Source organism: Carboxylicivirga agarovorans (genome assembly GCF_050589845.1).
Classification (GTDB): Bacteria; Bacteroidota; Bacteroidia; order Bacteroidales; family Marinilabiliaceae; genus Carboxylicivirga; species Carboxylicivirga agarovorans.
Map to the genome: position 1 here is coordinate 57,672 of NZ_JBNGPA010000018.1, position 57,671 is coordinate 115,342.

The 57,671-nt window shown below is 39.3% G+C and carries 51 protein-coding genes (2 of these 51 cut by a window edge); 32 read left to right on the plus strand and 19 right to left on the minus strand.

The window, feature by feature from the left end:
• The 8 genes from ACRD69_RS16605 to ACRD69_RS16640 form a co-directional block, all read left to right on the plus strand.
• A protein-coding gene (locus tag ACRD69_RS16605) for an outer membrane protein assembly factor BamD (RefSeq protein ID WP_430816241.1) crosses the window boundary here: on the plus strand, window positions 1-671 show its 3' portion. The gene continues 163 nt to the left of window position 1, outside the view; only the last 671 of its 834 coding nucleotides appear in the window; the start codon falls outside the window, past its left edge; it ends in the stop codon at window positions 669-671.
• 10 nt (window positions 672-681) lie between these two features.
• Window positions 682-1,020: a DNA-directed RNA polymerase subunit omega gene (locus tag ACRD69_RS16610; protein ID WP_430816242.1), complete on the plus strand. Its 339-nt coding sequence runs from the start codon at window positions 682-684 to the stop codon at window positions 1,018-1,020.
• Between the two features lie 106 nt (window positions 1,021-1,126).
• Window positions 1,127-2,344, plus strand: coding sequence for a bifunctional phosphopantothenoylcysteine decarboxylase/phosphopantothenate--cysteine ligase CoaBC (gene coaBC / locus ACRD69_RS16615; protein ID WP_430816243.1), 1,218 nt, complete (start codon window positions 1,127-1,129; stop codon window positions 2,342-2,344).
• Window positions 2,345-2,360: 16 nt separating this feature from the next.
• Entirely contained in the window at window positions 2,361-3,257 is an 897-nt protein-coding gene (gene porD, locus ACRD69_RS16620) for a type IX secretion system protein PorD (protein WP_430816244.1), read from the plus strand.
• 1 nt (window position 3,258) lies between these two features.
• On the plus strand, window positions 3,259-4,914 hold the full coding sequence (gene recN, locus ACRD69_RS16625; RefSeq protein WP_430816245.1) for a DNA repair protein RecN: 1,656 nt from the start codon (window positions 3,259-3,261) through the stop codon (window positions 4,912-4,914).
• Window positions 4,915-5,045: 131 nt separating this feature from the next.
• Window positions 5,046-5,891, plus strand: coding sequence for an enoyl-ACP reductase FabI (locus tag ACRD69_RS16630; protein WP_430816246.1), 846 nt, complete (start codon window positions 5,046-5,048; stop codon window positions 5,889-5,891).
• A 176-nt stretch (window positions 5,892-6,067) separates the two neighbouring features.
• Window positions 6,068-6,973: a sulfate adenylyltransferase subunit CysD gene (cysD, locus tag ACRD69_RS16635; RefSeq protein ID WP_430816247.1), complete on the plus strand. Its 906-nt coding sequence runs from the start codon at window positions 6,068-6,070 to the stop codon at window positions 6,971-6,973.
• A gap of 28 nt (window positions 6,974-7,001) precedes the next feature.
• Window positions 7,002-8,279: a sulfate adenylyltransferase subunit 1 gene (locus tag ACRD69_RS16640; RefSeq protein WP_430816248.1), complete on the plus strand. Its 1,278-nt coding sequence runs from the start codon at window positions 7,002-7,004 to the stop codon at window positions 8,277-8,279.
• 82 nt (window positions 8,280-8,361) lie between these two features.
• On the opposite strand, the gene ACRD69_RS16645 is transcribed toward ACRD69_RS16640, so the two are convergent.
• The gene (locus ACRD69_RS16645) at window positions 8,362-9,975 is read right to left on the minus strand and encodes an OmpP1/FadL family transporter (RefSeq protein WP_430816249.1); all 1,614 of its coding nucleotides are present in this window, start codon (window positions 9,973-9,975) and stop codon (window positions 8,362-8,364) included.
• Window positions 9,976-10,010: 35 nt separating this feature from the next.
• The gene (locus tag ACRD69_RS16650) at window positions 10,011-11,549 is read right to left on the minus strand and encodes a hypothetical protein (protein ID WP_430816250.1); all 1,539 of its coding nucleotides are present in this window, start codon (window positions 11,547-11,549) and stop codon (window positions 10,011-10,013) included.
• A gap of 203 nt (window positions 11,550-11,752) precedes the next feature.
• Here ACRD69_RS16650 and proS point away from each other — a divergent pair, with 203 nt between their 5' ends.
• The 6 genes from proS to tilS all read left to right on the plus strand — a co-directional run bounded on the left by proS (window position 11,753) and on the right by tilS (window position 18,936).
• The gene (gene proS / locus ACRD69_RS16655) at window positions 11,753-13,225 is read left to right on the plus strand and encodes a proline--tRNA ligase (RefSeq protein ID WP_430816251.1); all 1,473 of its coding nucleotides are present in this window, start codon (window positions 11,753-11,755) and stop codon (window positions 13,223-13,225) included.
• 111 nt (window positions 13,226-13,336) lie between these two features.
• Window positions 13,337-14,026, plus strand: coding sequence for a hypothetical protein (locus ACRD69_RS16660; RefSeq protein ID WP_430816252.1), 690 nt, complete (start codon window positions 13,337-13,339; stop codon window positions 14,024-14,026).
• Between the two features lie 75 nt (window positions 14,027-14,101).
• A complete protein-coding gene (gene pepT / locus ACRD69_RS16665) occupies window positions 14,102-15,328 on the plus strand; it encodes a peptidase T (protein WP_430816253.1) in 1,227 nt (408 codons plus the stop codon).
• A gap of 89 nt (window positions 15,329-15,417) precedes the next feature.
• The gene (locus ACRD69_RS16670; protein ID WP_430816254.1) at window positions 15,418-16,050 is read left to right on the plus strand and encodes a peroxiredoxin; all 633 of its coding nucleotides are present in this window, start codon (window positions 15,418-15,420) and stop codon (window positions 16,048-16,050) included.
• Window positions 16,051-16,297: 247 nt separating this feature from the next.
• Complete coding sequence (locus ACRD69_RS16675; protein ID WP_430816255.1) at window positions 16,298-17,599, plus strand: anthranilate synthase component I family protein; 1,302 nt, start codon at window positions 16,298-16,300, stop codon at window positions 17,597-17,599.
• An 8-nt stretch (window positions 17,600-17,607) separates the two neighbouring features.
• Complete coding sequence (gene tilS, locus ACRD69_RS16680) at window positions 17,608-18,936, plus strand: tRNA lysidine(34) synthetase TilS (RefSeq protein ID WP_430816256.1); 1,329 nt, start codon at window positions 17,608-17,610, stop codon at window positions 18,934-18,936.
• Window positions 18,937-18,972: 36 nt separating this feature from the next.
• Here the strand turns inward: tilS and ACRD69_RS16685 are convergent, their stop codons facing one another.
• Together ACRD69_RS16685 and ACRD69_RS16690 are read right to left on the minus strand one after the other, a co-directional pair.
• Window positions 18,973-20,745 carry a hypothetical protein gene (locus tag ACRD69_RS16685; RefSeq protein ID WP_430816257.1) on the minus strand — a complete coding sequence of 591 codons (1,773 nt, stop codon included), beginning with the start codon at window positions 20,743-20,745 and terminating at the stop codon, window positions 18,973-18,975.
• A 121-nt stretch (window positions 20,746-20,866) separates the two neighbouring features.
• The gene (locus ACRD69_RS16690; protein ID WP_430816258.1) at window positions 20,867-21,601 is read right to left on the minus strand and encodes a lysophospholipid acyltransferase family protein; all 735 of its coding nucleotides are present in this window, start codon (window positions 21,599-21,601) and stop codon (window positions 20,867-20,869) included.
• A gap of 248 nt (window positions 21,602-21,849) precedes the next feature.
• Here ACRD69_RS16690 and ACRD69_RS16695 point away from each other — a divergent pair, with 248 nt between their 5' ends.
• From ACRD69_RS16695 to ACRD69_RS16705, 3 genes are all read left to right on the plus strand, one after another.
• Complete coding sequence (locus tag ACRD69_RS16695) at window positions 21,850-22,389, plus strand: GNAT family N-acetyltransferase (protein ID WP_430816259.1); 540 nt, start codon at window positions 21,850-21,852, stop codon at window positions 22,387-22,389.
• A gap of 17 nt (window positions 22,390-22,406) precedes the next feature.
• Complete coding sequence (locus ACRD69_RS16700) at window positions 22,407-22,667, plus strand: DUF4884 domain-containing protein (RefSeq protein WP_430816260.1); 261 nt, start codon at window positions 22,407-22,409, stop codon at window positions 22,665-22,667.
• A gap of 201 nt (window positions 22,668-22,868) precedes the next feature.
• On the plus strand, window positions 22,869-23,909 hold the full coding sequence (locus tag ACRD69_RS16705; protein ID WP_430816261.1) for a fasciclin domain-containing protein: 1,041 nt from the start codon (window positions 22,869-22,871) through the stop codon (window positions 23,907-23,909).
• Between the two features lie 90 nt (window positions 23,910-23,999).
• On the opposite strand, the gene ACRD69_RS16710 is transcribed toward ACRD69_RS16705, so the two are convergent.
• On the minus strand, window positions 24,000-25,613 hold the full coding sequence (locus ACRD69_RS16710) for an ABC-F family ATP-binding cassette domain-containing protein (protein ID WP_430816262.1): 1,614 nt from the start codon (window positions 25,611-25,613) through the stop codon (window positions 24,000-24,002).
• Window positions 25,614-25,924: 311 nt separating this feature from the next.
• Here ACRD69_RS16710 and ACRD69_RS16715 point away from each other — a divergent pair, with 311 nt between their 5' ends.
• The 10 genes from ACRD69_RS16715 to ACRD69_RS16760 all read left to right on the plus strand — a co-directional run bounded on the left by ACRD69_RS16715 (window position 25,925) and on the right by ACRD69_RS16760 (window position 40,528).
• Window positions 25,925-26,935 (plus strand): FecR family protein, encoded by a 1,011-nt coding sequence (locus ACRD69_RS16715; RefSeq protein WP_430816263.1) that lies wholly within the window; start codon window positions 25,925-25,927, stop codon window positions 26,933-26,935.
• 72 nt (window positions 26,936-27,007) lie between these two features.
• The gene (locus ACRD69_RS16720) at window positions 27,008-30,265 is read left to right on the plus strand and encodes a TonB-dependent receptor (RefSeq protein WP_430816264.1); all 3,258 of its coding nucleotides are present in this window, start codon (window positions 27,008-27,010) and stop codon (window positions 30,263-30,265) included.
• Window positions 30,266-30,278: 13 nt separating this feature from the next.
• Entirely contained in the window at window positions 30,279-31,985 is a 1,707-nt protein-coding gene (locus tag ACRD69_RS16725; RefSeq protein WP_430816265.1) for a RagB/SusD family nutrient uptake outer membrane protein, read from the plus strand.
• Window positions 31,986-32,079: 94 nt separating this feature from the next.
• On the plus strand, window positions 32,080-33,570 hold the full coding sequence (locus tag ACRD69_RS16730) for a Gfo/Idh/MocA family protein (protein ID WP_430816266.1): 1,491 nt from the start codon (window positions 32,080-32,082) through the stop codon (window positions 33,568-33,570).
• Between the two features lie 97 nt (window positions 33,571-33,667).
• Window positions 33,668-34,987 (plus strand): DUF3472 domain-containing protein, encoded by a 1,320-nt coding sequence (locus ACRD69_RS16735; protein WP_430816267.1) that lies wholly within the window; start codon window positions 33,668-33,670, stop codon window positions 34,985-34,987.
• Between the two features lie 160 nt (window positions 34,988-35,147).
• Entirely contained in the window at window positions 35,148-37,058 is a 1,911-nt protein-coding gene (locus tag ACRD69_RS16740; protein ID WP_430816268.1) for a peptidylprolyl isomerase, read from the plus strand.
• Between the two features lie 37 nt (window positions 37,059-37,095).
• Window positions 37,096-37,956, plus strand: coding sequence for a hypothetical protein (locus tag ACRD69_RS16745; protein ID WP_430816269.1), 861 nt, complete (start codon window positions 37,096-37,098; stop codon window positions 37,954-37,956).
• Between the two features lie 318 nt (window positions 37,957-38,274).
• The gene (locus ACRD69_RS16750) at window positions 38,275-39,633 is read left to right on the plus strand and encodes a peptidylprolyl isomerase (RefSeq protein ID WP_430816270.1); all 1,359 of its coding nucleotides are present in this window, start codon (window positions 38,275-38,277) and stop codon (window positions 39,631-39,633) included.
• 240 nt (window positions 39,634-39,873) lie between these two features.
• Window positions 39,874-40,173 (plus strand): DUF2752 domain-containing protein, encoded by a 300-nt coding sequence (locus ACRD69_RS16755; protein WP_430816271.1) that lies wholly within the window; start codon window positions 39,874-39,876, stop codon window positions 40,171-40,173.
• A gap of 10 nt (window positions 40,174-40,183) precedes the next feature.
• Window positions 40,184-40,528 carry a TM2 domain-containing protein gene (locus ACRD69_RS16760; RefSeq protein ID WP_430816272.1) on the plus strand — a complete coding sequence of 115 codons (345 nt, stop codon included), beginning with the start codon at window positions 40,184-40,186 and terminating at the stop codon, window positions 40,526-40,528.
• Here ACRD69_RS16760 and ACRD69_RS16765 read toward each other — a convergent pair.
• The 8 genes from ACRD69_RS16765 to ACRD69_RS16800 form a co-directional block, all read right to left on the minus strand.
• Window positions 40,525-41,253, minus strand: coding sequence for an SOS response-associated peptidase (locus ACRD69_RS16765; RefSeq protein ID WP_430816273.1), 729 nt, complete (start codon window positions 41,251-41,253; stop codon window positions 40,525-40,527). The two genes, ACRD69_RS16760 and ACRD69_RS16765, sit on opposite strands and share 4 nt — an antisense overlap.
• A 91-nt stretch (window positions 41,254-41,344) precedes the next feature.
• Window positions 41,345-41,539, minus strand: coding sequence for a hypothetical protein (locus tag ACRD69_RS16770; protein WP_430816274.1), 195 nt, complete (start codon window positions 41,537-41,539; stop codon window positions 41,345-41,347).
• A gap of 20 nt (window positions 41,540-41,559) precedes the next feature.
• Window positions 41,560-42,204, minus strand: a complete 645-nt coding sequence (locus tag ACRD69_RS16775) for a Crp/Fnr family transcriptional regulator (RefSeq protein ID WP_430816275.1) — start codon at window positions 42,202-42,204, stop codon at window positions 41,560-41,562.
• 207 nt (window positions 42,205-42,411) lie between these two features.
• Complete coding sequence (locus ACRD69_RS16780) at window positions 42,412-44,532, minus strand: Tex family protein (protein ID WP_430816276.1); 2,121 nt, start codon at window positions 44,530-44,532, stop codon at window positions 42,412-42,414.
• A 65-nt stretch (window positions 44,533-44,597) separates the two neighbouring features.
• Window positions 44,598-45,857, minus strand: coding sequence for a DEAD/DEAH box helicase (locus tag ACRD69_RS16785; RefSeq protein ID WP_430816277.1), 1,260 nt, complete (start codon window positions 45,855-45,857; stop codon window positions 44,598-44,600).
• Between the two features lie 21 nt (window positions 45,858-45,878).
• Entirely contained in the window at window positions 45,879-47,069 is a 1,191-nt protein-coding gene (locus ACRD69_RS16790) for a class I SAM-dependent rRNA methyltransferase (RefSeq protein WP_430816278.1), read from the minus strand.
• A 13-nt stretch (window positions 47,070-47,082) separates the two neighbouring features.
• Entirely contained in the window at window positions 47,083-47,679 is a 597-nt protein-coding gene (locus ACRD69_RS16795) for a 3'-5' exonuclease (RefSeq protein WP_430816279.1), read from the minus strand.
• Between the two features lie 24 nt (window positions 47,680-47,703).
• The gene (locus ACRD69_RS16800; RefSeq protein WP_430816280.1) at window positions 47,704-48,342 is read right to left on the minus strand and encodes a DUF5063 domain-containing protein; all 639 of its coding nucleotides are present in this window, start codon (window positions 48,340-48,342) and stop codon (window positions 47,704-47,706) included.
• A 280-nt stretch (window positions 48,343-48,622) separates the two neighbouring features.
• Here ACRD69_RS16800 and ACRD69_RS16805 point away from each other — a divergent pair, with 280 nt between their 5' ends.
• The 4 genes from ACRD69_RS16805 to ACRD69_RS16820 all read left to right on the plus strand — a co-directional run bounded on the left by ACRD69_RS16805 (window position 48,623) and on the right by ACRD69_RS16820 (window position 51,713).
• Window positions 48,623-49,216 (plus strand): YIP1 family protein, encoded by a 594-nt coding sequence (locus ACRD69_RS16805; protein WP_430816281.1) that lies wholly within the window; start codon window positions 48,623-48,625, stop codon window positions 49,214-49,216.
• Window positions 49,213-49,674 (plus strand): SsrA-binding protein SmpB, encoded by a 462-nt coding sequence (gene smpB / locus ACRD69_RS16810; protein ID WP_430816282.1) that lies wholly within the window; start codon window positions 49,213-49,215, stop codon window positions 49,672-49,674. The genes ACRD69_RS16805 and smpB overlap by 4 nt, the downstream gene beginning before the upstream one ends.
• Window positions 49,675-49,830: 156 nt before the next feature.
• Entirely contained in the window at window positions 49,831-50,382 is a 552-nt protein-coding gene (locus ACRD69_RS16815) for an RNA polymerase sigma factor (RefSeq protein WP_430816283.1), read from the plus strand.
• Window positions 50,376-51,713, plus strand: a complete 1,338-nt coding sequence (locus ACRD69_RS16820) for an outer membrane beta-barrel protein (RefSeq protein ID WP_430816284.1) — start codon at window positions 50,376-50,378, stop codon at window positions 51,711-51,713. Before ACRD69_RS16815 ends, ACRD69_RS16820 begins: the two co-directional genes overlap by 7 nt.
• Here the strand turns inward: ACRD69_RS16820 and ACRD69_RS16825 are convergent, their stop codons facing one another.
• From ACRD69_RS16825 to tsaD, 6 genes are all read right to left on the minus strand, one after another.
• Window positions 51,714-53,495, minus strand: coding sequence for an ABC transporter ATP-binding protein (locus tag ACRD69_RS16825; protein ID WP_430816285.1), 1,782 nt, complete (start codon window positions 53,493-53,495; stop codon window positions 51,714-51,716).
• Window positions 53,496-53,628: 133 nt separating this feature from the next.
• Window positions 53,629-54,063 (minus strand): S26 family signal peptidase, encoded by a 435-nt coding sequence (locus tag ACRD69_RS16830; protein ID WP_430816286.1) that lies wholly within the window; start codon window positions 54,061-54,063, stop codon window positions 53,629-53,631.
• Window positions 54,047-54,952: a hypothetical protein gene (locus ACRD69_RS16835; RefSeq protein ID WP_430816287.1), complete on the minus strand. Its 906-nt coding sequence runs from the start codon at window positions 54,950-54,952 to the stop codon at window positions 54,047-54,049. The genes ACRD69_RS16830 and ACRD69_RS16835 overlap by 17 nt, the downstream gene beginning before the upstream one ends.
• 2 nt (window positions 54,953-54,954) lie before the next feature.
• Window positions 54,955-55,170 (minus strand): hypothetical protein, encoded by a 216-nt coding sequence (locus tag ACRD69_RS16840; RefSeq protein ID WP_430816288.1) that lies wholly within the window; start codon window positions 55,168-55,170, stop codon window positions 54,955-54,957.
• 18 nt (window positions 55,171-55,188) lie between these two features.
• The gene (locus ACRD69_RS16845) at window positions 55,189-55,473 is read right to left on the minus strand and encodes a PqqD family protein (protein ID WP_430816289.1); all 285 of its coding nucleotides are present in this window, start codon (window positions 55,471-55,473) and stop codon (window positions 55,189-55,191) included.
• 133 nt (window positions 55,474-55,606) lie between these two features.
• The gene (gene tsaD, locus ACRD69_RS16850) at window positions 55,607-56,626 is read right to left on the minus strand and encodes a tRNA (adenosine(37)-N6)-threonylcarbamoyltransferase complex transferase subunit TsaD (RefSeq protein ID WP_430816290.1); all 1,020 of its coding nucleotides are present in this window, start codon (window positions 56,624-56,626) and stop codon (window positions 55,607-55,609) included.
• A gap of 118 nt (window positions 56,627-56,744) precedes the next feature.
• Between tsaD and ACRD69_RS16855 the strand changes: the two genes are divergently transcribed.
• On the plus strand, window positions 56,745-57,671 hold the 5' portion of the coding sequence (locus tag ACRD69_RS16855) for a translocation/assembly module TamB domain-containing protein (protein WP_489685672.1). It continues 3,483 nt past the right edge of the window; the window shows 927 of its 4,410 coding nt (coding positions 1-927); the start codon lies at window positions 56,745-56,747; its stop codon lies beyond the right edge, outside the window.

Here is a 57,671-nt window from a genome sequence, read left to right on the forward strand (position 1 = left end):
TGGGACAGCTTGTGAATATTTACAGGGGTACAGATAAGGCTGAAGAAGTCAATTATACTTATGCCAATTGTTTGTATGGTTTAAATGATTATTTGACAGCGGGCCATTACTATCGTGAGTATGTGAAAAATTTTCCAGCCGGTGATTATGCTGAAGAATGTCAGTACATGAGTGCGTATTGTTATTACAAGCGTTCACCAAAGCCCCGTCTTGATCAAACCACAACTGAAGATGCCATTCAGGAGTTTCAGTTGTTTATTAATATGTACCCTAACAGTGCGCGGGTTGAAGAGTCAACACGTTTAATGGATGAGTTGAGGGATAAGCTGGTGTTTAAGTCATACCTTAACGCTAAGTTATATTACAATTTGGGTGATTACATGGGTAATAACTATCAGTCGGCTGTGATTGCCGCACAAAATAGTTTGAAGGATTTTCCGGATACGAAATACAGAGAAGAGCTATCGTTCTTGATTCTGGAATCAAAATACATTCAGGCTGTAAACAGTGTGGAGGAAAAGAAAGAAGAACGTGTTCGTGATACTTTAGACGAATACTATTCATTTGTAAATGAATTTCCCGAAGGTAAGTATAGAAAGAAAGCAGATCGTATCTTTGCAGATACAGATAAGATGCTAAAAGGATATAATACAGAAGTAGCAGTAAATTAAAAATTATCATATGTCAATCGACTACAAAAAAACAAATGCACCGGTATCGACAGTAACTTGGGATAAGAACGAATTGTCTGAGCCAACCGGCAACATCTACGAATCAATCGTGGTTTTGGGAAAACGTGCTAATCAGATTAGCTCTGAGATGAAAGAGGAGTTAAACAAGAAGCTTCAGGAGTTTGCATCATATACTGATAATTTAGAAGAGGTATTTGAAAACCGTGAGCAAATTGAGATCTCACGTTTCTATGAGCGTTTGCCTAAACCTGTTTGTATTGCAACGCAGGAATTTGTAGAGGGTAATGTTTATCACCGCAATCCGGACAGGGAAGAATCGGCTGAGTAAAACTTAGACTGTCCTCTTTGGACAAATGTTCAGGAATTGTTTTTAAAAAATATAAAAGGTAAAGGGGAATAGTATATTCTCTTTTATCTTTTTTTATTTTTGGAGTATGCTACAAGGAAAAAAGTTTATTCTGGGAATTTCGGGCGGAATTGCAGCCTATAAATGTGCACAATTAACACGTTTATTGGTAAAGGAAGGAGCCGAAGTACAAGTGATTATGACTAAACTGGCAAAGCAGTTTATTACACCATTAACGATGGCTACTTTATCGAAGCGGCCAATTTTGGTTGAATTCTTTGACCCTGAGAATGGAGCCTGGAATAGTCATGTTGATAGTGGTTTGTGGGCGGATGCAATGATTGTGGCTCCTGCAACAGCTAATACAATGGGCAAAATGGCCAATGGGATAGCAGATAACTTGCTTATCACTACATACCTGTCAGCTCGCTGTCCGGTGTTTGTGGCACCGACAATGGATCTGGATATGTATCAGCATCCCTCAACACAGAGAAATATGGATACCTTGCGATCGTATGGTAACCACCTGATCGAACCTAATGCAGGTGAATTGGCCAGTGGTTTGATTGGAAAAGGTCGCATGGCTGAACCAGAGGAAATTGTATCACAGCTGAAAGAGTTCTTTGTAAGAAGAGAGAAACAGGATTTAACAGGGAAAAATATTCTTGTTACAGCCGGACCCACCCATGAAAAAATAGATCCTGTTCGTTTTATTGGTAATTATTCATCTGGTAAGATGGGCTATGCCCTGGCTGAAGAATTAGCTTCGCGAGGAGCCAGGGTAACATTGGTTAGTGGTCCTGCGCAAATCAAAACATGTCATCCAAATATTGAGCGAATTGATGTTGTAAGTGCAGAGGAGATGAGCTACGAGAGTAGGAGCAGGTTCAGTCAAATGAATGCAGCTATTATGTGTGCAGCAGTGGCAGATTATACACCTTTAGTTAAAGCGAATGAAAAGATCAAAAGAAAAGAAGATGAATTGTCTGTTAAGCTAAAAGCTACTACTGACATTGCAGCATCATTGGGTAAGGATAAATCTGACAAGCAAGTGTTGGTTGGTTTTGCTTTAGAGACTCAGGATGCAATGGCTAATGCCCAGAAAAAGCTTGAAAAGAAGAATCTTGATTTTATAGTTTTAAATAGCTTAAAAGATGAAGGTGCCGGATTTAATTCTGACACCAATAAAATTACCATCATCAATAAACATAATAAGGTCAAGGAATTTGCGTTAAAATCTAAAACAGATGTGGCAGTCGATGTTGTTGATGAATTAGTTGAATGTTTTTTCAATATCGGAGGCTAGTTAACTTTTAACGAGTATGAGAAAAATTGCAATTGTTCTTTTCCTGATTATAAATTCTGCGCTAATTGCGCAAGAGTTTCAATGTGCTGTTCAGGTAGTGTCGCCACAGGTGCAAAGCTCCAATAAAAAGGTGTTTGAGACCTTACAAACGGCTATTATGGAGTTCATGAATAATCAGAAATGGACGAATGATAAATTTGCTCCTGAAGAACGTATAGACTGTAATATCATGATAAATATTGCAGAGGTGATCTCGATTGATGAGTTTAAAGGTTCATTTCAGATTCAGGCTCGACGTCCGGTCTATAACTCAAATTACTATACAGTTTTGTTTAATCATCAGGATCAGGATTTTCATTTTAAATATGTTGAATTCGAACCGTTGGTGTATAATCCGAATAGTTTTGACTCAAATTTAGTAGCGGTGTTGGCTTATTATGCCAATATTGTTTTAGGGCTGGATTATGACTCTTATCAAAACAGCGGAGGTACACCCTACTTTCAAGAGGCGGAACGAATTGTGAACCGTGCTCAAAGTGCCAGGGAGTCAGGTTGGAAATCTTTTGAAGGACAACGAAATCGTTACTGGTTGACTGAAAATATTCTGAATGAATACCACCGCCCGTTGCGTCAGTGTATGTATCAATATCACAGAAAAGGATTGGATAGAATGAGCGATAAGGTTGAAGAAGGGCGTGCTGAGATTGTTAAAGCACTGGAACTTACACGAAAAGTTCATCGCCAGAGACCAAGTTCTTTTTTCACCCAGGTGTTTTTTACCGCTAAGTCTGATGAGTTGGTAAATATATTTGAAGAGTCATTCTCAATGGAAAAGGGGCGTGTTGTTGATTTACTGATGGAAGTTGACCCTGCCAATAATAAGAAATACGAAAAGATATTATCCTCAAATTAATATGCTTAAGTCATTATCAATCTCCAATTACGCATTAATCGATAAAGTTGAAGTTGTTTTCGATAGCGGTTTAACGGTTATAACAGGAGAGACAGGTGCGGGAAAATCTGTTTTGTTGGGAGCTTTGTCGCTGATTCTCGGACAGCGAAGCGATACCAATGCATTACTTAATAAAGAACAGAAATGTGTCGTTGAAGGTGAGTTTTTTATCGGGAACTATGGTTTAGTTGATTTCTTCGAAGAGAATGACGTTGATTATGATGATGTAACGATAATAAGACGTGAACTATTGCCATCGGGAAAGTCGCGTGCATTTGTAAATGATACGCCGGTTAATTTGGGTTTCCTGAAAAGTATAAGTGCTCAATTGATCGACGTGCATTCTCAGCATCAAAATCTTTTGCTTGATGATAATGGTTTCCACATGATGGTGGTTGATACCCTGGCGAACAATAAAAACTTATTGAGTGATTATTCGCAATTATTCAGAAGTTATAAAGCGCTTATTAAGGATATTGATCGGATGATAGCGGAAAATGACAAGCAAAAAGCGGATCTGGATTACATGCAATTTCAGTTTGAGCAGCTAGATTCTGCAAATCTGAAGGTTGATGAGCAACAAGAATTGGAACAGCTTTTGGAGCAGTTGTCACATGCAGAAGAAATTAAGACTAACCTGGTAGATGTTGTAAATAATTTGAGTCAGGAACCATCACCTGTTGTGGATCTGTTAGCTGATTCGGTTTCTAAGTTGGAGAAGATTAGCTCTTACCTTGCGGATGGTGAAGACTTAACAAAACGTCTTGAGTCAGCAAGAATAGATTTGAAAGATTTGGCTGATGATCTGGAGGCGCGTTCGGAGGACTTAGATTATGATCCAGACGCAGTTCAGAAAGTGCAGGAGCGCCTGGATCTTATCTATGGTTTGCAACAAAAGCATCGTGTCGAATCAATAGCCGATTTGATCTCATTGAAAGATGATCTCCAACAAAATATCGACAAGGTTAACTTTTTTGATGAAGACTTAAAGTCTAAACAAAGAGAATTGGAAAAACTGACAAGCAATTTAAATAAAGTGAGTGCTTCTATTACAAAATCTAGAAAAGAAGTTTTTGCTTTGGTGAAGTCGGGTATTGAAAAACAATTGCAGGCATTGGGTATTCCACATGCCAACTTTGTTATAAGGCATGCCTTGAATGACGATTTTACAACAAATGGTAAAGATGAGATTCAGTTCTTATTTGCGGGAAACAAAGGAGGAACGCCTGCGCCAATTAATAAAGTCGCTTCAGGAGGAGAGATATCAAGAGTTATGTTGTCGATTAAATCCTTATTGTCTTCATCCAAAGGATTGCCAACTATTATATTTGATGAAATTGATACAGGTGTTTCAGGAGAGGTTGCTGATCAGATGGGAAGTATTATGGCTCAAATGGGAAGTTCTATGCAGGTCATTAGTATAACTCATTTGCCTCAAATTACGGTCAAAGGAGATTATCATTTTAAAGTGTTTAAAACTGACCAGGCCGACAAAACCATTTCAAATATTCGAAAATTATCACATGAAGATAGGGTGGTGGAAGTTGCAAAGATGTTAAGTGGCTCAACTTTATCCGAAGCGGCCATTGAGAATGCACGTACCCTATTGAATAACTAATCAGGTATTTATAACTTACAAAACCTTTTAACTTGTTACTTGTTGTAATAGGTTAGGTAAAGAATTATTAAAATTGAAACTTGTGTTGTGCAACATATGCTGTATATTTGTGCGCTCAAAAATAAATTGATATGGGATTTGATCTTTTAAAAGGAAAAAGAGGGATTATTTTTGGTGCCCTTAATGACATGTCTATCGCATGGAAAGTAGCCGAAAGGGCTTACGAAGAAGGAGCACGTTTTACATTGTCTAACACACCTGTTGCCTGCCGTATGGGAGAAGTGGTTGAGTTAGGTAAAAAATGTGAGGCAGAAATTATTCCTGCAGATGCTACAAATGTAGCCGACCTTGAGAATGTTTTTGAAAAATCGATGGAAGTACTTGGCGGTAAAGTTGATTTTGTGCTTCATTCAATCGGTATGTCTTTAAACGTTCGTAAAAAGAGGGTTTATCATGATTTAGATTACAATTATCTAAATAAAACTTTAGATATTTCGGCTATTTCATTTCACAAAATGTTGCAAGTAGCTTTCAAGATGGATGCTGTTAATGAGTGGGGCTCTATGTTGGGATTAAGCTATGTGGCAGCGCAGCGTGTATTTTATGGTTATAATGACATGGCTGATGCCAAGGCTCTTCTGGAGTCTATTGCACGAAGCTTTGGTTATATTTACGGGCGTGAGCGAAAAGTGCGTGTAAATACAATTTCGCAGTCACCAACAGTTACAACGGCCGGTAGTGGAGTTAAAGGTATTGATGGACTTATTGACTTCTCTGACCGTATGTCACCTCTTGGAAATGCGGACGCTGCCGATTGTGCCGACTACTGTATTACAATGTTCTCAGACCTGACTAAGAAGGTTACGATGCAGAACTTATTCCACGATGGAGGTTTCTCAAATGTAGGTATGAGTTTAAGGGCGATGACACAGTATAATAAAAGTTTTGACACCGACGATTTAGAGACAAAATACTAAAATCAGAAAAGGGTGCGTAAAGCACCCTTTTTTTATAGGGTTAAATTCCTTAAAAGCACTGCTCTCAAAATTTTCATAGTCTTTTATTAATCACTAAATTTGGCGACGTTTTTGTGAAAAAAAATGGCACAGACTTTATGTTGGCCAAATAATATATTAGGACAAATCAACTTATTATGGATCAATACCGAATAAATCACCTTAAGGAATTGGAAGCGGAATCAATCTATGTCATTCGTGAGGTAGCCGCCCAGTTTGAAAATCCTGTGATGTTATTCTCCGGAGGAAAAGACTCAATTGTTATGTTTCACCTGGCGCGTAAAGCTTTCTGGCCTGCCAAGGTACCTTTCCCATTAATGCATATCGATACGGGGCATAACTTCCCGGAGGCATTGGAATACCGCGATCGCGTAATGGAAGAGACTGGAACCAAATGCATTGTAGCTCTTGTTCAGGATTCGATTGACCAGGGACGTGTTGTTGAAGAAAAAGGTGTAAATGCAAGTCGTAATAAGTTGCAGACGACTACCCTTTTAGATGCGATTGAAGGTCATAAGTTTGATGCTGCAATGGGTGGTGGTCGTCGCGATGAGGAAAAAGCGCGTGCCAAAGAGCGTTTCTTCTCGCACCGTGATGAGTTTGGTCAATGGGATCCAAAGAATCAGCGTCCGGAGCTTTGGAATATTTTCAACGGTCGTAAAAACATGGGTGAGCATTTCCGTGTATTCCCTATCAGTAACTGGACCGAAATGGATGTGTGGCAATACATCTATATGGAGCAAATTGAGTTACCTAGCCTTTATTTTACCCATAAACGCGAAGTGTTTAATCGCGATGGTGTTTGGTTAGCCAAGCTTCCATTTATGCAGTTAAAGGAAACTGAAGAGGTTAAAACCCTTGATGTGCGTTGTCGTACTATTGGTGATGTTACCTGTACTGGTTTGACCTTGTCAACAGCCAATACCCTTGAAGATATTATTCACGAAGTTGCTTCAACCCGAACAACTGAACGTGGGGGCCGTGCCGATGATAAGCGTTCTGAATCAGCGATGGAAGATCGTAAACGAGAAGGCTATTTTTAATCTTTGTTAAATCTGAAAACTCAATAATATGTCCGGAAAAGAATCAGGATATTTAGATATGGAGCTTTTACGCTTCACCACAGCAGGTAGTGTAGATGACGGTAAAAGTACCTTAATCGGTCGTTTATTATACGATAGTAAAGCCATCTTTGAAGATCAGATGGAGGCCATTGAGCGTGTTAGTGAACGTTCAGGGCACGAGGAAGTAAATCTGGCTTTATTAACTGATGGATTGCGCTCAGAGCGTGAGCAGGGAATCACTATTGATGTGGCCTATCGCTACTTTGCTACACCTAAGCGAAAGTTTATTATTGCCGATACTCCTGGACACATTCAGTATACCCGTAACATGGTAACGGGCGCAAGTACTGCTAATGTGGCTTTGATTTTGGTTGATGCGCGTCATGGTGTGTTAGAGCAAACATTGCGTCATGCCTACATCGCGTCATTGTTACAAATTCCTCATGTGATTTTCTGTATCAATAAAATGGATCTGGTTGATTACAGTCAGGAAACTTTTGAAAAAATCAAAACTGATATTGATGCAGTGTCATCTAAATTATCGGTGAAAGATATACGTTTTGTGCCAATTAGTGCATTGAAAGGCGACAACGTGGTTGAACGCTCTGAAGTGATGGATTGGTATGATGGGCCAACGTTAATGTATTTATTGGAGAATATTCACATTAGCAGTGATATTAACCACGATGATTTCCGTTTCCCTGTTCAGTATGTTATTCGTCCCCAGTCGGCTGAATGGCCTGATTATCGCGGTTATGCTGGTCGTATTGCAAGTGGTGCAATAAAGGTTGGCGATGAAGTAGGTGTATTGCCTAGTGGTTTTACTTCAAAAGTGAAGACAATCGATATGATGGAAGAGCCTTTGGAGATTGGTTTTGCCCCTCAATCGGTCTCAATTACTTTGGAAGATGAAATTGACATCAGTCGAGGAGATATGTTAATTAAGAAAAACAATGGTTCAGAACCTAAGAATAGTCAGGATATCGAAGCTATGGTTTGTTGGTTTAATGAACGTACGTTAATGCCACGTGGTAAATATGTGATCAAACACACATCGGCTGATGCTCGTTGTATGGTAACTGATATTCAATATAAGATGAATATTAATACACTTGAGAAGAATGAAGAAGATAAAGAAGTAGGTATGAATGATATTGCACGTATCAAAATTCGTTCTACCAAACCGTTGTTCTTCGATTCATATAGTCGTAACCGTATTACAGGTAGTATAATTTTGGTTGATGAAGCAACCAATGAAACAGTTGCTGCTGGTATGATTATCTAAGAGTATATTCTTGAAAAAATATAAAAGCCGCTTTTCAACATGGAAAGCGGCTTTGTTATGGTTAAGAATAGGTTGGAGAAGGTTAAAATTTCCAACCAAAGGTAAAGCTGGCCTGGTGGTTGCGATATTCTAACGCAACTGGTTCAGCAAACGAAAGTCCTTCTAGCATTGAACCTTCGCTTGTATTTAAATAATAGTTGTCCTCATTGAACTTGTAAGCATATGCTATATCAAAAAAGAAATTCTTGTTTCGAATACCTATACCTCCTGTTGCCATCCACTTTGTAAGTTCAGTATCTAAATACTCTTTTTTAATCGGAGAATCGAAATATGCAGCACCTGCACGTAGTGCAAAATAAGGAATGGGTTTGATCTCTATACCTGCTCTAAAGTCGTGTGTTACTTTCATTTGCTCGTCAATGTCATCATTTAGCCTTTTAAACATTGTTTCGTAACTGCTTGAGCTGAATTTTGAGGATGTGTGGTCTGTCATTTCATAATCAACAGACAGTAATGCGAATTTACCAAGAACCATTGCGATACTGCCTTGTGCTCTGTAGGGCGTTCGGTAATTATAATCAAATTCGCTTATTGTTGATTTATGATCGTAATGATTGTAGTTAACTAAGTACGAGCTAATACCTGAATAGTATTCTTCATCCACGTCCATAAATGTTGGTGTGTGGAAAGAAGCTCCGATCCTCAAAGGATGCAGGTTGAGAATTATTCCAAGCTTGGCATTGACACCGATCCCTTTTTGTTTCAGTTTATTGTATGCATCAAAGTAATCCATGTCTTGTGGGCCTGAAGGGTCAAAGCTGTTGTTGTTTACTTCTCTGAAGCTTTCAGTTTGTTCGAACCGGAATGATTGCAGGTTGATTGATGTTCCTACTAAAAGGACATTGCTGATATTGGCACCAAAAGTAAAGCCATATTCTCCGGAATATCCATCCCTTTCAATAATGTTGTATTGTGTAATGCCATTTACATTTCGGTTGTAAATAGTACTTGTTCCGTCGTCATAATCAATTACGTCTTCATATTGGCTGAAGTAATGAGTACCATCTTCAAAAAGAGGATCGAGCATGTAGGTTTCGTAGGCCCATTTGGCCCTTCCGGTAAGTTGATTAGGTGTGGCATTAATTGGAACAAAGTTTCCGTTATTGTCATAATAGCCGTGTGCCTCATTTCTTATGGCACTTAATAGTGTACGTACCCCTGTGATTTGGCCATCAATATTGTAGTCACCATCTGTAACTCCCTGACCAATTAACATCGATGTGTTTTCATTGAAGTCAGCAGTTCTGTTATAAGTGAAGCCAAAATGCGTACTTATCAGTCCTTTGTCTTTTTCTCGTAATGGCTTGTATGTTGATACACCACCGATTTGATTAAAAGGGAAGGAGTATTTATCATCGTTATCGCTAAAACTTCCAAAGCCTGCTTTTGATTGATTTAACGATATGGAAGGAGTAAAAGCAAACTCAGACGTTCTGTATACTGCAATACCTGCCGGGTTGATGCTTAGTGAGCTCAAATCACCACCCAGTGCACCAAACGCATTAGCCATACCTAGTGAGCGTGATGTACCTGTTAACTCTCTTTTGTTGAATCGAACAGCATCGTCCAGGTTCTGTGCCTCCATGATGCTGGCAAAACAAACGCTGATTATCATAAAAAATAGTGCTCTTTTCATAATGATAAAATTATAAGGGTAAATTAGATTAGGTTTTAACGTCGTCCACCACCACTTCTACTACCGCCACTGCTGCGAGATGAGCCACCGCTGCTTGAGCCGCCGGAGCTACGTGAGCTGCTTGATCCACTTGAAACTCTGCCTGAGCTGCCCGATGAACTGTAAGAGCTACGGCTGGAGCTGCCTGATGAGCGACTTGGAGTATAAGAGCTACGGCTACTGCTGCCCGATGAGCGACTTGGTGAATAAGAAGAGCGTGTGCCTGAATTATTGTAGTTTTTGCCCGAACTTCCTGAGTAGCTGCGACTGCTGCCTGAACGGGTTGAAGTGCCAGTGCTTTTGCTTGTAGATGGTCTGGTATAACTTGAGTTTCTGTTATAGCTTGAGCGATTGTTATTGCTTCTTGAATTAGAATAGCTTGGCGTATAACCTCTTCTGCTGGTACCTACTCGCTCATTTGAGTTGGATTTTGAACCAGACTGGTTATTTGCATTACTTTTTGTATTTGAATTTTGATTGTTCGAATAAGTATACGTGCGACCAGTATTTGTATTGGTAACAGTTTTGGTTGAATTACCATTGTAGTTAACTCTTGTATTGCCAATACTATATGATTGTCTTGTGTTTGAAGATTTAGGATAGGAGTTGGTTGAAGTGCCTGTGCTGCTTCGTCCACCACCAGATCTGCTTGAGCTTATGGTGCTGCTGCCTCCCGGGCGAATTGATGAGGCCTGACCTCCGCGAGGCTTATAGTCTCTCATGTGGACAACCCCGCCACTGCCACCACCTGGGTAGTAGCCAGGATAATGACCTCCGTAATATGGATTGCAGTATGGTGTACAGTAATATGGTCCGTACCAAGGATTATACCATGGAGAACACCAGGGATCATTGTAGCCATATCCATAATAAGGATATCCCCATCCCCAACTCATAGAAAAGTTCCATCTCCATGGGTTGCCATATCCGTAATTGAAGCGATAGTCATTGTACCATGGGTTACTCCACGTTGGAAAAGCATAAGCGTAATTGCCATCAACGTAAACATTCCAGTCCCAGTTATTAAAATAAACCATGTCGTTATAAAGGGGAGACCAATATGGTATACCATTGAATGGTCCATGAAACTTGATCAGGCGTTCGGCATAATCCTGATCCATTGACGGACCGGCGAAACCATTAACCCAATAACCGGTTTCTTCATTATAATATAACAAAGAGTCCATTTGTGCAATGGAATCGTTTGCAAGTAATCCGAGGTAATCTGATTGAATTTGTGAAAAATTTCTATTGTCTTCAACAGCCAGATCTGATTTATTGTATTCGCTCTTAAGTTGGTTGAAATCCTTTTTATCCTCTTTTTTAAGCTCTTTGTTTTGCTCAACTGGAGAATATGAATCATCAACTACTACAGGGTTGCTCTTGGGGCTGTAATAAAGGTCATCGTCATAATAACTACTGTCAACCCACTGTGAAGAACTACATCCACTTAGAAGTAGAATTATAAATAAGCCGAAAATTGTATAGGTTTTCATCACTAATCCTCCGGATTTACATGGTTTAATATTTGCCATAAAATTAACAAAAAGCGTGCCGTAATATTAAAAAATGTAAAAATATTTCAAAAAAACAATAATACTATCGCTGGTATTAGGTTATGCAGGTAATTGTGGTGTACAATATTAAAAAATCGCTTGTTTCGACCTAATGAATTGCTTTAAATTTTCTTATTTTTGTGCCTCTTGTAAAGAAACGGATACAAATTAAGAATAAGAAAATGGCAAAAGTGTTGACGCCTAGGAGTGAAAGTTATTCACAATGGTACAATGATCTTGTACTCAAAGCAGATTTAGCTGAAAATTCAGCTGTACGTGGATGTATGGTAATTAAGCCTTATGGTTATGCCATATGGGAAAAAATGCAAAGTGTTTTAGACCGTATGTTTAAGGATACCGGTCATGAAAACGCTTACTTCCCGATTTTTATTCCCAAGTCTTTCTTTAGTAAAGAAGCTGATCACGTCGAAGGTTTTGCTAAAGAATGTGCGGTTGTAACTCACTATCGCCTGATGAACGATCCTGATGGAAACGGTGTGGTAGTTGATCCGGAAGCAAAATTGGAAGAAGAATTAATTGTTCGTCCAACTTCTGAGACTATTATCTGGAATACCTATAAAAACTGGATTCAGTCATATCGTGATTTACCGATCAAATGTAATCAATGGGCTAACGTAGTGCGTTGGGAGATGCGTACACGATTATTTTTGCGAACAGCAGAGTTCTTGTGGCAAGAGGGGCATACTGCTCACTCAACAAAGCAAGAAGCAATTGAAGAGACCGAAACAATGATCAATGTTTATGGGGATTTTGCTGAGAAGTTTATGGCTGTGCCTGTTGTTAAGGGTATTAAATCGGCTAATGAACGTTTCGCCGGAGCTCTTGAAACATATACTATTGAAGCATTGATGCAGGATGGTAAAGCGTTGCAGTCGGGTACTTCTCACTTTTTAGGTCAGAATTTTGCCAAGGCATTTGATGTGAAATTTGCCAATAAAGAGGGTAAAGAGGATTATGTTTGGGCTACATCATGGGGTGTTTCAACACGTTTGATGGGGGCCTTAATTATGGCCCACTCTGATGACAATGGTTTGGTATTGCCTCCAAAATTAGCACCTATACAGGTGGTGATCGTTCCTATCTTCCGCAAACCTGAGGAATTAGCTAAGATCAAGGACGCTGCAAGCGGACTGATCTCTAAGCTTAGAGACAAAGGTATCGAGGTGAAGTTTGATGATAACGATAACAAGAAGCCAGGCTGGAAATTTGCAGAATATGAATTGAAAGGTGTGCCTGTACGTTTAGGCTTAGGGCCTCGCGATCTGGAAAACGGAACAGTTGAAGTGGCACGTCGTGATACATTAACTAAAGAGGTTGTGCAGTTTGATGGTGTCGATGAGCATATTGTGAAACTGTTGGATGATATTCAGGAGAATATATTTCAGAAAGCCCTTGATTTCAGAGCTGAAAGCACAGTATCGGTTGATACTTACGAGGATTTTAAAGCTCAATTGGATAAAGGTGGTTTCATTATGGCTCATTGGGACGGAACACCTGAAACAGAGCAGAAAATCAAAGACGAAACAAAAGCTACGATTCGCTGTATTCCTTTGGATCAGCCTGATGAAGATGGAGTTTGTATTTATTCAGGTCAACCATCGAAAAAGCGCGTAATGTTTGCGAGGGCTTATTAATAATTACATGATATTATTCAAGAAGAGGGAGACCATGATAAAGGTTTCCCTTTTTTTATGCGAAAAAACTTAAATTAGCCTCTCAACTAAGTTTAACTAAAAGCACTTTATATGATTAACGATGAAATCAAAAAAGGAATTGTAAATATTCTTCAGTCCAAAGCGGTTGTTAAGCAAGATGTATTTGAATCGACAAAAAAGAATTTTGATCTGTTAAAAGAAGTGCTTAAAAAAGTACAGCAAGAGTATAATATTCAGTTGGGTAATGATGATAAACGTATACACCTTTTATTTGAAGATAAAGGCGAGTTTGTATCGCAGTTAAAGGTGGCGGGTGATGTGCTGGTGTTTCATATGCATACCAATACCTTTGAATTTGATCGCGACCATGAAGTGTGGAAAAGCGACTATGTAAAGGGCAATGAGAATAACTCCTACTGTGGTGTTATTAATATCTATAACTTCTTACATGATTCATTCAGGTATAATAGGGAAAATGATGCCGGTTATTTAATAGCCCGGATATTTATCAATAAAGAAGGGCATTATTTTGTAGAAGGAAAAAGACAGAAAGGTACAGGTATTAATCATTTTGGTACATCGATAATTAATGCTGACAATTGGCAAAAAATTATCGAAACAGCTATTTTGTACTCTCTGGAATTTGATTTGCTGGTACCTCCTTACGATGATGTGAAAATAATTTCCATGATGCAGATGAACGGGGAGATTCTTAGTTCAAAAATGCAGACTGGCAAACGCTTGGGTTTTGTATACAATGCAGACGACGTTCAACAATAGTGCGGAACATCTGTTGTCTGTAGATACAACAAGATGAATTGAATAGTAATATAAACAGCTATCAGCTTAAAATATATGGAACAAGTATTAGATCGATTTTTAAAATATGTGGTTGTTGACACACAGTCAGATACCGATACAGGCTTAACACCATCAACGCCAGGGCAGATGGTGTTTGCTGAAGCTCTGGCGGAGGAGTTGAAGGCAATAGGTCTTGAGGAAGTTACTTTGGATGAAAATGGTTATGTGATGGCCACGGTACCGGCAACTATTGATGAAGATGTGCCGGTTATTGGTTTTATAGCACATATGGATACCAGTCCTGATTTCTCGGGTAAGCATGTAAAACCACGCGTTATTAATAACTATCAGGGAGGAGATATTAAACTGAATGAAGCAGAAAATATCGTTCTGAAAGTTGCTGATTTTCCTGAGGTAGAAAGCTACAAAGGACAGGACTTGGTTGTAACAGATGGTACAACACTTTTGGGGGCCGATGATAAAGCAGGGGTTGCTGAAATTGTAACAGCGGCCGAGTATTTGATCAAACATCCTGAAATTAAACACGGAAAGATTCGCATCGGTTTTACTCCCGATGAAGAAATTGGTGCTGGTGCCGATCATTTTAATGTGAAGAAGTTTGGCGCTGTGTTTGCCTATACACTTGATGGATCACAGATAGGGGAGCTCGAGTATGAGAATTTTAATGCTGCAGGAGCTAAGGTAACTGTTAACGGCCGAATGGTGCATCCGGGGTATGCTAAAAATAAAATGCGAAACTCTATACGCATTGCCAATCAAATTATGACCATGCTGCCGCGCCATGAAACACCCGAACATACCGAAGGTTATGAAGGTTTCTATCACCTGATGATGTTCAATGGCGATGTTGAAAAGACAGAAATGATGTATATCATTCGTGATTTCAAGCGCGATCGGTTTGAAGACCGTAAGATAGAAATGCAACACCTTATTAATAAAATTAATGCTGAATATGGTGAAGGAACAGCTGTTGTTGAAATTACTGATCAGTATTATAACATGCGCGAGAAAGTGGAGCCTGTGATGCATGTGGTTGACTATGCAAAACAAGCCATGGAGGAAGTGGGTGTTAAACCGATAGTGAAGCCAATACGAGGTGGTACAGATGGTTCACGCTTATCATATATGGGCTTGCCTTGTCCGAATATATTTGCCGGTGGTCATAACTTTCATGGTCGTTTTGAGTTTGTGCCGGTGCAAAGTATGCAGAAAGCAGTGGATGTAATTCTTAAAATTTCTGAATTAGTAGCAAAAAAGTAAAGAATCGTTGAACATCATCAAAACAACTTTGTTTGAAGTGTGATTTATCTTTTAAAGGAAATAAGTTTAACGATTAAAATAATAAAATTATGGCTGTATTAGTAGGAAAACAAGCCCCTGCATTTAGCGCTAGCGCTGTTGTTAATGGTGGAGAAATTGTTGAGAATTTCTCATTGGAGCAATATAAAGGTAAGAAGTATGTTATTTTATATTTCTATCCTGCTGATTTTACTTTCGTATGTCCAACTGAAATTATTGCTTTCCAGGATAAAATGAAAGAGTTTGAACAGCGCAATGTTGAGGTGGTAGGTGTTTCTGTTGATTCAGAATTCTCTCATTGGAAATGGTTGCAAACTGATCCGAAAGACGGCGGTATCAAAGGTGTGAAGTATCCATTGGTGGCAGATAATAGCAAAACAATTTCTGAAAATTATGATGTATTAGCTGGTGAATATGATTACAATGACGATGGTCAGATTGTATTTAACGGTACTCCAATGGCTTACCGCGGACTATTCCTGATTGACAAGGAAGGTTTGGTACGTCACCAGGTTGTTAATGATATGCCACTGGGCCGAAGCGTTGAAGAGGCTATTCGTATTGTCGATGCATTGCAGTTTTTCGAAGAGAACGGAGAGGTTTGCCCTGCCGACTGGCACAAGGGTGACAAAGGCTTAACAGCCACTCAGGAAGGAATTGCCGATTACCTTGGTAACAAGTAATCAAATTATATACTGAGCTGATAAGGCACCTCCATAGTGGAGGTGCTTTTTTTTGCACCTCTGTGAATATCTCTGCTTCGGAAAAAACAGTTTGATTATTTTCCATTTCTTCATTGAATTTGTGACTGATTTCTATTGTTGAAAATATCGCTTAGCGAAGTTGCAAGGGCATAGTCGATGCTATTTATGATTAGAGTCATGCCTTGAGAAAAATAGCTGTCACTTCTTTTTTTCTTACTTTTGCAAAATGCGCAAGTTCCTCGAAATACATCCGGGTGATGAGAATCTTTTTAAACAGCAAATATGTCAGGCTTCGCGAAATGAAGGAGCCGCAGTAATATTGGATGCTAACGGTTTTGAAGCTCAGGCATGTATTAAAAGCAAGCGGAATTATGATTTTATAGCTGGTTTGCAAAGTGTGGGAGAGTGTACCAACGATTTTCATCAGTTGAAGTTATTTCACGATCAGCATAAAGACTGGATATTAGGATTTCTTTCCTATGATCTTAAGAATCAATTGGAGAAGTTGGAATCTGATAATCCCGACCGAATTGAAATGCCTGAAATGTATTTCTTTCGGCCGCGATACCTGTTTTTAAACGATGGTGAAAGTTGGTTACTCGGTTATCTCACTGATTATGATACCGAGGAATCAGCTCGTGAATTTTTAGATGATTTGAACAGTGCATGCTTTACTGAAGATGCCCTGGAGAACATTAAGCTGAATCATCAGGTTTCGCATAAAGAATACCTTGAAGCAATTGGTAAGGTTTTATGGCACATACAGCGAGGTGATATTTATGAATTGAACTACTGTATGGAGTTTTTTATTCAGGATATTGATTTGACGCCGCAGTGTGTTTTTCAACGCTTGAAGGAAGTATCGCCAACACCCTTCGCCTCTTTTATCAAATACCACGATAAATTTTTGATGGGAGCATCGCCTGAGCGTTATCTGAAAAAGGAAGGGGATCGGCTCATATCGCAGCCAATAAAAGGGACATCGCCCCGCGATCCTAACTGGTTTATAGATAACTCCAACAAGCAGTATCTGCGTAAATCGGAGAAGGAGCAGGCTGAAAATATCATGATAACGGATTTGGTTCGCAATGACTTGTCGCGCGTGGCAAAAAGAGGAACTGTAAAGGTTGATGAACTGTGTGGTATTTATTCGTTCAAGCAGGTGCATCAGATGATTTCATCTATTTCGGCCGAGTTGTCAGACGGTAAAACATGGATTGACGCTATTAAAACATCATTTCCAATGGGCTCGATGACGGGGGCACCCAAGATCAGTGCCATGCGGCTAATAGAGCAATATGAAAGCAGCAAACGTGGTGTTTATAGCGGTGCTGTCGGGTACGTTACTCCTGAAGCTGATTTTGATTTTAATGTGGTTATCAGAAGCATACTGTACAATCGAAAAAAGCAATGTGCTTCCTTTATGGTGGGAGGGGCCATAACCAATCAATCGGAGCCTCAAAAAGAATATGAAGAGTGCCTCTTAAAAGCCTCGGCCATAATGAAAGTGTTTAATATTAAAGAATAAGTGGTAAAATGGATAAGCTAAATACCCGGGCTGTTGTTAAAGTGTTAGAAGAGAAATGCCACATTTCAACATCTGACAGGTTACTGGTTGCTGTGAGTGGGGGAGCTGATTCAATGGCGCTTTTACATCTATTGGATGAGAATGGATACCAGCTGGCTGCTGCTCATTGTAATTTTCAGTTAAGGGGTGTCGATTCGGATGCTGATGAGCAATTGGTGGCAGCTTTTTGTGAGGCCAACAATATTCAATTATACAAAACGACATTCGATACTAAGATTTATGCCCGAGAGAAGAAAATTTCTATTGAAATGGCAGCCCGTGAGTTACGCTATGATTGGTTTGATTCGTTAGTGGAAGAACATCATTATCAGGCTGTGGTAACAGGGCATCATGGTAATGATTCCATTGAAACTTTTTTTCTGAATCTTGTGCGGGGTACAGGACTTCGCGGATTAAGCGGTATTAGTTTTCGAAATGGTAAGGTTATTCGTCCCTTACTCGATTTCACCAGAACGGCAATTGAAGCATATTGCAACAGTAATCAGATCAACTATTGCCACGATGTGTCGAATGATGATACACGCTTTATCCGCAATAAAATAAGGCATGAAATAGTACCGGTTCTGGAATCCATCAATCCTGCTTTTTTCGAAACCATGCAGTCAAATCTTGAGCATTTGAAAGATGCAGAACTCATGCTTGAAAGTGAAGTGGAGCGTTTTATCGCAACTGATGTTGTTGATGAAGATAATAAAGTAATCATCCCAATATCCAAGTTAGAGAATTACCCGCATTATGCCTCCTTATTGTTTGAAGTATTGCGCCCTTATGGTTTTAACTCATCAGTGGTTGGGGAAGTAATTGGTCATTTACATGGTTTGTCCGGTAAGCAGTTTTTCAGCGAAACGCATCGTTTAATTAAGGATCGCCACAATCTGCTGGTCCTTCCAGTTGAGGAAATTGGTGTGCAGCATTTTTGGCTTGACGAGGGTGAAAACAGTGATGTTTTACCTGTCAAAGTGCGAATATATATTAAGCCCGATAACTTTCAGTTCTCACGTAATCCGCAATTAATACACCTTGATGCTGATCTTGTGGAGTTGCCACTGTTGGTAAGGAAATGGAAGTTGGGAGACGCCTTTATGCCTTTGGGTATGAGTGGTTTTAAAAAGGTCAGCGATTTCTTTATTGATGAAAAGTATAGTCTGAAAGATAAAGAGGATGCATGGCTGATGCTTAGTGGTGAAGCAATAGTGTGGGTTCTGGGCAAGCGCATTGATGACCGTTTTAAAGTGAGCAACAGAACCAAAAGGATATTGGAAATTGAATTGATTTAAAAAAGCCACACGAGCGAACCCGTGTGGCAATTGACCTTATAATTCGTTTTTTAATATCGGGTACCTGGCGATTAATTGCTCAATCTCAGTTACCACTTCCTTTTTCTTTTCCTTAAACAAGTCAAAATAATAGTTAACCCCATCGGTAATGTTTTTCTGGAAAGCTGTTAACTGTTTCTTTTCTTTCGCATCATCAGGCTTTAATAAAAAGCTTTCAACACGTTTTTTAAAGATATCAAGATACATGCTTAATTCCTTAGTAAACATATGAGGTCTATGGCGTTTGTCAAGCAGATTTATACGGCCATAAATATGATCAACCATCTCTTTGAGGCTGGCCTCGTTTGAAAAGTAAGCTAAGTTAGGCCCCGGACAAACTGTTACTTTATCTGTCGGACCCACCTCAATACCTTTCGACTCAAGTAATGAAATACCTAATCCTACACACAAACATTCCTTCTCGGTAATGGTGTCATAGGCAGTTTGAAAGGCCTCCTCAGAAAGGTTTTGCTCATTTAACTCAGCTAGTTTCTTATTTTTGTATTGAGTTGATGCTGTACAAATTGGTTTCTCAGTATACTCAGTATTGTATTTTAAGAACTGTTTGGTACATGGCATGCCGTGCTTGCCGTTGCTTGCGTTTTCAAGACGCTGGCGGCTCATGCTGGCCCATTTAACACTGTTAAACGGAACGCCCAATGGAGAAAGACCGCTGAAGTAAAGGTCTTTTTCTTTGGCATTTTTTAGTAAGTCAAGTGTTTCTTTATCAATACTTACAGCTTCAGGTACAAGCATAAAAGGAGTTCCCCAGCCAACACCGTCCATCTGATAGTGCTCCATTAACAAGTTGTGCTCTTCATTGGTTCCTACTCCTCCTTGTGCAGTTACTTTGATGCTAGGCACTTCATTGGGTGCTGTTATCTCTTTCTTAGCCAACGCCGTTTCATATACACCTTTACAGGTTTCAAGCAGCTTATCCCGGTTCTTTTTGAATTCATCGAGGATAGGGCCAAATAAAACACCATTGGTAGGGAAAGCATGACCACCGCAGTTAACACCACTTTCAATGCGATATTCAGATACCCACAGGCCTTTGGCAGCGAGCATTTTTCCTTGCACCAGGGCTGAGCGGAAATCACTTACTTTAAGAATGATCTTCTTTTTAAGCTGACCGTTAATATCAGGGAAAAAGTCTTTGAACTTTTCAAGGTAGCTATACAGACGCGGACTCATGCCTGCAGACAATACCAATGACGAGTTAAGCTGGCTGTTGGCAAAGCCTCTTAAGGCAGCATGAGCATCGTTGTATTCAATGGGCAGTTCTTCTCCGTTTTTAGTATTGACTTTATCCAGCTTAGTCATGATGTTAACATCAATGTCTCCAACCGGCAAATGTTCCTGTATCCAGTTGCCAAGCTCTTCTCTTAACTGACGGCTTTTTTCCGATAAGCTAAACTTCTCCTTGATGGTAGAAAAATCAGGCAGCATATCGAAGTATTTTTCAAGCTCCTCGCTCTTTTCGTGTGCAGCCTTTTTAAGATCTGAGACTTTTTTACTAACAATATCATCTACCATATTAAGGTAAGATGTAATGCGTTTAGCCCTAAAGTCTTCTGCTTTCTCAGAAATGGCTTTAAAAGGCATGTCAAACTTTTCGCAATAGAACTCTCGCATCTGTTCCATTAGTCTGTCGTCAACCAACGATATTACAGATGAAATGCCCAACGGTGCCACATTAATCGGTGTATCCAGTGTGTAACCCAAACCCAATACCGGTATGTGGAATGTGTGTTTGTTCAATATGTCCATTAATAAATATGGTTAATTAAGTTACCGAAGATACGTTATTAATGGCTACAAAAAAAACGACACTGAGGTCGTTTCTCTTTATATTTCAGTATTTTAGAACATACGTGTCATATATTCAGTATTAACGCTTGAGTTCGTTTGTAATTAATGACTGAATATCAGCTACCAACTGTTCCACATCCTTACCTTTTGGCTCTATTGGTTCAAGGGCTGTATACGAAATTTTTTCTCCAAATTTTAAAGGAAACATTCCTTTGTACATCATTCTACTATGCCCGTCAATAGCGAATGGCACAATAACAGCATCAGGTGCCGCTCTTAATAGAGTACTTATGCCTGGTATTTTAAATTTTTTCACACGACCGGTTTTACTTCTTGTACCTTCAGGAAAAATACATGCCGCATAATTGTTAGCCTGAATTAAACGACCAAGTTTAAAAATCTCTTTAATGGACTGAGACCCATTGGAACGATCGATCAGTGCCGATTTGCCATGGACCAGGTTATAGGAGATGCTTGGTAAATTTTTTCCCAACTCAATTTTTGAAATGAACTTCGGGTAGTGTTTTTTGAAACCGTGAACAATAGCAGGTATATCATACAAACTCTGGTGGTTGGAAACAATAATGATTGGTCGGTTCTCCGGCAGGTTATCAAAACCAGAGAACTTAACCCGGCAGCCCATAAGGTACAGACCTTTAACCAGAAAAAAGTTGAGGGTGTCGACGACTTTTCTTCTGGCATGATCGCCAAATAATTTATGGCCAATAACCTGCGGCAGGTGAAAAATAACAAGTATCAAACCAAAGTAAAGGTGAAAAACAGGCGTAAGAAGGTAGCCAAGGACAGTTTTCATTTTTGTGTGTTTATTATTTATTGTGAGGCAAAAAAACGAAAAAAAACAAAGACATCAACCACAAATTTACACTGATTATTACAAATAGTGTTAATCAGGAAAATAAAATACCTCTAATATTGATTTAATCAGCAGTTCCTGGTAAAATTTAACTTGCTGTTAAATCATCATGGCATAAGAGACCGACAGAGCATGAGAACATGATGACGCTAAAGTTTATTATCTTGTTTATCTTTAAATTTTCGATTATGATACTTGAAGTTAATCAGCAAATTAAGTTGTGTGAAATTAAAATGCAGGATGCAGCAGTCATTTTTAATACAATTGATCAGCAGCGTGACTATTTGGGTCAATGGCTTCCTTTTATTGCTCACACAAAAGTACAAGCAGATACCGAAAATTTCATTAAAGCAGTAAGCAATGTTCCATACGATCAAAAAGAGTTGATATTCACCATTTGGTATAATGATGATTTTGCCGGTTTAGTGGGCTTTAAAGCTACTGACCGTGCCAATAGTAAGACCGAAATCGGCTATTGGTTATCAGAGCCATTTCAAAAGAAGGGAATTGTGCTAAGTTGTGTAAGATACTTGAGTGAATATGCCTTTACCAGGCTTGGTATTAATCGGATACAAATCAAATGCGCAAGCGGAAATAAGCGGAGCAAACGAATACCTGAGAAGCTTGGCTTTATTTTTGAGGGAATTGAGCGCGCCGGAGAACGGGTTAATGAACATACTTACTTCGATCTGGAAGTATTTAGTTTGCTGCGATCCGACAATGTTTAACCCTTAAATTTTATCTTATGAATAAGTTACGCTACTCCCTTGTTTTGCTGCTAACAGCTGGCTTGCTGCATGCATGTACCATTCAACAGCCAATCAGCCATGCTCCAGCCACAAACAATGCCGATTACCAGGTCTCATACCTTTTTGAACACGATGGATGTAAGGTATATCGCTTTTGCGATGAAGGGCGATATGTTTATTTTACAACTGTCAACAGTGATATTACAGTTATCCCCAATGATTCCACGGTAATAACAAACACTGTTCGGAAGGAATAAAGTGTTTATCTAAAATTAGATAAAGAGAGATAAAATGAATTTTTAACAATAATTAACAAGACACTGAATTACCCGCATTTAAAGGTCTGTTGGGTTGAATTGCAAATATTCTCACTACAAATGTTTAATAAAAAACAATAAAAGCTAAACAAAAGTATAATCGCTCGGTTTACCTCTTGCAAACGTTTAAAACTTAGAGATATGAAAAGAGCGATTAATTCAAGGAACACAAGGTTAGGTAGTCTTTTTCTAATGGTATCATTAACCTTTTTATTCGTTTTTACTGCATGTGAGAATGAAGACACAGTATCGCCTGAGCAGAATGGTCAGCAGGAGATGTATGATATTGAAACGACACTTGAGATGATCACCGAAAATCCTGACTTTTTTGACAGCGATAGTGATGGTGAGTTGAAAAGACGTTGGAGAACGTACCCAACATTCAGAAATTTGACTTATGCACTGTTTAAAACACGTTTATTTACAACAGTTGTATCTAATGAACTAACTGTGTTTGCACCTACCGACGAAGCTTTTAAGAAACTTTTTGATGAAATTGGCGTTAAGAGTATCCGTGAAGTGCCGACTGATCAGTTAAAAACTATTCTTTTGTATCACGTTGTTCAGGGAAAGGTTAAATCAACAATGCTTAGTAATGGATTTGTACCAACATTAAACGGTGCAGCTGTTGAGGTAGACCTGAGTGATGGTGTGATGATAAACGATGCCACTGTGCAATATGCCGATATTCGTGCCTTAAATGGAATTATTCACATTATTGATGAAGTGCTGTTACCTCCGACGCAGAATATAGTTGAAATAGCCCAGGGTAACGAAGCCTTTTCGATATTGGTTGACGCTGTGATAAAAGCTGATTTGGCTGAGACCTTAGCTACAGGTGGACCATTTACTGTTTTTGCTCCAACCAACGATGCTTTTGTTGCTTTACTTCAAGAATTAGGTCCTGAATTTAATTCATTGGATGACATTCCAGTTGAATTATTAACGCAGGTTCTGCTATATCACGTTATTGAAGGGCGAGTGTACTCAAGTGATTTGCCTGCTGGTCCCGCCAGTGTGCCAACTTTACAGGGCGATTCGTTTACCATTGATGTAACCGGTCCGACCATTACCGATGCAAATAGCCGGGAAGCTGGTTTAATCGCATCATTACTTAATATTCAGGGAACCAATGGTGTTATTCATGTGATTGACAGAGTCATTCTTCCACCGCTTGAATAATGAACTGTTAACTAATAAATAAAACAAAGGGGTAAATAGCTACATTTTACCCCTTTCCCTTATTTGTAAATATATCGGTTTGTTGTGTGCTTAATTGTATTTGCCTGCGCGTACAGCTTTAATGTTTTCATCTGCAAGATACTCCTCAAAATCCATCAGTTTATCAACAATGCCGTTTGGTGTTAACTCAATAACGCGTCCACATGTTGTACGAATAAACTCATGGTCATGTGATGCCATTAAAATCTGTCCGGGGAAAGATTTCATATTGTTGTTAAAGGCCTGAATGGATTCCAGATCAAGGTGGTTGGTCGGGTGATCCAAAATCAATACGTTTGGTTCTTCCATCATCATGCGGGCAATCATACAACGCATTTTCTCACCTCCTGACAGTACCGTGGCTTTCTTTTCAATGTCATCATTGGAGAATAACATTTTCCCCAAAAAGCTGCGCATATAGTCTTCTGAAGTATCTTTGGCAAACTGCGCCAGCCAATCATATAACTTTAATTCCTTTTTGAAGAAATCGGTGTTATCCATTGGAAGGTAGGCACTGGTAATGGTTTGTCCCCATTCAAAGTTACCTGTTTGAGCTTCTTTTTCTCCGTTAATAATCTGGAAGAAGGCTGTAACTGCACGGTTGTCGCGCGAGATGAAAACTACTTTCTCATCTTTTTCAATATTAAATGTCACGTCTTTGAACATTACTTCTCCATCAATAGAGTAGCTCAGGTTTTCAACACGTAATATCTGGTCACCCGCAGGACGGGCAGGTTGGAAAATAATACCAGGATAACGACGAGTCGATGGCTGAATTTCTGTAACATTCAATTTATCCAACATCTTTTTACGACTAGTCGTTTGTTTACTTTTTGCAACGTTTGCACTAAAGCGTGAAATAAACTCCTGAAGTTCTTTCTTTTTCTCTTCAGCTTTTTTGTTCTGTGCCGCTTGCTGACGGGCTGCCAACTGGCTCGATTCGTACCAGAAGCTGTAGTTACCTGAGAACATGCGGATTTTGTTGAAATCAATGTCAACAATATCTGTACATACATTATCAAGGAAGTGACGGTCGTGAGATACAACAATCACTGTATTTTCAAAGTTGGCCAAATAGTTTTCTAACCAAAGAACTGTTTCAAGGTCAAGGTCGTTGGTCGGCTCATCCAGAAGCAGGTTATCAGGATTACCAAACAGGGCCTGTGCCAAAAGAACACGAACTTTCTCTTTTCCTGTAAGGTTTTTCATTTCCTGGTGGTGAAGGTTTTCTTTAATGCCAAGACCACTTAATAGCTCAGCAGCATCACTTTCGGCATTCCAGCCATCCATTGCAGCAAATTCATCTTCCAGCTTAGCGGCTTTCATACCATCCTCTTCGCTGAAGTCTTCTTTCATGTACAAGGCATCTTTTTCCTGCATCAGCTCCCACAATTCTTTATGGCCCATCATCACAGTATTTAATACTGTAAATTCATCATAGGCATAGTGGTCCTGCTTAAGTACAGACAGACGTTCGCCAGGTTCCATCTTGACATTTCCCCGTGTAGAATCTAATTCCCCGGATAAAATGCGAAGAAAAGTTGATTTGCCGGCGCCATTGGCACCAATTAATCCATAACAATTGCCAGGCGTAAACTTAAGGTTAACGTCTGAAAACAAAGGTTTTTTGCCAAACTGAATGGCTAAATCAGAAACTGTAATCATGATGCAACTTGATTTTTCAGGGCGCAAAAGTAGAAAGAATTGTTGTAATAGCTGTTTTCGTAATGTTAAAAAAGGTTGTGATATCAATTTGTCAGGGGTGGTACATAAGATATTGAGCCTGGAATTACTCTTTTAAGGAGACGGTATTATTATTATACACTGAATCGATCAAAAATAAATATAGTTATAAGTATAATGAAAAGAGGGTTTTAGGTGTAAGTTGTGTGTTTTTTTAAAAAAAAAGGAATTTTCTTTGGGGGGTAGTCGATAGTAGCGTGTTATACCATTGAACAGGCGAAAAAAACATACACGTGAACAAAGAACATATCATACAATATCTGTCTGACCGAATGTGCGAAAGTGAAAAGCAACGTTTTTACACAGCTTTGGAAAATGACAGAGAGCTGAAAAAAGAGTTTATTAAGCAAAAGAACCTCTGGGCGGTATCAACATCACTGGGAGAAAAAGAAGCAAGTCAGGAGAGCGATACGAATTTATTTTTATACAGGCTCAATAAAAGCAAGGAAGATTATAAGGTAAGTAGGCATTTGACCCTGCGCTTAAATATATATAAAGTCGCAGCTGTAGTTATGTTCGCCTTGTTGATCGCTAGTGTTGCAATGATGCTGAATCAGACCAACCAGGTGAAGGATGCAGGAATGCTTTTTACAGAAACATATGTACCAAGGGGTGAGATGTCTGAATTGACTTTGCCAGACGGGACACACATTACGCTTAATGCCGATACCAGGCTGAGGATACCATCCAATTTTTCCGGTGCTAATCGTCAGCTCGAATTAGAAGGAGAGGCCTATTTTAAAGTAAAACACGATAAAGAAAATCCATTTATTGTAAAAACGGCTAGCATTAACATTGAAGTGTTGGGTACGAGTTTCGATATATCATGTTATCCCGATGAAGAAATGGTAACCACTGTTTTGGATGAAGGAAAAATTCGTTTTGCCGGTGCGAATAACAATATGGTAAACGGAACTTTTCTGAAACCTGGAGAAACAGCCTATTACCATAAAACGAGTGGTGTTTTTAAAGTGAAGGAAACGGCAAAATCAGATAAAGTATCATCATGGAAACAAGGTGTAATTACTTTTAAAGACATGCCGTTTTACTTATTGGTTAAAAAGATCGAGCGTCAGTATGATGTTGAAATAGAAGTCGATGAGAGTCTGTTGTTTGAAAAATATACTGGAGAGATCAATGAAGAAACTGTGTGGGCAGTGATGAATAATTTTGCTATTGCTACACCTTTTAATGTTGAGTCATCAGGTAGGAAAATAAAGATTACCCCAAAGAAAAATTATTAAAAAAATGAGCACCCAAATCCCTGGCCGGAGAAAAAGATGCTCAGAATAATTCTTAATACTAATAACAAATTTATGAAAAAAAACAGATTAAAAAGGGCTTTAACGTCTGTTAACAGGTGGAAAGTCACAGCTTTGCTGATTGCGGGCATTCTGTTGTCGAGTACAAATCTATTTGCACGACAGCAAGAAAGACTCAATGTAGTGCTTAAAAATGCTTCACTGGAAGAGGTTTTTAATGCCATTGAAAAACAAAGCTCATATCGCTTTTTATACAAGTCAGACCTTGTTGATGTCAACAAAAAGATCAACATTACCAAGCGAAATGCAGAGCTTGAGTCCGTATTGAAAGAGGCTTTCGAGGGAACAGATATTTACTTTACGGTTAAGGAAGGTGATTTGGTAATAATTACTCCATCTGCTCCTAAAGCTAAGTCTGATATTCAACAAGATGAAAAGGTTATTAAAGGCAAGATAGTTGATGTTAATGGAGATCCGCTACCGGGGGCCGCTGTTTATCTTAAATCAGATAATTCAGTGGGTACAATAACTGATGTTGAAGGCCGCTATGAACTAAAAGTGCCGAATGATGCGCAAACCATTGTTTTTTCCTTCATTGGAATGGAAAGCCAGGAAATAGCTTTTGCCGGTCAAAGCAACATTGATATAACATTAATGTCTGCTTATGAAGAAGTTGACGAGGTCGTTGTTGTGGCCTACGGAACGCAAAAGAAGTCAAATCTAACAGGTTCTGTACAGGCGGTATCGGGTGATGAGCTAAAAGATGCTACAACACCGAGCGTCTCACAGCTTCTGCAAGGTAAGGCTTCCGGTGTTTATGTGGTTAACGAATCCGGTCGTCCGGGATCGAGCCCTAAAATTCGTATCCGTGGTAAAGGTTCATTCTCTGGCTCAGTTGATCCTCTATGGGTGATTGATGGTGTGGTGTCAGGAACGGGTTCGCAGCTGTCACCCAGTGAAATTGAGTCGATCTCTATCCTTAAAGATGCTTCAGCGACAGCACTGTACGGGTCTCGTGCTGCCAATGGTGTAATAATTGTGACCACCAAAACTGCCAAGAAAGGCATGAACAAGTTCACGGCTTCAGCTAATGTTGGGTTAAGTACTTTGAATGATGGTAACTTCTCTATGATGAACAGCCAGCAATTATACGATTACCATAGTACGTTCAATACAGAAGCCGATTATTATTCAGAGGACTTGTTAAATACAGACACTGACTGGATTGACCTTGCTACTCAAACGGGCGTTGCCCAGAATTTTACCTTTTCTTATATGGGGGGAAATGACAAGGTGAGAACGGCGATCATTGGTGATTACTACAATGAAACAGGAGCCGTTAGTGGTTATGAATATGAGCGCTATACAACTCGTTTTAACCTTGATTACACCATAAATGATAAATTGGAGTTACATGCAAAGCTTTCAGGAAGTTACTGGAATGATGATAACCGCCAGCGCAGTTTATATCAGTCCTACTACAATTTACCCTGGGATAATCCATACAATGAAGATGGTTCGATCAAAACAGGTCGTGAGAGTGAATGGATTGGCCGTGATAACAGCAACTACCTGTATGATTTACAGTGGAACTGGGCAAGAGGTAAACAGCTGGGTGTAAAAGGTATCTTTGGTTTTGACTATAAATTTAACGACAACCTGACCTTTACATCAAACAATAATATTGGCTATAATACGCACCTTACCGAGACATATACCGATCCTAAATCACAGTCCGGACAAGGTGATAAAGGACGTATTTACAATGGACAAACGTTTACCACTTCACGCTACACCAACCAGTTATTGAAATACAACAAGTCATTTGGACTTCATAATGTGACAGCTTTTGTCGGATATGAGTATAGCGATTATTTATATGAAGCGTTTAATGCAGAAGGAAAGTCTATTCCTAGTGGTTTTGAAGTGTTGGATGTTGCAGGTGAAGCCTTAAGTATTGGTGGTCAAAAATCTGATTGGAAAATGCAGTCTTACCTGTTTAATGCCAATTACATTTATAACAATCGCTATATGGCACAGTTCTCTGTTCGTCGTGATGGACATTCAAGTTTCAGTCCTTCCAAGCGATACGGAAACTTTTATACCGTTAGTGCAGGGTGGACTCTTAGCGAAGAATCATTTATGCAGGATATCAACTGGGTGAATGTTTTAAAACTGCGTACAAGTTATGGTGAGGTTGGTAACCTGCCTGGGACACGCTATGGTTACTGGGATATTTATCCTATTACATATTCATACAATGGTGTACCTGTGCCTTTTCCAAATCAACTGGGTAATGATGAGTTTACATGGGAAAAAGTAAAGTCTTTCAACATTGCCATGGATGCGCGTGTGTTTGATCGCTTTAACGTAACTGTTGAATGGTATAATAAGCAAACATCTGATTTAACTCACAATGTGCCTTTATCAACGGCTGTTTACGGTTTTAAGAATCAGTGGTTGAATGTTGGCGCGATTGAAAACAAAGGTATCGAAGTAGTGCTGGGTGCTGAAATAATCAAGACAACTGATTTTAGCTGGAACGCTGACTTTAATATTGGTTTAAACAGAAATAAGGTAAAAGAGGTATTTGAAGACCAGCCGATTGACAGAGGTTATAAACGCTTGACTTTAGATGAGGATATGGACTCGTTCTTCATGCGTAAATGGGTTGGTGTTGATACACAAACAGGAGCTCCTCTTTGGGAGAAAATAGAAGAGTTTGATGACAATGGCGATGGTGAAACCGATCGTACTGAAGTATCAACAACTTCTGACTGGAACGAAGCGACACGTCAATTGGTCGGATCATCAGCTCCTGATTTCTTTGGTGGTTTATTAACTGACCTGACCTACAAGAATTTCTCACTCAACGCCAATTTTAGTTTTGTAAAAGGAAATAAGATCTATCATCAGGCACGTGAGTATTTTGATGCTGATGGCGCTTATCCTACTTACAATGTTATGAACCTTCATGATGGTTGGAGCCGTTGGGAGAAACCTGGTGACAATGCCACACACCCGCAATCAATAGCAGGTGGTAACAGTATGTCTAACAAAACTTCATCGCGTTATCTTGAAGATGGAAGCTACCTGAGAATGCGTAGCCTGACGCTGGGGTACAACCTTCCAGCTAACCTGTTGGAACGCATTAAACTTAAGTCAGCTCGTTTATCAGTGAGTGGCGAAAACCTGTTTACAATTACAGATTTCTCTGGTATGGATCCTGAAGTTGGTGAAGATGGAGATGCTGATGGTTCATTCTATCCTTTAACGAAGCGCATTGTGTTTGGTCTTAATATCGAATTCTAAAAAGTCTATGAAAATGAAAAATTATATATTAATTGTATTGTCAGCACTTCTGTTATTCAATACAGGTTGTGAAGTGGAAACCATTCCTTACGATTCGGTTTCCAGTGAGGAGGTAACAGGACCCGATGGTTTAGCTGCAGTTACCAATGGTTGCTATGCCTATCTGAAAGAAGAGTATTTTTATAAGCCATACCATTATGTGCCTGAGTTTGGTGGTGATAATATTGCATTATCAGGCACAACTTCTGATCGCTTAATGAACTTATATAATTACAACCGCGTAATTGATAACTATCATACTCAGCGTTTGTGGGAAAAGTCATATTTAATAATTGTAACACTCAATCGTTTGATTGAATCTAATGAAACAGGTGTTTCTCCTGAATTAGATCAGATATTGGGAGAGGACCATTACCTGAGAGCATTTTTATACCTGACTTTAACCAATACTTTTGGCCGACCATATGCTCAAAGTCCCGAAACCAACCTGGCAGTGCCTTTAAAGCTAACGTCAGATCCTGACGACACACCGGCACGGGCAACTGTGAAAGAGGTATATGATCAAATCGTTAAAGATTTACTGGCTGCAATTGATCTGATGTCTGAGGATAAGGCAAGCATCTATGCTACTAAAGAGGCTGCCCAGGCTTTACTGTCTCGCGTTTATTTATACATGGGTGATAATGAAAATGCCATTAAATATGCCACTGATGTAATGGATTCCGGTCGATTTACCTTGCTTGGAAATTCAGATATCTCCAACTATTTCACCTATTCGCCCGATGAAAATACTGAGAATATCATGGCAGTGAAGTTTGTAAAGGACGAAGATTATCTATACAACGGATGGTATACTGTTGGAAGTATGTATGCGAATGTTGATGGTGCAGGTTGGGGCGAAATGTATGCATCTAAACCTATTCGCGACTTGTTGAATCAGAATCCGGAGGATCAGCGTATTAAATTTATCGAACCTCAATACGAGTCTGAAGCAAGCTACACTGAAGGTGGACAAACAATTGTAGTGAAGAATCCGATGTGGTACATTTTTGTTGAAGAGGTAGAAGATGGAAGCCATATTAAATCATACTTCAGAACCGGTTTGGTGGTTGATGATGCAGGGCAGTGGAAGTTGGCGGAACCTGATGAAAATATTTCAGGTACGCATGTTGAAACAGAAGAAGTAGAAGGTGAAACCAAATATTTCATTACCTGGAAAGGTGAAAAGCAGTATGTTGATATTGAGCGTATGATGCAAACCCGTCAGGGCTATCCAAAGTACTATGTATTGAAGTGTTCAAAGCAACAGGGGCAGGCTCACCTTTGGTCGCCGTCCATCTCACGTTTGGCCGAAATGTACCTGAACCGTGCTGAAGGATATGCCAAACAAGGTAATGGAGATTTAGCTCTTAGCGACATTAATGTCCTGCGTCAAAGGGCGGGTATACCAACCTGGGATATCGATAATTTGCCTCTTGGTAAAACAGTTCTTGACCTTGTACTTGAGGAACGTCGCATGGAGTTGATGTTTGAAGGTCACCGTAAGTTTGACATCTTCCGCAATGGATTAACTCTGGACCGTCATTACCCGGGAACACATGATCGTGGAGCCGATAATGTTGTGAAAATGACTGTTACTCCTAATGATAATGCCATTGTAGAGTACATTCCACAGCTTGAAATAGACCGTTATCCGGGCGATTTACAGCAAAATCCGTAGATTAGATATGTAATTAAAAGGCGATAAATATTGTCGCCTTTTAATTGATACTAACATTTTTCTGTGCAACAATAAAGTAGCAAATAACATAATTATGGGATCAGACAGACGATCATTTTTAAAGAATATGGCGCTGGGGGCAGGTGTTGCTGCTGCAGCTCCACTGGCAGGATGTAATACACGTCCTAAAGAGAAAGAAGCAGTTGCTTATATACGTGAAAACGCAGAGCGCGTGCCTGAAATGGAATTTAACATGTGCGGTTATGCTGCACCTAAACTTGATAAGGTCCGTGTGGGTTTTGTAGGAATTGGTGACAGGGGGATTGGAGCTGTTGATCGAATGGGTTTTATTGAGGGTGTTGAAGTAACCGCCCTTTGCGATACTCGGCAGGCGGCTATTGATGGTGCACAAGCTTCATTGGCTAAAGCTGGTTTGCCAAAAGCCAAGGAATTCACGGGTAGTGATACTGCTTTTAAAGCTTTATGTGATAGTGGTTTGGTTGATCTGGTTTACATTGCTACTCCCTGGGAATGGCATGTACCGGTTGCGCTGGCAGCTATGCGCGGAGGCAGTCATGCAGCTGTCGAGGTATCAACAGCCAAAACAATGGACGAATGCTGGGAAATGGTTGAGGTCTCGGAGCAAACTAAGAAACACTGCGTTATTCTGGAAAATTGTTGTTATGATTTCTTTGAGCTGCTGACATTGAATATGGCTCGTCAGGGTGCTTTTGGTGATCTGGTTCATGGTGAGGGTGCATATATTCACGATTTAGATTACTGGCATTTCAATAAACCACAGGACGACAAACCTCGGGGTGACGGTGCTTATGACAAACTATGGCGATTGCACGAAAATACCCGTAAGGCCAACGTTTATCCTACTCATGGTTTAGGTCCGATATGTCAGGCCATGGATATTAACCGTGGCGACAGGATGGATTACCTTACAGCCATGATGTCGGACGATTTTACTTTGGCTAATCGCATTAAGGAGCTTGCTCCTGATCGACCTGATCTGCAACAATTCATCGGCAAAGAAATGCGCGGTAACATGGATATGCAGATGATACGCACCGTTAAAGGCCGTACCATGATGATACAGCATGATATCAGCTCACCTCGTCCGTATTCGCGCATTCATATGTTGAGCGGTACGAAATGTTTTGCGCAAAAGTGGCCGTTGCAACACATTGCTTTTGGTCATGATGTGGCCGATGACGCTAAAATGAAAGAGTTGTGGAAAAAGTATACACCAGAAATTGTAAAACGTATTGGAGAAATGGCCAAACAGGTTGGTGGCCATGGCGGAATGGACTTTATGATGGATTGGCGTTTAATTGACTGCCTGCGCAATGGCTTGCCAATGGACATGGATGTATACGATGCCGCTGCCTGGAGTTGCATTACACCATTGAGTGAATGGTCAATTGCTAATGGTTCTAAGCCTATTACAATACCTGACTTTACGCGCGGTAAATGGAAAACCAATAAGCCGCTGGAGCTAACACTGAAAGGTGGTGGTACAACCGGCGTTCGCAATCTTAAAAAAGCTGATTCTGATAAGCAATTGTCAGTCGGATAGTATTCAGTTTTATCAATTAACTAATTTACTTGATTTGCAACGGCTCTATTGATCATTGATAGGGCCGTTGTTGAAAAGGTCTTAATAATTAAATTTTATGAGAATAGCATCATACATGCTCTTTGTTGCCGTTTGTATGCTCCTGATTGGATGTACAAGCTGCAGTAAAGACGAACAAGAATCGGAAACGGAGAATATTCCCGCAATGAATATCCGGGTGCCTGCCGGCGGCAATACCTGGGTCGTTGATAACCCATTCAAAGGCAGTCAGACGATCGCTGATGAAGGCATCAAAAGTTGGAGCGATAAATCAGATAAGTATCGTATTTACTTTAAGTTACCTAAAGCTGGTTCACTGCATGTCGGTATTAATGCAAAGGTGAATTCAGGTGTTTCTGTGCTTAAAATTACTGTGAATGATGATGCAAAGGAGCTTAGTATTTCCGGAAAGGATTTACGCAATCATTTTGCAGGGACTTTTGAAGTGACAGAGCCGGGCTATCACTATGTTGAAGTGGAAGGTCTGTCAAAAGAAGGTGGCACATTTGCCGAAATAAAGGATGTAACACTTGGAGGTGAAGCGACATCGGGCAAGATGTATTATGTGAATGAAGAATATTACTGGGGACGTCGTGGTCCATCCGTTCACTTAAGCTACAAAGTGCCTGAACAGGCTTCTGATATTGAGTATTTCTATAATGAAATAACAGTGCCGGAAGGCGAAGATGTAATAGGTTCATATTACATGGCCAACGGATTTGGTGAAGGTTATTTCGGTTTTCAGGTTAACTCTGATGTGGAACGCCGCGTATTGTTTTCTGTATGGAGTCCTTATCATACCGATGACCCATCTTCGATACCGGATGAAGATAAGATTAAACTGGTTCGCAAAGGTGATGGAGTAACTACCGGTGAATTTGGCAATGAAGGATCAGGTGGCCAGAGTTACTGGAAGTACAACTGGATTACAGGAAATACCTATCAGTTTTTGTTAAAGGGAACACCGCTGGATGATGGTTACACACAATATACGGCCTGGTTTAAGGGCCCCGAATTGGATGACTGGAAACTTATTGCCAGCTTCAAGCGACCAAAAATCCAAACATGGTTAACCAGTCAATATTCATTTCTTGAGAATTTTCATACCGAAACAGGTGCCCTAAGCCGAAAAGCATACTACAACAATCAATGGGTGTATGATACCAAAGGTAACTGGTATGAGATGACAGAAGCGAAGTTTACAGCCGATGCTACGGCCCGAAAAGAATCGCGAATGGATTATGCAGGAGGAGTAGAGAACGGCATATTCTTTATGCGTAATTGTGGTTTTTTTAATGAAACCACCCAGATAGACAGCTACCATAAACGAAACGCCCTTGGTGTTCAGCCGGTGATAGATTTTAATAGCCTCCCTTAAAGGCACATGCATTAGTATTTATAATGAATGATCCCCGGTTGTTGCTTCAGTTAACAGCCGGGGATTTTACTTTCTTTATGCATTATTCCATCATTTTGCCATAATAAACTATTTTTACATGCGTTTGTAAAACGAGATTAACAATTTAGGGATTTAAAGAATGATTCGATTATTAAGTTTTCTACTATTTGCACTTATAGCTGGCAGAGTCGTAGCTCAGGACACAACAGTTTTGACCATTGGTGATAAAAAATATTCACTTGAAGAGTTTAACTACATTTACAATAAAAACAACTCTCTCACTCAAGAGCCGGTTAGTAAGAACGAATACGTTAACTTGTTCGTAAACTACAAGCTTAAGGTTGAAGAGGCTATTGCCCAGGGGTATGATACTGTCCCATCCTTTAAAAGGGAGTTGGAATATTATCGAAATGAACTGGCTAAACCATACCTGACCGATAAGAAAGCAACAGATGAGGTGGTAAAGGAAGCATATGAGCATATGATGTATGAAGTGGATGCCTCTCACATATTAATTGAGCTTGACAAATCACCAACACCTCAGGATACTCTAAAGGCCTATCAAAAAATTGCAGATATCAAAACAAGACTTGATAATGGCGAAGATTTCGGGAAGCTGGCGATGGAGCTGTCAGAAGGTCCTTCGGCCCCTAATAAGGGACATCTGGGATATTTCGGAGCTTTCATGATGGTTTATCCTTTTGAAAAAGCTGCATATAGTACCCCTGTAGGACAGGTGTCAGAAATTACCCGTACGGCTTTTGGATATCACCTGATCAAAGTACACGATAAGCGAAAAAATAAAGGCGAAATACTGGTAGCGCATATCATGAAAGCGTTTCCTTATCGGGCCAATCCGACAGTTCAAAACCAGTCAAAAATAGCGATTGATTCCATCTACAGGAAACTAATGAATGGAGAATCTTTCAATGCCATGGTAGCTCAGTTTTCAGACGATAAACAAACAGTTGCCAACAACGGTAAATTGCCATGGTTTGGAACCGGACGAATGGTTCCTGAATTTAGTGATGCTGCCTTTGCTCTGAACAATAACGGTGATATATCTGAACCTGTAAAAACACAATTTGGATGGCATATTATTAAGCGTATCGATGTACGACCAGTAAAACCACTTGATGAGTGTCGCGAAGAAATTATGCAGAAAATAAAGCGTGATGAAAGGGCTTTTGCAGGGAAAAAAGCCACCATTGATCGCTTAAAAGAGGAATATACTTATACCGTTAATGAATCGGACTATGCGCAATTAGAATCATTGGTTATTAAAGCCAGCGCAACTGGAAAAGAAGCATTGATCGCTGAGCTTAGCAGTGCAGCACTGCAACCGGCTTCCTTTGATGATCAGGTAATAAGCTCATCTGACCTGGCAAATGAAGCGTTTCCTTTCAATATTCCATCTGCCGGATTAACACCGGCTAATTTTAGCCAGATATGGAACGATTATATTGATAACAAGTTAATTGAGTATGAAAAAGCAAGGCTGGAAAGTAAGTATCCTGAGTTTAGGTTTTTGATGAATGAATACCATGACGGTCTGTTAATATTTGAAATTAGCCAAAGGGAGGTCTGGAACAAGGCATCAAATGATAGCACCGGTTTGGTGCGATATTATGAAGAGCATAAGAACGACTACATATTAGAGGAGCATTTTAACGGACGCCTGCTTTATTGTAAAGATAAACAGACGTATAAGCAATTGAAAAAAGTAGTGAAGAAAAACCCTGAAATGCAGATTGATTCCCTTGCTCCGTCATTGGCAGAAAACATAAAAGTAAAAGAAGGCCGCTTTTTTAATGGCGATGAACCTATGTTAGATGCTCAGATATGGAAAAAGAAGGGTGCAGCTATTGATTCTACATATCCTTATTTATTACCTTTAGGAGTGAAAAAGGAAAAAAGCATTCAGCCATTAACTGAAGTTCGTGGCCGGGTAATTTCAGATTATCAGGAAGAACTGGAACGTAATTGGATAGATGGATTAAAGCAAAAATTCAATCCTCAGCTTAACACTTTTGTTTTTAATGAACAATAATATATTTTAGCCAAAATAAGATCAATTAATTTTAAGAATGAAAAGATATTCTAACAGCATATCAGTACTTGTTATTTTGGCTTTGATCACCATTGTTGGTTGTAATAGTAATAGCGAAAAGGAAGCAGATGAACCATTGGTTAAAATCAACCAGACAGTGTTAACCAAAGGCATGTTATCCAACGCTGTTCCCAATAGTTTGTCAAAAGATGACAGTGTTATTTTTGCACAGGATTATATTAACCGCTGGATTCGCTCTGAACTTTTATTGGGTAAAGCAGAACTGAACCTGACGCCTGAAGAGAAGGATGTGGCAGCATTGATGGAGGAATATCGTCGTTCCTTGCTCATTCACCAGTATCAGCAAAAGATGCTGGAACAAAAGTATAGTCCGCTGATAACTGGTTCTGAGATTAGAAACTACTACACCGAAATGGAGGATAATTTTAAATTATCTGAACCCATTATTAAAGGGGTATTTGTTATTGTTCCGCAATCAGCACCTAATATTGATGACTTAAAAAAATGGTATCGTTCAGATGATTCTGAAGATATTGTAAAGTTAGAGGCTTACTGTTTTCAAAATGCAAAAAAATATGAGGTGTTTCTTGATCACTGGCTGACTTTTGATGAAATAAACAAGCGTTTACCTGAAAGTATCAACAGAACAGAGCGATTCATCAAAAACAATTCTTATCACCATACAACTGATTCTTTGTATCAGTATTTCCTTTCTATTAAGGAATTTCAGTTGAGTAATGAAGTGGCTCCGCTTGAATTTGTAGAGTCAAAAATTAAAGCCATCCTGCTCAATAAGAAACGCCTTGAATTTATAAAGCAGTTAGAAAGTGATCTGTACGAAGAAGCATTAAAAAACAAGAACATTACTTTTTATTAATACATCCCCTGATAGTGATTCAGTCTTTGAGTTGAATAGTAATATTCACACATAGCAAGCATATATGTAACTTACATGGCATAATGATCACGGGTCTTACGATCGGATTCACATATTTAAGCTGATTAAAGTGCAAAAAACTGGATAGCATTGAAAACATAAACCTGTTAGGCACTAAAAATTGATTAACAATTTACAATAGGAGCAAAAAATTATGTAGGTTTGCATTTGCCTTGAATGATGCATTATTATTGGAGAGATAATAAACAGGCAATGCATCTGAATGATAAGATGATAAAGAATAAGAAATTACTGAATATGAAGCAATTCATTAAGATAAGTACATTACTACTTTCAATATTTTTTTCTTTCAACACACTGCAGGCCCAAACTAACGTTATTGATGAGGTAATTGCAGTAGTTGGAGATAACGCCATTCTGAAATCTGATATTGAACACCAATATGAGCAAGCATTAGTAGAAGGCGCTAACTATCAGGGGGATTTAAAGTGTCACCTGTTTGAGCAAGCTCTGATCAGTAAATTATTATTGAACCAGGCCAAGCTTGATAGTGTTGAAGTTGGAGAAAACGAGGTGGTTAACCAGGTTGACCAACGTATCAACTACTTTATTCAGCAAATTGGAGACAAAGAAAAGCTGGAAGAATATTTTAACAAGTCACTGTTGCAAATAAAGCGTGATCAAATGGAGATGGTTCGCACGCAAATGCTGACTCAACGCATGCAGCAGGAGATTACCAAAGACATTAATGTTACACCCGCCGACATCAGGGGTTATTACCGTAACCTGCCTAAAGATAGTTTGCCAATGGTGCCAACTCAATTCGAGTTACAACAAATTGTGCTGCATCCACGGGTTGAACAAAAAGAAATAGACCGTGTGAAAGCGCAGTTGCGCGATTTCCAAAAGCAGGTTAATGAAGGACGTGATTTTGCTACCCTGGCAGTGCTTTACTCTGAAGATAAAGGATCGGCAACACGAGGAGGAGAGTTAGGCTGGATGCCACGTTCAGGTTTAGTACCTGAATTTGCCAGTGTTGCATTTAACCTGCAGGATAAAAAGAAGGTGTCAAAGATTGTTGAAACTGAATTTGGTTTTCACATCATCCAGCTAATTGACCGTAAAGGAGAGCGTATCAACTGTCGCCACATCCTTATTAAACCAAAGGTTACTGAAGATGCGAAAAAGGAAGCCCAGGCCAGTTTGGATACCATCCGTGGTTTAATTACCGATGGAACAATGTCATTTGAAGAGGCTGCCTTACGTTTTTCAATGGATAAGGATTCGCGAACAAGTGGTGGACAGATGGTCAATCCACAAACCGGTACCTCTAAATTTGAAATGGGCCAGATTCCTGTAGCCATCAACAAAGAGCTGCAAACCATGGAAGAAGGAGATATCTCACCATCATTTTTCATGTTGGATGAGCGCAAAGGAAAGGAAACCTTCAGGTTGATCAAGCTAAAGCGTAAATCAGACCCGCATAAGGCTAACCTTAAGGAAGACTACCAGTTACTTCAGTCAATGCTGGAAAACAGCATGCGGCAGGAAACCTTAGACAAGTGGATTAAGGATAAGCAGGCCGAAACCTATATTACGATCGATAAAAATTGGGTGAACTGCGAATTTGAATATGACAACTGGGTTAAGAAATAAGTCATTATATGATAGTATTAAGCTCCGAGGCATTTATGTTTCGGAGCTTTTTTTGTATAGCGTTTAATGGTTTGATATATTGTTCATTCATAAAACTTCATACCGGTAATAAATTCATGGCTTGTTTATCTTTTTTAAACTAAAAATGCGATTGCAAGCATAGAATCATTAAAAACTGGGCGTTATATTATTATCAACTCAGAAAAATCACTATTTTTGGTTATTGCAATCAAGTGAAGTGTGAAACGAGTAACCTATAAGTATAGAAACTCCCATTTAGAAGCTTATTTCTGGTTAATCGCCCTTGTTTCACTAGCGTTATCTTCACCTGATAAGGCAACGCATTACACTCTTTGTATATTTAAAAATCTGGGTTTTGATTTTTGCCCTGGTTGTGGCTTAGGTCGTAGTATTACCTTCCTGTTTCATGGGCAATTTGTTAATTCGTGGCATTCTCATCCATTGGCCTTACTGGCTGTGATTGTCTTGCTATACAGAGTTTTTAAGTTATTGAAAAAAGATATAAACTTTACAACATAAAATAGATGCTATGAACAAAATTTACACCTTATTGCCAGAAGTAGAAGGAGAAGAAGCTATTTTTCTTGATTCTCTTTTAAAAGATATGAATGAAGAGCAAGCACAAAATTTTATTCTTATCTATCGTGGTCGTCGCAAAGATCCGCAAACAATATTATTGACCGCTTTACTAGGATTCTTTGGTTTTGCTGGTATTCACCGCTTTTTTATTAATCACATAGGAATGGGAATACTATATTTCTTTACTGCCGGTTTATGCTTTATTGGAACCATTGTGGATTTGGTTAATCATAAAAACCTTGCTTTTGAACACAATCAGCAGGTAGCTCGTGAAATTAAGGTGTTGATTAACTAATTATCATCATCGAAGTTAAAAGGTAAAGCTCCGGTTTGTGGAGCTTTTTTTATATCCTTGTACCTGGTAGCTTTCATCTTTTCCTGGGAGTAAGGTTTTATTATACTTACAAAACTCTCACGGCTCGACGCCTCAAGCCACACGTCTTGCTTTTCTTCGCTTAGTATTAATGGCATACGTGCTTCTTTTACCTTAGGGTTATTATGAATTTTAGCCATCAATGCATTGGCTGAGGTAGTAACTATACTGCAAGTGTTGAGTGTTTCGTATGTATCAGGGTTTAACCATTCACTCCATAAGCCTGCAAGCATCAGCGGTTCATCATCCTTCGATGTAATGTAATAGGGAATGGTTGTTTTATTTTGATGATGGTATTCATAAAACCCGGCAACTGGTATTAAGCAACGTTTATGAGTGGCCGAATCTCTGAATGAAGGCTTGTCAAACAAGCTTTCTGCTCTTGCATTTAAGGTTTTATTCCAGATGTCATGTGCCTGGTTTAAATCTTTTATCCAGTGCGGAATTAATCCCCAATATGAAAGAACAGGGTGGTAGGGCTCTTGATTGGTGTAAATAATAATTTCAGGGTGAGTAAAGCCCGAAACTTTCTCAAAATCTTTGAAATTCCTTAATTCTTCCTCATAACGTACAATATCCTCTTTCACACCATAATGCCTGGCTCTCTTCAGTGCTTTCTCAAGCAGGTATTTTGCAGTGTAACACATCTGTTTAGTTTATCTTACTAACAGATGTGTAATTATAATTGTTGATATGGTCACATATAAAAAAAATCCGCCCATTTGGCGGATTCTGATTCTATTCACAACATTGACACTTTTCTATTCGCCATTGTGGAAATTGGTCTGTCGTATAATTGTATAGACCACTGGATGAATAAAACTCCCCTAAAAGCAGGCAGGAGTCAATTTTAGGCATTGCATGGCAGCCTGCTTTATGAATGGTGCGAATGCCGCTTTTTGATAATTTATAATCCAGGTAATATGTGTTCATGATCTGCTTTTAACCAATAACTAACTGATAATACTTACGCGCTTTAATCCTCTTAGATTAAGGATCTTGATTGTTTCCTTATTCATATCGATCAGTTTTTCACGCAAGAAATCATTAAGAGAGCGACTTACTGATTCTTTGGAAGTGCCAATCCAATTGGCCATGTCTGTGCGTGATATGCGAATAGGAAAGTCATGACCTTCTTCAACTTCAAACAGCTCCATTTGCTTAACTAAAATATTTGCAGCTCTGCCTCGAACGGTTTTCTGACTCATATCAATTATTGATGTGCAGGCTTCTTTTATTTCTGTGCAAGCCTTCTGAAGCATCATAAATGCCAGGTTGCTGTCAGTTTTAAAAGCATTCTGCAAACTGTTGTCCGATAGCTCGCAAAGGATAGAGTTAACCATGCACTCACAACCAGTGATCTCTGGTTCATTAGTAAATTGAGAATAATAGCCAACAATTTCTCCCTCACGTACCATGCGTACTATTTGTTTATTTCCTTTGGCACCTACGCTGTATAGTTTAACCATACCTTTTTTTACAAGGTAAGCCGTTTTAGCTTTACTGTTGGCATTGTATACAATTTCACCAGTCTGGAACATCGAACATTTGTCAAACGAAGTGAATGCCTGACTGCTGTTATTCATCACACTTTCCATTTTACTCCATTTTTCAGATTTGTTTTTAAGGGTAGAATTTAAAGAAAGAGGCACTTGATATCGCCAGATGAGCACCTCTTAACTTAAACCTTTTGTATTGATATAGACACCTCAATGGTTGAAATGGGTGACAAGGGAATGGCTTTTTTGAAATAAAAAAAGGAAACCACTATGGATTTCCTCAATCTTTACAGGAGTAAATCTCCTTTATAAATCTTTCATACTTAACTGTATACGTTTTCTTAGTCGGTCAACTTCTACAACCTTAACTTTGACCTGTTGTTGTAGCTTTACAATTTCGTTGGGATCGCTAACGTATTTGTTAGCCAATTGTGAAATATGAACCAGTCCGTCCTGCTTAACACCAATATCGACGAAAGCCCCAAAATTAGTAATATTGGTGACCAAACCCGGTAGAACCATTCCTTCGTATAGATCTTCGATGGAGTAAATGCCTTCTGCAAATTCGAAAGTTTTTATTTCACTACGCGGATCACGCCCCGGCTTGTCCAGCTCTTTCACAATGTCGTTAAGTGTAGGTAATCCAAACTTGTCTGAAACATAGCTGTGTAAGTTTATTTTGTCCCGGAGCAATTTATTGTCAATCAAATCGTTGATGCTACATCCAAGATCTTTAGCCATTTGTTTAACAACTTTGTATGCCTCTGGGTGAACAGCAGTGTTATCCAGTGGGTTGTCAGCATTATTTATTCGTAAGAATCCGGCAGCCTGTTCAAAAGCTTTAGCTCCCAGTCGAGGTACTTTTTTAAGTTTTTCACGCGAATCAAAGGCTCCGTTCTCTGATCTGAAGTCAACTATATTCTGAGCCAGCTGTGGTCCAAGGCCTGAAACATAGGTTAATAAATGTTTGCTGGCGGTATTTAAATTGACACCTACAGAGTTAACGCAGGACTCGACAACGGTATCCAGTGATCTTTTTAATTGTGCCTGATCAACATCGTGCTGGTATTGTCCGACTCCAATTGATTTGGGATCTATCTTAACCAGCTCAGCCAGGGGATCCATCAAACGACGTCCAATTGATACAGCACCTCTCACTGTCACATCATGATCGGGGAATTCTTCACGTGCGGCCTTACCCGCTGAGTAAACCGATGCACCATCTTCACTTACAACATATATATCCACCTTGTTTTTGAAGCGAAGACCCTTTGCAAATGCTTCCGTTTCACGCGATGCTGTTCCGTTGCCGATGGCAATGGCTTCAATCTGATGTTTATCAACCAGTGATGTGATTGTGTTAGCAGATTTTTGATATTCATTCTGCGGAGCGTGGGGATATATGGTACTGTTTTCTTTTAGATTGCCCTGGGCATCCAAACAAACAACTTTACAACCTGTTCTGTAGCCCGGATCGAGGGCTAAAACACGCTTTTGGCCAAGGGGGGAGGCCAGTAACAGCTGACGAAGATTCTCAGCGAATACTTTAATTGCCTCAGTGTCTGATTTTTCACTGAAAAGATTGGTGAATTCTGTTTCAATTGACGAGGATAATAAACGTTTATAGGCATCGCTCACCGCCTCAGCCACCTGCTCTGATGCACTGGTGTTACCCTTAACAAAAAAACGATCCAATCGATGGATACAAGTATTTGCATCGGGAGATACGGATAGCTTTAAATACCCTTCTTTTTCGCCTCTTCTCATCGCCATAAAACGGTGCGAAGGACAACGTTTAAGTGGTTCGCTCCAGTCGTAATAGTCCTTGTATTTAATACCTTCTTCCTCTTTGCCCTTAACAACTTTTGATGTTATAAGAGCTTCCTTGTCAAATACTGAACGAACTATTTCACGCCCAACCTTATGCTCATTAACCCATTCGGCAATTATATCCCTGGCACCTTGTAAGGCTTCTTCAGTATCTGCTACCTTATCATTAACAAACGAAGCGGCACGATCTTCAATGTCACGTTCATATTGTTTCATCATTATTTTAGCAAGGGGTTCCAGACCTTTTTCCCTTGCTTTCACCGCCCGTGTTTTACGTTTGGGCTTAAAAGGGAGGTATATATCTTCCAGCTCGGTCAAGCTAAAAGTCTCTTCTATTTTTCTTCTTAATTCAGGGCTTAAAACATTCTGTTCATCCATTGATTTCAGAATGGTTTCTTTGCGCTTTTCAATCTCTTGTAGTTTTTCGTAGCGCTCTTTTATATTGCCAACCTGCAATTCATCCAGGCTACCCGTCATTTCTTTCCTGTATCGACTGATAAACGGAATGGTTGCACCTTCATCCAGAAGAGCTATGGTATTTTGGACGCTTTTTAATGAAATATTAAGTTCGGACGCAATGATTTGGCTTAACTGCATAATAATGACCTTAATTAATTTGCTGTTAGTTAAAAAACAAAGAATGCAACTTAAACAGTATAATTCTAATTGTCAGATTTCTTAGACTTATGTTCAGGCTTCTTTTTGAACGATTTACGTTTATTGCCCGAAGGTTTTCTTTTCGGCCCGCCTTTTTTTCTTTTCTTAAGAAGTTCTTCTGGGTTATAGACTGGTGCTTCTCCCAATTCCGGGTTAAGTGGAATTTTAAAAACATCAGTTTCTATCAAACGTTCTATCTTATGGAATTCAAGTATTTCCTTGTCATTGATAAGCGTGATAGCTACGCCTTGAGTCTGGGCTCTGGCAGTTCGACCAACCCTGTGCACATAGTCTTCTGCATCACGTGGTACATCAAAGTTGATAACCAAATCTATTTTTTCAATGTCAATACCACGGGCAATAATATCGGTTGCAACCAGTATCTGTACATTGCGATTTTTAAAATCACGCAACACATCTTCACGTTCAGCCTGTTCCAGGTCGGAGCTGATCGCTTTTGAATTAAATCCATTACTATGGAGAGAACGGGCTATTTCCTTCACCTTTTGTTTGGTCGATGAAAATATTATGATGCTGGGTAGATCTTTGTCTTTCAACAGGGTGTTAAGAAGCGGGATTTTCTGCGTGTCATAAACCATGTATGCCGCCTGCAAAATACCTTCGGCAGGTTTACTTATGGAAATATTAACCTCTTCCTGATCTACTAAAATATTTTTTGCCAATTCTCTGATCTTAGGAGGCATAGTTGCAGAGAACATTAACGTTTGGCGTTTCTCAGGCAGGTATTTAACCACTTGCATAATGTCATCAAAAAATCCCATGTCAAGCATGCGATCTGCCTCGTCCAGTATCAGGTGCTGAAGTGTATCCATCTTTACGTAACCCATGGTAAGGTGCTGTATTAACCTTCCAGGTGTTGCGATTACAATATCAGCCCCTGTTGTCAGGGCATTCTTCTGCCGGTTCCACTCTCCTGAATCATTTCCGCCATATATGGCTGTTGAAGAGATGTCAAGAAAATAGCCGAAACCTTCCATTTGTTGGTCGATCTGAATAGCTAATTCCCGTGTTGGAACAAGGATTAAGGCATTGATCTTATTGTGGCCATTCCTGATTAATTTGTCAAGTACAGGCAACAAATAAGCTGCTGTTTTACCTGTTCCTGTTTGAGCACAGGCAATCAAATCCTTACCATCCTTAATGACCGGTATGGTTTTTTCCTGAACAGGTGTTGCTTTTTCAAAACGCATGGCATCAAGGCCACTTAGCAACTCATCTGAAAATCCAAAATCTTTAAATTCCAATATTCTCTCTTTACAGTTTCATTATTCTACATAAACAACCAGTCCCTTAAGGTATTCACCCTCCGGGTGATATATATCTACAGGGTGGTCGGCCGGTTGGGTCAGCTGCTGCAATATTCTGACTTTACGTCCGGCTCTGGCAGCAGCCGAAAACACCATCGTCCTGAATTGTTCCTTGGTTATCACCTGTGAGCATGAGAATGTAAACAGAATACCGCCCGGGCGAATTTGTTCAAGGGCTTTGGCATTAAGGCGCCTATAACCTTGTAAGGCGTTTTTAACAACATTAACATGCTTTGCAAAAGCGGGTGGATCCAGGATAATCAGATCGTATTTGTTTTTTATCTTATTCAAGTATTTGAAGGCATCAACAGCAAAGGCCTCGTGACGCTCGTCGCCAGGAAAATTCAGTTCTACATTATCATTGGTGATATGAATGGCTCTTTCTGAACTGTCAACTGAATGAACCAGCTTGGCTCCGCCTCGCATGGCATAGAAAGAGAACCCTCCTGTATAGCAAAACATGTTCAGAACCTCCCGGTTTCTACTGTAATGCTCAATCAGTGATCGGTTCTCACGTTGATCAACGAAAAAACCCGTTTTCTGACCTCTTTCCCAATCTACTTTAAATTTAAGGCCATTCTCCAATGCTACTTTTTCCGAGCTTTTTCCATAGATGTAGCCATTGACCGGCTCAACATCAGCTTTGTATGGCATTGTTCCTTCCGACTTATTGAATATGGATATCAATGAGTCGCCCAACACCTCCTGCAGCGCTTTTGAAATAGTATCTTTTTCAAGGTACATACCAACGGTATGCATTTGTACAACGGCTGTACCATTGTAAAAATCAATGATTAATCCTGGCAGGTAGTCGCCTTCGCCATGAACCAAACGATAAGCATTGGTGCTTTCATCAGCTACCAATCCATTAGCCTGTCTTAATTCGTAGGCCTTCTGTATTCTGTTTCTCCAGAAGTCATAATTAATTTCTTCCTGTTCAAAGCTAAGGACACGAACTGTGATGGAACCAATAATATAATGGCCCAGCGCGAGGAAATTTTCCTGGCTATCCAGGACTTCAACAATATCACCCTCTATTAATTCGGGGCCTTTAACGCCTTTAACTGCTCCTGAAAATACCCAGGGATGAAAACGGTTTAAGCTCTGCTCTTTTCCTTGCTTTAAAACTAATTGTGGTCTTTCTGACATTAACGTTTGCTTCTTATATAGTTTGAGCTTTAACAGCCGGAAACTCTTTTAATAAATTGTAATATAATTCAAGGGCCACCCAAGCATCAGTTGCTGCATACAATACCTGACCTTCGGTTAGATGTGGTGCTTCCCAATTGGAGAGGCGCTGACGTTTACTGACCCTGAAATTTAATACCAGACCGGCCAGTTTTTTGAGACTTGTATCTTCTATTCCAACTCGTTTAACATGATCTTGTATTTCAACAAAACCGGCCGATTCAAATTCAGTTATACGATTGAGTCCTTTTATATCATCGCGAATGCCAACACCTATTTTTTTAATTTCAGGGTTGGACAATAAATTGATTAAAGCAGGATGAAAACCAGTTTTATTCAAACGAAACAAGTAAACTTTGTCAGGGCTGGCTAATTGAAGCAATGATACCTGGTTAATTTTACCTTTTCTAAATGAGGGTTTCGTTTCTGTGTCAAAACCAATTATTGCATGTTGTTCAAGCTCCTTAACAAGATTGTTAACAGCGTTTTCATCTTCAACAACATCAACCGGTCCTTCAAAGTGCTTTAGGGGTAATTGGCTTAATTCTTCTTTGCTTATGGTTTTCTCCATCTATACTATTGGGGATTTATGATATTAGAGTAATGGGGTTTCTTCGGGGTTTTCATCTTGCCAGTCTTGCTGCATCCGGTTATACCAGTTCTCTTGCTGCTGGCTTTTCTGGAACTCTTCTTCTCCTTCTTCTTCTGTTATGTCATCTTCACCATACAAAACGGCATGCAGGGCTCTTAATGTATTAACCATTCTTTGGCCCCAGTAAAGTTCGAAATTAGTCATGACATCAGCCAGCGCATCATTCATAATTTCAGTAACACCCAATCTGTATGCTGAAATAAAATCTTTTAAATCCTGATAAATATCCGCCATGTCTTCACCAATAAAGGCAATTACAGGAGTGTCGCTTCTTTGCATATCGGCATTGAATACTTCCAGGTAATCATTAAAACGACCAAGTTTGGCAGTGATTCCTTCCTGAATTTGCGTATAAGTCATTTCGTCAACTGTTTTTTCAATGCTTTCCTCAAGTTCTGGCTCAACCTTAGGTAAAACAGAAGCTTTCAGGTATAGCAGTGGTATAATTCGGGTCGCCACCGTAATAAACTGCTTGCGGTTCATTTCATCAGCTGTCTCCAAAAATGTGCAGTATTCTTTTGCTACAGTAACAAATTCAATAACATTTTTGGAGTAAACTACGTGCTCAAAAGACTCTTCCATACATTTAATCTAATCACCCTATTCTGAGACTATGCAGATTGGATATTCAATGGGCAAAAGTAACAAAAATTAGCGAGTAATACTTTTTGCATGATGATATTATGCTTTGGGGCTTACCCTGAATTACTTCGCAAAGGAAAAACATGCTAATGGCTCCAACGATTATGACCCGTAACAAGGGTGAAGTCATGGCAGTCGAATAAAATTGTTATTTTTGCATTGATAAAGACAATATGCACCCAGGTTTAAATTTGTTTATTGTTGAACTAAATTAAAGCTAATGAGTAAAGAAGCGATTAGTTTAAGCGTGTTGTATAAAAATTTAATTGGACGATTGAAAGAGTTGATCATTAACCCACGTAAAGAATGGGAGATGATCTTCAACGAAAGAAAATCAATTAATGAAATACTGGCACAGTTTAATTTTCCACTAATTGGTTTATATACAAGCGCGGTATTTGTAGGTTATTTAATAAGTCATCAGGAGTTAGATTTTGAATCGGCTTTAAAAGAGGCCGTATTTACTTTTTCATCTTACTTTTTTGGCTTGTACCTGTGCTATTATTTACTTGTCAAGTTATTGCCTGTTGTCAAAATAGACCTTGAAAAAGCTGCCGTATTTCAACTGGTGGCTTATTCGTCGGGAGTAATGTACCTGACTGGCAGTGTCGCTGCCCTGGTGCCTGAAACCATTGTAATAGCAAGCATAATTAACCTGTACGTTATTTACCTGGTATGGGTGTCGGTTTCAGTTCTCATTAATACTGCAAAGGAGCAACGTATTTGGATGACTTTTATCGCTGGTGTTTTAATTCTGTTTTTGCCAACACTGATTCATCGCTTATTTGTATATATAAGTAATCTGACCTTATGAGTTTACCTTCATCAAGAATAAATATAAGAAATAAAAGAGCAACGTTTGATTATGAGTTAATCGAACGCTTTAATGCTGGTATTCAACTGGCTGGTACCGAAATCAAATCCATTCGTTTAGGTAAGGCCAGCCTGGTTGATTCATATTGTTATTTTGTGAAAGGTGAACTGTGGTTGAAAGGTATGCGTGTATCTGAATATTTTTACGGAACATTTAATAATCATCAGCCAGAACGTGAAAGAAAGCTCTTATTAACGAAAAAAGAACTTCAGAAACTTGAGCGTAAAACCAAAGAGTCAGGTTTGACAATTGTTCCTATTCGCTTGTTTTTCAATGACCGTGGCTTTGTGAAAATAGAAATAGCACTTGCCAAGGGAAAGAAACAACATGATAAGCGCGAAACACTGAAAATGAAAGATGCCGGACGCGAAATGGACAGAGCGCGGAAAAAATTCTGATAATATCGGAACAGGACGCAACCACTTCTTATAAATTCCATCTTCACTATCGAATACTTAATCTATGGGATGGAATTACAATTGGTAAACCGGCAATGTTTCATTGATTACAAGAGTTTAATAATCATGCCTCTTAATTAGTGAGAGTTAATTGCTGTGAATAATCTTAACGACATAATAAAAGGTTGTCAGAAAGGTAAAGCTTCTGCGCAAAGGCAATTGTATCAGTTGTTTGCTGCAAAGATGTTTGCTGTGTGTCTGCGTTATAGCAAGGACAAGACAGAAGCTGAAGATTGTTTGCAGGAAGGGTTTATCAAAGTATTCAGTAAAATAGATAAGTACGGATTTAAAGGCTCGTTTGAAGGGTGGGTGAGACGGATAATGGTCAATACCGTTATTGAAGTTTACCGTAAAAAACAACCCGAGTTGTTGGTTGATGATTTTCCATTGTTAGCTGATGATGACGTAAGTGATGAATATGAGGTGCCTTTTACTCAGGATGAACTGATGGCAATGATACAAGAGTTACCGCCTAAATATAAGCTGGTGTTTAACCTGTACGTGATGGAGGGATTCTCTCATGCTGAAATTGCTGAAACATCAGGAATATCTGTTGGTACGTCAAAATCAAACTTAGCACGGGCCCGACAATGGCTAAAGAAGAATATTGAGGACAGAATTTTAGAGAAAAAACAGGCTGTATGTTAAACGGAGGGAAAAATATAGATACAGTTTTCAAAGACGGTTTAAGCAATCATGAGGTTGCTCCTGAAGCATATGTTTGGGAGTCAATTGAAAAAAACATGAATAAGCAGAGGCGTCAGGCAGCTGTATTGATAATGTGGCGAAGCGTGGCAGCAGCGTGCATTGTTGCTTTAATGGCTGTATCGTTCATGTTGCTTAACCGGGTAAGCGAACCGTTGGTTGAACAAACTGCCGAAGTAATGGCAGCTAAGAAAACTGAAATCGCAGAACAAAATAGTGAAGCCGGCAAGCATACATATATCGAAAACCAGGTTAATTTAAATGAAGCAGTAATTCCTGAAATCCCTGAAAAAGTGTTGAAGAACGCTGATGACTCAGCTGCTCCTACACCCAGTTTAGAAGATCGCCATGTTGTTAATAAGGATGCCGCTATAGCAAACTATATAGCTTCGATCTCAGCTGTTAGTATTGCTGGTACTAATGAGGTGAATACCGATTTACATATCAGGCAGGAAAAAGTGTATTATTCAATATATAATCCGTTAAATGCACCATCTGATTTTGCAAAGTCATCAAAGAAGACTTCCATAAGCATAGGAGGAGTTCTTTCTCCTTCCTATAATTCCAAAATGACATCAGGCGGCAATGAATCAGTAATGGCGGCCTCGGGTGTTGATGTGAATGAGAATGGTATTAATTCTTTGGGAGGTGGTTTGCAGGTGAGGGTTAACACCGGATCGCGCTGGAGTTTTGAAACTGGCGTTTTATATGCCCAGGTGGGTCAGGAAGTAAGTAATGATTATTCTTATCAGTCTTATAAACAGGCTTTTTTAAGCCGTAATGTGGCTATTAGTGCTGGTTTATCCAATTCAATGGGCAATGTAAGGATTACAAAACCCGGTCCTCAGGCCTACGCAGAACCTCTTACCGACAACTTAGTGGAAGCTTCAAATACTTTTGAAAGCTCAGTTAGCTCTCTTAAGCAAACCCTCGATTACATTGAAATTCCGATGATGGCACGCTATTCTTTATTTAAGAATTTTCCATATTTATCAGTTGCAGGTGGTATAAGTTCCAACTTCCTGGTTGATAACGCGGCTTATGCTCTGGATGGTGGTTCGGAACGTAAAATAGGTGAAACAGATGATATTAAATCATTTGTGTTAAGCAGTTCAATTGGTTTGGGTGTTGACGTTCCAATCTATAAGTCGATACATCTTAATGTAGAGCCACGTTTAAAATACTTTCTAAACTCGGTAAGTTCAAATGATGATTATAACTTCCAGCCCTATTCATTTGGAGTGTATGGTGGGCTTACTTTTGTAATTAAATAGCTATTTAAGAGACTCAATCATCTGGTAAAATACACCTTTTTGCAACAGTAAATCTTCGGGTTTACCAGCTTCTGCTATTGTCCCGTTTTTCATTACTACAATCATGTCGGCCAGCTTAATTGTTGAAAGGCGATGGCTGACAATAATAGCGGTTTTATCTTTTGAAATATCTTTAAAATGCTCTATTAAACTTGCCTCGGTAAAGGCATCAAGCGAACTGGTTGGTTCGTCAAGGATGATGACCTGTGCGTCAGTGTTGTAAAAGGAGCGTGCCAGGGCTGTTCGTTGCCATTCTCCGCGGCTCAGCATCTGACTGTCTTTAAAGAGGGTTCCTAAAGTAGTGTTATAACCATTCGGTAGCTTGGTGAATATGCCATGAAGACCGGCGTTGTCAGCTGCTGTGTGAATTGATTCTGCAGAGTATTGTCTTTGTGTGTTTCCGAATAGAATGTTTTCTTCAGCACTCACGTTGTAAAGCATAAAATCCTGAAAGATGACGGAGATGTTCCTGGCTAGCTGCTCACTGCTTATTTCATTCCAGTTACGATTATCTACCAATATTTGTCCGTTATCAGGCTTGTGAAGGCCACATAGCAGTTTGACAAGTGTCGTTTTTCCACTTCCGTTTTCCCCGACAAGGGCAATTGTCTGACCTTTAGGTATATGTAGATTGATATTGTTTAAAACAAGTTTGCCTGAATTAGGGTATTTGAAACAAATATCTGTTAGGTCTATGCCCTTCATAATTGGCGTTGGAAACGTCTCTGTGGCTTTTTCTTCTTTGATCTTAATGTTTCTGAATTCAAAAAAGTTTTTCAGAAACAGGTTGTCCTCATACAGAGAAGTTAAATTTCCAAGTAAACCCTGGAGAACAGAATAGGCTCTCTGAAGAGCCAGGAAATACATGGCCATTGTTCCACTGCTAATACCGCCTTCAATGGTTTGTTTTATCACAAAGCCAATTATCAATAGCAGGATGAAAGTTGCAAATAACTGAACAGATATTTCGTTTATCGTTTTCGATTTAGATAAGGACCATTGCTTATCTCTCAGGTCATATTTAAATCGCTCATACTCTGTTTTGAAGGTATTTCCAAGGTTGAAAACACGAAGCTCTTTGGCAAAGTCTTTTGCTGTAAGTAAGCGATTGTAATAATGAACCCGACGTTCGTCCTCAGTGTGTTTCTTACGGTATTGATAAAGCCTGCGTGTGTATAATATTCTCAGATAGAATATGGGGGCACTTGAAACGATTAACACCGGAACCAGGCTCCAGTGTATATTACTCAGTACAGCCAGTATTAAAATGATGGTCAGGCTGTTTTGCATAAGTTGTAAAAGGCTGTAAAAGACACGGGCAGGACGAAAGGTGGAGTCGCTCAGGGCCCGGTAAAAAATATTCTGGTAATTGGGATCCTCAAAATAACGATAGTCAATATTAACCGTCTTTTTGTGGATGATGTTTTGCACGTAATCATTCACAAAATGACTTTGACGCTCTCGTACCAGGCTGCTGACAGAGCCGCTAAGCGAATTGATCAGAAAGAATGCCGCTGTTAAACCAAGTGTGGAGTATAGTAATTCTGTGTCTGAACCGGAGTTGCTTATTTGTTGCCCGACAACATCTATCAATTGTTTGACAACAAAAAGCAGCAATAAAGGCATGCAACCTCTGATCACAGTCACCAGTGCATTGATAAAAGTCCATTTGGGCGAACTTTTATATACAATTCGTATTGATTCAAGCAGGTGGTTTAATGTGAGCTTATTGGCAGGTTTCATGAATGGTGTGATGATTAAAACACTAAAATAACATAAAAATAAGAGGGACTTGGCACATTGCAGGATTTATTGATGTTTCCGATGGCATTTTTACCATGAAATCGCCCGTCTGCATATTATTCAGCCAATGTTTTTAGCTGAGTTTTGCCCGAATTCTTCCTGAATAAAAAAACAAACGACCGGTAATGAATGTACAATGAGGCATCAGCTTTTTAAATATCAGAAACCAGCCTTTGTTACAGTTGCTGTACTTATTGTTTCGTCGTCGGCCAATAACAGTACCTAACACATTCGTATTGCTGACAGGTGGGTCAGAATGGATAAGTCCATCCCCTTTAAAATGATAAGTTTTGTTTTTTAAGGCATATATACGGTGGGCAATGAGTTTATTCTGACTGATAAAGACTCCAATGTCGCCTTTCTGAGGTTTGCCCGGACTGACCAACAGAATATCGCCTGGTTTCAACAGCGGAAACATACTCATGCCATGGGCCGGAACCTCAACTTCTTGTCCTTCACTAAGAAGCTGAATGAGCGCTAATTGTATGTTTTTATTGGCCAAATTCATTTAAAATATAGTCAATGATCTCTGTATCCGGTTTAAAACCACATTCATAAATACCACATGTCTCAGACAGGTCAATGAGTGCGTTAAGTCTGTTCTGCACCTGTTCTTTATTGTACTGAAATTGCATACAATTGCTCATAAGCCCCAGTGCACCCTTTAAAACCGGTAGTTTCTTTAAATAATTGTCGGGCGATTGCTTGATTAAGAATAGCTTATGGATTTTGACCTCTTTGCTTCTGTCCTGATAATAGGGCATTGGCGTATTGTAAGCCTTATAAGTGCCATTATCAGGAAGTATGATCAGACGATCGTCATTAATAACAGTGGCGCCGTATTTATACCACAATCCTGCCATGGTTGATTTGCCAGTTCCTGATACTGCTGAAAAGAGATATCCCTTATCTTTGTAATTGATCGTTGATGCATGTATAACAAAACCACCGTAGTAGTGCACAATATATTGCAATAATAGTATGCCAAATGGATGGAAGAAAGGGTCAAAGGTAACTTTGTTATTGTTGCCTGTGTTGATCCTGATGTCGATTAGCTTCTTATCGATATCAACAAAAGCAACTGTCTCTTTTATAATTTCATTGTCCTCAAAACATACATAAATGCCCTCTAAAGCACCTTTTTTAATGATGCTCCATTTGTAAGGCAGATCTTCTTTGAATTTTTCTGATCCTTTAAAGACCTGTTCCCAGTTTTCAGGTGTTTTTTCATCATCTGAACGAAAGTTCAATGTCCAGGTTACCTGCTTGCTTATTTCTGTTTCCTGAAAAAGGTGACTTCCACCTTGCTTGTCGAAAACAAAAAAGGGGGATAAGAAATTGACTTTAAATCTTATACCCCCGATAGAATAATATCTTGTATTTTCTGACTTGGTCATGTTTACATATTCGAAAAATCTGGACTATCGCCACCAAAAGGATAGTCTGCGGCTGATGGATTTTCAAATTGAGGAGCAGCCTCTGGCGATGACTCTGGTGCCGCTGCAGGAAAAGGAGGATCTACCGGGTCTCCGATACTGGCCATAAAAAGGCAGGTATCCAGGTCATTACAATGCTCCTCGATGTCAGGTTTGAAATATTTTCGTTTAATCGTCATTCCCAAATTAGCTTCTCTTTATAGCTCTTTTATTACACCATTAGCAACAGCTTTCTCTAAGAATTGTTCCACATCCTTTTGTGCTGTTTCTCTATCTATTTCGAACTCGTTCAAAATCAACTCTGTTATTTCCCCTGTTGATTTTTTCGATCCCAGGTTATTATATATAAAAGAACCTATTTCATTAAGTGAGAAAACTTTTTCCATTTGAGCAACTGTTCCAACAAGTGGAACAACCACCATTTCGTTTCCCACAGTTTTTTCAACAAAGCCTGTTTGCTTTATATACAACTTGCTTCTCACTAAATTAATTTAAAACTTTGGCAAAAATATAAAAAAACATATTTCAAGCACTTAAATAGGCTAAAAGAAATGATTAATTTGACTAATGACTGAATTCATTGTTTAAATATTCAATTTCTTCTGTTTATTTTTCCTAGAATTCAGTCCGGGCAAATGGTGCTGCATCTTGTCCAATGAACTCCTTTTTTAAATACTTGTAATAGCCGTTTATCGCTATCATTGCCGCATTATCGGTTGTGTACGAGAATTTAGGTATAAAGGTTTTCCATTTTTTCTCTTCAGCAAGTTGTGTCAGCCTGTTTCTTAATCCTGTGTTAGCCGAAACTCCACCTGCAAGAGATACTTGTGTGATACCGGTATCTTTAGCCGCCTTTACTAATTTGTCCATTAAAATATCAATAATGGTCTTTTGCAATGACGCACATATATCTGCTTTGTTTTCTTCAATAAAATCAGGATTCTTCTTTAGCTCATCCCGCAAAAAGTATAGTACCGAGGTTTTTAATCCGCTGAAACTGTAGTCGTAATCCTTAATCCTGGGCTTGCTGAATTTAAATGCTTCAGCATTACCTTCCCGGGCCAGCTTGTCAATAAGTGGTCCGCCGGGATAAGGGAGTCCCATTATTTTAGCACATTTGTCAAAGGCTTCACCGGCAGCATCGTCAATGGTCTGGCCAATGATCTCCATGTTCAGATGATCACGAACAACTATGATCTGGCTGTTACCACCTGAAACAAGCAGGCACAAAAATGGAAACTCCGGTTGATCCGTATCATTTTCATCCTCCTTAATAAAATGTGCCATCACATGAGCGTGCAGGTGGTTTACTTCAATTAAAGGTAAACTGTTAGCCAGTGCAAACCCCTTTGCAAAAGAAGTACCAACAAGCAATGAACCCATTAATCCGGGACCGCGGGTGAATGCTATGGCGTCAATTTCACTTCTTTCAACACCTGCATCTTTAATGGCTTTTTCAACTACAGGAATGATATTTTGCTGATGTGCACGTGATGCTAACTCCGGTACAACACCCCCGTAAGCCTTGTGAACATCTTGATTTGCAACTATATTTGATAAAATAACATCGTCTTTAAAAACCGCCGCAGAAGTGTCATCACACGATGACTCAATTCCCAAAATAATCGCACTCATAAAAATGTCAGATAGAATTATTCATGTTCAAATCAAAATTCCCACCTTTTTCTTAATTTTGGTGAGTTAAAAACGGGGTAAAATTATAAAAAAAAATATCAAAATAGGATTGTATGTTTTGGCGGCACTAATAATAGTACCGCTAATGCTATATTCCATTTTATTATTGCCTTCAGTTCAAACTACGGTTGTAAACTACATAACCAGTGAACTTAGTGAAGACTTAAATACTGAAATTTCCATCAAAAGGGTTCATTTGCGCCCATTTAAAACCCTTGTCCTGGACGAAGTAACGGTATTTGATCAAAGTGCTGATACACTTCTGTCAATTGAACGAATCTCGGCTAATATCGATTCTATCTATTTCAGGAGAAAAAGCCTGTATCTAAGTGATCTCCAAATTTCTGTTCCACATATTAATGTCAAGAAACAGGATTCGCTGTATAACTTCTCGTTTCTTTTGGATGCTTTAAGGCCTGGGCAATCAACCAAAGGTGATGGCAGTGCCTGGAATGTCAGTTTAAATAAGCTGGGAATAGATGATGGGAAGTTAAGTTATGCAATTGACTCTTTGGGCAAGCATGTGGAAGTATCAAACCTGTTGATGCAAATAAATGATATTCATCAGGATAGCTTGTGGCACCTGGGTTTAAATGAACTGTCATTTAAAAGTACAGTAGGATTTAATGTTGACAGGGCTGAGGGACAGTTAAGCTTCAATAAATCGCACCTGACATTTGACGATGGCCTGCTTGAAACACAAAAATCATCGCTGGAAATAGATTCATTCGACATTGAGATGCATCCGGATAAAGAGGGTTTTAACAGATTCGGACAATTTTACTTAGATGTTGATCGCTCTAAAGTCAATGATGAAGATATAGCTTTTTTAACAGGAAAGAATGTAAGATTCCCTCAGATTCAATTGTCGGGTTTGGTTACCGGAACACTTGACAATATAAGAGGCCGGGGGGTGCGCCTTCAGTTTGGTCCGCATTCTCAAATCAACTCTAGCTTTGACATTGATGGATTACCTGATATTGAC

What these genes read in the sequence shown, in the direction of transcription:
- ACRD69_RS16745 (WP_430816269.1), top strand. Translation starts at nt 37,096, where the DNA reads ATGAAAAGATATTCTAACAGCATATCAGTACTTGTTATTTTGGCTTTG.
- ACRD69_RS16735 (WP_430816267.1), top strand. Translation starts at nt 33,668, where the DNA reads ATGAGAATAGCATCATACATGCTCTTTGTTGCCGTTTGTATGCTCCTG.
- ACRD69_RS16610 (WP_430816242.1), top strand. Translation starts at nt 682, where the DNA reads ATGTCAATCGACTACAAAAAAACAAATGCACCGGTATCGACAGTAACT.
- ACRD69_RS16790 (WP_430816278.1), bottom strand. Translation starts at nt 47,069, where the DNA reads ATGTCAGAAAGACCACAATTAGTTTTAAAGCAAGGAAAAGAGCAGAGC.
- tsaD (WP_430816290.1), bottom strand. Translation starts at nt 56,626, where the DNA reads ATGAGTGCGATTATTTTGGGAATTGAGTCATCGTGTGATGACACTTCT.
- ACRD69_RS16730 (WP_430816266.1), top strand. Translation starts at nt 32,080, where the DNA reads ATGGGATCAGACAGACGATCATTTTTAAAGAATATGGCGCTGGGGGCA.
- ACRD69_RS16760 (WP_430816272.1), top strand. Translation starts at nt 40,184, where the DNA reads ATGAACAAAATTTACACCTTATTGCCAGAAGTAGAAGGAGAAGAAGCT.
- proS (WP_430816251.1), top strand. Translation starts at nt 11,753, where the DNA reads ATGGCAAAAGTGTTGACGCCTAGGAGTGAAAGTTATTCACAATGGTAC.
- ACRD69_RS16705 (WP_430816261.1), top strand. Translation starts at nt 22,869, where the DNA reads ATGAAAAGAGCGATTAATTCAAGGAACACAAGGTTAGGTAGTCTTTTT.
- ACRD69_RS16805 (WP_430816281.1), top strand. Translation starts at nt 48,623, where the DNA reads ATGAGTAAAGAAGCGATTAGTTTAAGCGTGTTGTATAAAAATTTAATT.
- ACRD69_RS16765 (WP_430816273.1), bottom strand. Translation starts at nt 41,253, where the DNA reads ATGTGTTACACTGCAAAATACCTGCTTGAGAAAGCACTGAAGAGAGCC.
- ACRD69_RS16690 (WP_430816258.1), bottom strand. Translation starts at nt 21,601, where the DNA reads ATGAAAACTGTCCTTGGCTACCTTCTTACGCCTGTTTTTCACCTTTAC.
- ACRD69_RS16775 (WP_430816275.1), bottom strand. Translation starts at nt 42,204, where the DNA reads ATGGAAAGTGTGATGAATAACAGCAGTCAGGCATTCACTTCGTTTGAC.
- ACRD69_RS16685 (WP_430816257.1), bottom strand. Translation starts at nt 20,745, where the DNA reads ATGGACATATTGAACAAACACACATTCCACATACCGGTATTGGGTTTG.
- ACRD69_RS16800 (WP_430816280.1), bottom strand. Translation starts at nt 48,342, where the DNA reads ATGGAAGAGTCTTTTGAGCACGTAGTTTACTCCAAAAATGTTATTGAA.
- smpB (WP_430816282.1), top strand. Translation starts at nt 49,213, where the DNA reads ATGAGTTTACCTTCATCAAGAATAAATATAAGAAATAAAAGAGCAACG.
- ACRD69_RS16835 (WP_430816287.1), bottom strand. Translation starts at nt 54,952, where the DNA reads ATGACCAAGTCAGAAAATACAAGATATTATTCTATCGGGGGTATAAGA.
- ACRD69_RS16630 (WP_430816246.1), top strand. Translation starts at nt 5,046, where the DNA reads ATGGGATTTGATCTTTTAAAAGGAAAAAGAGGGATTATTTTTGGTGCC.
- ACRD69_RS16830 (WP_430816286.1), bottom strand. Translation starts at nt 54,063, where the DNA reads ATGAATTTGGCCAATAAAAACATACAATTAGCGCTCATTCAGCTTCTT.
- recN (WP_430816245.1), top strand. Translation starts at nt 3,259, where the DNA reads ATGCTTAAGTCATTATCAATCTCCAATTACGCATTAATCGATAAAGTT.
- coaBC (WP_430816243.1), top strand. Translation starts at nt 1,127, where the DNA reads ATGCTACAAGGAAAAAAGTTTATTCTGGGAATTTCGGGCGGAATTGCA.
- ACRD69_RS16770 (WP_430816274.1), bottom strand. Translation starts at nt 41,539, where the DNA reads ATGAACACATATTACCTGGATTATAAATTATCAAAAAGCGGCATTCGC.
- ACRD69_RS16675 (WP_430816255.1), top strand. Translation starts at nt 16,298, where the DNA reads ATGCGCAAGTTCCTCGAAATACATCCGGGTGATGAGAATCTTTTTAAA.
- ACRD69_RS16840 (WP_430816288.1), bottom strand. Translation starts at nt 55,170, where the DNA reads ATGACGATTAAACGAAAATATTTCAAACCTGACATCGAGGAGCATTGT.
- ACRD69_RS16795 (WP_430816279.1), bottom strand. Translation starts at nt 47,679, where the DNA reads ATGGAGAAAACCATAAGCAAAGAAGAATTAAGCCAATTACCCCTAAAG.
- ACRD69_RS16750 (WP_430816270.1), top strand. Translation starts at nt 38,275, where the DNA reads ATGAAGCAATTCATTAAGATAAGTACATTACTACTTTCAATATTTTTT.
- ACRD69_RS16820 (WP_430816284.1), top strand. Translation starts at nt 50,376, where the DNA reads ATGTTAAACGGAGGGAAAAATATAGATACAGTTTTCAAAGACGGTTTA.
- ACRD69_RS16710 (WP_430816262.1), bottom strand. Translation starts at nt 25,613, where the DNA reads ATGATTACAGTTTCTGATTTAGCCATTCAGTTTGGCAAAAAACCTTTG.
- ACRD69_RS16725 (WP_430816265.1), top strand. Translation starts at nt 30,279, where the DNA reads ATGAAAAATTATATATTAATTGTATTGTCAGCACTTCTGTTATTCAAT.
- ACRD69_RS16780 (WP_430816276.1), bottom strand. Translation starts at nt 44,532, where the DNA reads ATGCAGTTAAGCCAAATCATTGCGTCCGAACTTAATATTTCATTAAAA.
- porD (WP_430816244.1), top strand. Translation starts at nt 2,361, where the DNA reads ATGAGAAAAATTGCAATTGTTCTTTTCCTGATTATAAATTCTGCGCTA.
- pepT (WP_430816253.1), top strand. Translation starts at nt 14,102, where the DNA reads ATGGAACAAGTATTAGATCGATTTTTAAAATATGTGGTTGTTGACACA.
- tilS (WP_430816256.1), top strand. Translation starts at nt 17,608, where the DNA reads ATGGATAAGCTAAATACCCGGGCTGTTGTTAAAGTGTTAGAAGAGAAA.
- ACRD69_RS16645 (WP_430816249.1), bottom strand. Translation starts at nt 9,975, where the DNA reads ATGAAAAGAGCACTATTTTTTATGATAATCAGCGTTTGTTTTGCCAGC.
- ACRD69_RS16640 (WP_430816248.1), top strand. Translation starts at nt 7,002, where the DNA reads ATGTCCGGAAAAGAATCAGGATATTTAGATATGGAGCTTTTACGCTTC.
- ACRD69_RS16650 (WP_430816250.1), bottom strand. Translation starts at nt 11,549, where the DNA reads ATGGCAAATATTAAACCATGTAAATCCGGAGGATTAGTGATGAAAACC.
- ACRD69_RS16740 (WP_430816268.1), top strand. Translation starts at nt 35,148, where the DNA reads ATGATTCGATTATTAAGTTTTCTACTATTTGCACTTATAGCTGGCAGA.
- ACRD69_RS16695 (WP_430816259.1), top strand. Translation starts at nt 21,850, where the DNA reads ATGATACTTGAAGTTAATCAGCAAATTAAGTTGTGTGAAATTAAAATG.
- ACRD69_RS16720 (WP_430816264.1), top strand. Translation starts at nt 27,008, where the DNA reads ATGAAAAAAAACAGATTAAAAAGGGCTTTAACGTCTGTTAACAGGTGG.
- ACRD69_RS16670 (WP_430816254.1), top strand. Translation starts at nt 15,418, where the DNA reads ATGGCTGTATTAGTAGGAAAACAAGCCCCTGCATTTAGCGCTAGCGCT.
- ACRD69_RS16660 (WP_430816252.1), top strand. Translation starts at nt 13,337, where the DNA reads ATGATTAACGATGAAATCAAAAAAGGAATTGTAAATATTCTTCAGTCC.
- cysD (WP_430816247.1), top strand. Translation starts at nt 6,068, where the DNA reads ATGGATCAATACCGAATAAATCACCTTAAGGAATTGGAAGCGGAATCA.
- ACRD69_RS16825 (WP_430816285.1), bottom strand. Translation starts at nt 53,495, where the DNA reads ATGAAACCTGCCAATAAGCTCACATTAAACCACCTGCTTGAATCAATA.
- ACRD69_RS16700 (WP_430816260.1), top strand. Translation starts at nt 22,407, where the DNA reads ATGAATAAGTTACGCTACTCCCTTGTTTTGCTGCTAACAGCTGGCTTG.